Raw genomic sequence first — 57,671 nt, 5'->3', positions numbered from 1 at the left:
TCTCTCAGCGATGTCCGCCATTTTTTCTTTCTTGTAAAATGCTTGCGCTCGTTGGTTTGATTTCCTGACTTCGAGGAAAATCTCCTTATCTATTGGCAAAGTTGCAAACAAGGCTGAGGCGATTCCCTGACCTTGATAAGCTTTCTTGACAGCGATTTGCAAGACTTCTGCTTCAAAGATATTTTCCTGAACGGCTAAAAATCCAATCACTTCTATCCCATCATAAGCCAGAGCATACCAAGTCTGGTCTTGGGACAGGTCTGCTTGGATTTGTTCCAGAGTCCAAGGACTGACTGGGTATACATCTACCATGACAGCATAGATGGCTTGAGCCAAGTCAGGTTGCTGTTGGATTCGTTTGATTTCTATCATAGGCGTTTAATGTAGGACTCGCCAGACTCGGTGTGATTCTTGAGCCAGTTTTCCTCAGCTTCTACACGCTTGAGGTAATTTGGCACAAAGTCATGCAAGGAGTCTGCTTCCTTATCCCAAGCCCAGAGGGCTAGATTCGCTGCATTTGGCAAGGTTCCCTGATAGTTAGCCTGTGGTAGTTGTTCTTGAATCTGCTCCACAAAGGCTCCTACTTCACCGACAAAGGTTACCCGTTCAGCATCCTTGACTTGCTCTAGGACCTCCTCGAAAGATAGGTGAGCTTCAGGAAAGACTGGCTGGGCATTTTCGTAAAATCCTGCATAAACATTGTTACGACGTGCGTCCATCAAGGGAACAACCAAGCCTTGCTGTTGGTTCGGTACCAGGGCCAAAAGGCTTGACATGCCCACTAACTCGATATTTAGAGTGTGAACTAAGGTTTTGGCAGTTGCTACTGCAATTCGCAGACCTGTGTAGCTACCTGGTCCCTCTGCTACAACGATTCGATCCAAATCTTTGGGCGTCAAATCTAGACTAGCTATCAAAAAATCGATGGCTGGCATAAGGGTAATACTGTGATTTTTTTTGATATTGATTGTCGTCTCGGCAAGAAGCTGCTTGTCCTCTAAAATGGCTAGAGACAGAGCCTTGCTAGACGTATCAAATGCTAATACTTTCATAACACATTCCTATCTTTTTGTCTGTTTACTATTATACTACAAAAGAAGGCGCATGGGAATTTTCTTTGTTTTGAAGCAAAAATGTCCTGCCAAACAGACAGGACAAGTACTTAAGCATTCAAACCAAAGTAAAATACAAGCCAAACCACATAGGTTACAAGAAGGAGGAAAATGGAATACAGTGTTACAAAGAGAATTTTCCAGTGTACAGCTGTTTTTCTATGTTCCAGCCGAACAAATACTAGATTGCCACCGTAAACACAGGCAACAAAAACAGCAAATACCAAGAGACGAATCGCGATAGCTAGTTGAAACATAGAGAGCCTCCTTTCTCCAATTCTAAAGGCAAATATTTCAAAATCATCATCTAACGAAAAGGAGCCCAAGCAGTTGTAGCAATATGTAGAATTTCCATCCAAATAGGTGAAACACAAAATCAAGCATAGCTAGTCCTCCTTAATCAAGAAAAACCTCTTTTCTAACTTTATTATAGCACTTGCATCGGATGTCTTCAAATACTTATACAAGGTATAATGAAACCCATTTCAAGCTCCTTACTTTCATGTTTCCTGCTTTTACTAATTCCCCTTTTTATGTTATAATTGAGATAATTGTAACGAATCAAGGTCAATAAAGACAAAAAATGAACTGGAATCAAACCAGCTTCAAACTGAGCATTTTTGAATATAGCTGACCTGAAAGCAGAAAGGAAACATATGATTTACAAAGTTTTTTATCAAGAAACAAAAGACCGTAGCCCACGTCGTGAAACAACACGCTCACTATACTTAGACATCGATGCTAGTTCAGAACTTGAAGGACGTATCGCTGCTCGCCAACTTGTCGAAGAAAATCGTCCAGAATATAATATCGAGTATATCGAACTCTTGTCTGACAAACTGCTAGACTACGAAAAAGAAACTGGCGCATTCGAAATTACGGAGTTCTAATATGGCTTACACTCTTAAACCAGAAGAAGTCGGCGTTTTTGCCATTGGTGGTCTAGGAGAAATCGGAAAAAACACATATGGTATCGAATACCAAGACGAAATCATCATCGTTGATGCAGGGATTAAATTCCCTGAGGATGACCTACTTGGTATCGACTACGTTATCCCTGATTACTCCTACATTGTAGAAAATATCGACCGCGTCAAGGCTCTCTTGATTACACACGGACACGAGGACCATATCGGAGGGATTCCTTTCTTGCTCAAGCAAGCAAACATCCCTATCTATGCTGGTCCACTGGCCCTTGCCTTAATCCGTGGAAAACTCGAAGAGCATGGACTTTTGCGCAATGCTACACTTCACGAAATCAACCACAATACGGAGTTGACCTTTAAAAACCTTAAAGCAACTTTCTTTAGAACAACCCACTCGATTCCAGAGCCATTGGGAATCGTCATCCATACACCTCAAGGGAAAATCGTTTGTACGGGAGACTTCAAGTTTGACTTTACACCAGTTGGTGAACCTGCAGACTTGCACCGTATGGCAGCCCTAGGTGAAGACGGAGTGCTTTGCCTACTCTCTGACTCGACCAATGCTGAGGTTCCAACCTTTACAAACTCTGAAAAGGTTGTCGGCCAGTCGATCATGAAGATTATCCAAGGTATCGAAGGACGTATCATCTTTGCATCCTTTGCCTCAAATATCTTCCGTCTCCAGCAAGCAACGGAAGCTGCTGTTAAGACCGGGCGTAAGATCGCAGTCTTTGGGCGCTCTATGGAAAAGGCCATTGTTAACGGGATTGAACTTGGCTACATCAAGGCTCCTAAGGGAACCTTCATCGAACCAAATGAAATCAAAGACTATCCTGCAGGCGAGGTTCTCATCCTCTGTACAGGTAGTCAGGGCGAGCCTATGGCAGCCCTCTCTCGTATCGCTAACGGAACTCACCGTCAGGTGCAACTCCAACCTGGTGATACTGTTATCTTCTCATCTAGCCCAATTCCAGGAAACACCACTAGCGTCAACAAATTAATTAACATCATTTCAGAAGCTGGTGTTGAAGTTATCCATGGTAAGATCAATAACATCCATACATCTGGACACGGTGGCCAGCAAGAGCAAAAACTCATGCTCCGCCTCATCAAGCCAAAATACTTCATGCCTGTTCACGGTGAATACCGCATGCAGAAAGTCCACGCTGGACTAGCGGTTGATACTGGCGTAGAGAAGGACAATATCTTTATCATGAGTAATGGTGATGTGCTTGCCCTCACTGCAAACTCTGCTCGTATCGCAGGTCATTTCAATGCTCAGGATATCTACGTCGATGGAAATCGTATAGGTGAAATCGGTGCAGCTGTGCTTAAAGATCGCCGCGATCTATCTGAAGATGGTGTCGTACTTGCTGTCGCAACAGTAGACTTCAAGTCTCAGATGATTATTTCTGGTCCAGATATCCTCAGTCGCGGATTCGTCTACATGCGCGAATCTGGCGACTTGATTCGCCAAAGCCAACGTATCCTTTTCAATGCTATTCGTATCGCATTGAAAAACAAAGATGCCAGCATCCAATCTGTCAATGGCGCCATCGTAAATGCTATTCGACCATTCCTTTATGAAAATACTGAACGTGAACCAATCATCATTCCAATGATTCTCACACCAGATGAAGAATAAGAAAAAATTCTCTGAAATCGAATGACTTCAGAGAATTTTTGTTATTTTACGACAAGCTCGTAACGAGTTTTGCTGGTGAAAGTTTCACCTGCTTTGAGAATGACTTGATCTTTAAGGTCACTATGAATAGCATCTGGTAAAGCCTGCGCCTCAAGAGCAATTCCATTGTGCTGAATCATTGGCTGACCAGCAATGATGACACTCTCATCCACAAAGTTTGCTGTATAAACTACAAAGCAAGGTGCTTCTGTCTTAAAGAGTAAGAAACGACCTGAACCCTGGTCATAGAGGAAACCAGCATTATCATGTCCTGCAGGCAGAGCAAATGGGTGGTCCAAACCAGATACGAGTTGGATTTGTTCATCTTTGTCTGCAAAGATATCTTTCAACAAGGCGCCATTGTAGATATGTTTGACCACATCACGATTAGCATCTGGAGCTTTAGCTGGGACACCGTCAGGAGCGATTGGATAAATACCTTCTGTATTCAGTTGGAAAACATGGCGGTCAACCGTCTGCGTGAAATCACCAGATAAGTTAAAGTAGCTATGGTTGGTTGGATTTACCAGCGTATCCTGGTCTGTCGTCACCTTGTAACTAACTTCGTAGGCTCCACTTTCTTCCAAATAGTAGCTAATCCAGATTTTAAGGTTTCCAGGGAAACCTCCTGTCCCGTCTGTTCTTTCTGTGTAAAGAGTTAAGCCATGGTCGCTCACCTCGACTAGCTCAAACAAACTAGAATCCCAACCTGTTGAGCCGCTGTGGTTACAGTTGCTAGCATTGTTGACTTCGAGTTCATAGGCTTTCCCATTCAATTCGAATGTCGCACCTGCGATACGACCTGCAACTGGACCTACACTCGCTCCATGTTTAGGGCTATTGCCCACATAGCTTTCAAAATCGTCAAAACCTAGGATAACATTGGCAAAATTGCCAGCCTTATCTGGAGTTACATAGCGTAAAATTGTTGCTCCATAAGTCATGATTTCCAGTTGGTATCCTGCCTCCGTTTCAAAACGGTAAGCGAGGACATCCTTGCCATCAACTTTCCCAAATACACGTTCTGTGTATGCTTTCATCCTTCTCTCCTTTTTCTATTTCAATTAAGTAAACAAACCATAGAAAGCGCATTCACTCTCTATGGTTTTATTGTATGATTTACAAACACCTTTGTCAAGAAACCATAGATATTTTATTAACAAAAGTCGTTTCTTCTATTTCTGATCTATACTTCTACACGTTCAGTCCATGAAGTTGCTGTTGTTTGAAGAACCTTGTTGAGTTCGTCAATGTTCTCAAATCCAGTTGTTTGCAACCACTCACGAGCTGCTGCTTCACCGTCTTTGATGTAGGCTTCAACAGAGCCAGCCCATGTTGCACGTCCACAAAGAACACCATTGAAGTTTGCGCCTGATTCATGGGCAAAGACAAGAGTTTCTTGGAAGAGTTTAGCGGATACACCTGCACTCAAGTAGATGTATGGAAGGTTAGTTGCTTCGTCTTGAGCTTTGAAGAAAGCAGCTGCTTCTTCACGTGTATGAACGATTTCGCCATCGCCAAAACCTTCAACGTATTTAACGTTAACTGGAACTTCTACTTTCAAGACATCAATGTTGAAACGTGGGTCTGAGAAGACTTTCATCGCACCAATAACTTTGTGTGGTTTTACTTTAGCGTATTCTGCAGAACCAGCGTCAGCAATCTTTTCATCGTAAGCCAAGATTTCAAGGAAGAATGGAATATCTTCCGCCACACACTCAGAACCGATACGTTCGATGTAGGCTTGTTTTTGTTGATTAAGTTCGTCAGAGCTGTCTACATCATAGTAAAGCAAGAACTTAACAGCATCTGCACCTTGTTCTTTGATACGTTTTGCAGACCAAACATCCAAGCAGTCTGGCAAACGTTTTGTGCTTGTTGTGTCGTATCCAGTTTTCTCATAAGCAAGGAGAAGACCAGCTTTTGGATCAAGAGCTTTTGTAGCTGGAAGTCCATACTCAGGGTCAAGAAGCATAGATGAAGCGTATTTTGTCAATTCATCTGTTACCAAGACTTTAAGTTCTTCCATTTGAGCTACTGTTGGCTCTTCTGTTTGGTATTGAGCCATGAGGCGTTTCAAAGCACCACGTTGGTCAAAAGCAAGAGCTGAGATAATACCATTTTCGTCTGAGAGTTTTTGCATGCAAGCAAGTTTATTTGGGCTTAATGTTAATTTACTCATAAATAACTCCTTATTTTTCAAACTCGTGAATAATGACACCTTGAACTACACGGTTAACTGTACCTGTAGGTGATGGTGTATCTGGTCTGTTACCAACTTTAAGTGAAGTCAAGAGAGCAAATAACTGACCATAAACGATGTAAGGGAAGACACGGTAAACATCATTCAGAACCCCACCGCATCCAAGTGCTACTTCCTTCACATTTTCAAGGCCGAAGGCTTGATCACTCAAGAGAACAACACGTCGAGCAATTTGGTCGCCTGCAACTTCACGAACCAAGTCCAAATCATACTTGCGAGTGTAATCTGTGGTTGAACCAAATACCAAAACAACTGTATCTTCATTGATCAAAGATTTTGGACCATGACGGAAGCCAACTGGACTTTCATACATAGTCGCTACTTGACCAGCAGTCAATTCCAAAATTTTAAGCTGTGCTTCATGAGACAGACCAAAGAATGGACCTGCACCTAGATAAATCACTCGGTTAAAGTCTAGGTCAACCAACTCTTTGACATCTGCCACATTGTCAAGAACTTTGCGAGCTAAACTAGATAGCACGTCGAAACGTTCAGCTTTAACAGCAAAGTCTGTCGGATCAAATACCAAGAGCGCTGTCAACATCATTGAAGTGAAGCTTGAAGTCATCGCAAATCCAGCATCGTTGGAAGCAGCTGGTTGCAAGAGCAAGAGGTTGCGGTCATCACCATGAGCTTGAAGAGCCAATTTCCCTTCAGCCGCACATGTGATTGTTACTTGGTAAAGTTCGTCAACTAAAGCTTTTGCTAAGTCAACGGTTGCTACACTCTCAGGCGAGTTTCCGCTACGTGCGAATGATACCAAAACAGTCGCCACATCTTTTTTCAAATAAGTTTGTGGGTTTGCTACGATATCAGTTGTCGCGATAGCATTAAAATTCCATTTACGTTCATCATAAACTTCTTTAAAGTAAGGAACCAGAGTATCACCTACATAAGCAGAAGTTCCAGCACCAGTCAGGATAACTTTGATGTAGTCATGTTTGTCAGCAATTCCTTGTAAGAAGGCTGCAATTTCATCACGTCGTGCTTGATAAGCTTCAAAAGCTTCTTTCCAAACGTCTGGTTGTTGGTAAATTTCGCGAGTTGTGATTTCTGCTCCCAACTCAAGCAATTCTTCTTTTGTATAATCTAGCATTGAGTTCCTCTAATCTATTATTATATTGTTTTTTATTTAAAATATGGGAATGGGAGTAAGCCCCATTCCCATTTATATTCTATGAAATATGTTCTAACAGTATTTCCGTTATTACACCTTATTCATCTTCATCGTCATCGAAGCTTGCCAATAAATCATTAACTTTGACAATGCTCTCTGAAGCACGACTCTTATAATCTGCATCAGCGCCAGTTAGGCTCGCATTGATAAATTCAATCACCATTGGAAGATTCATTCCTGCATAAAGTTCGATGTCACGACCTTCCATAATCAGACGGCTCACCACGTTACATGGTGTTCCACCAAGGAGGTCAGCAAAGACTAGGAAATCATCCAAACCTTCAACAGCAGCTTCAAATTTCGCAGTAAAATCTTCTGGCCCATCTTCTGGAAGAAGAGCTACTGCATGAATGTTGTCTTGTGGACCCATAATCATCTCTGTGCTACCTTTAAGTTCTTCACAGAAACGACCGTGACTCACTAAAATCAATGATTTAGTCATAAATTATGCGCCCATTCCAAGTGCAAATTTACCAAAGGCAGAAAGTGCCAAGGCAAGCACGATAATGATACCGATAGCTTTTGTAGAGTTCATACCTTTCTTACCAAGCAACCAGAAGATAAAGGCTGTGAAGATTGCTGGAAGCAAGCGTGGGAAGATTGAGTTCAAGATGTCTTGGAAGTCAATCATCTTTTCACCGATTGGCAATTTGTATGAAATTTCAAAGTTGATCATTGTTGCTACAAGAGCACCCATCATGAATACACCAAGTACAGATGCAGCTTCAATCAAAGCTGTCAAAGTGCTTTGCATGTTGTTGATGAGGTTAACCCCTTCTTTGTAGGCAAATTCCAATTGTTTCCAACGGAAGATGTCATACGCTACTGCAACTGCGATCCAAAGGAAGATACCCCAAGGTTGACCAGCAATAGCCATTGTTGCAGCGATAGATCCCATGATAGCAGGCACAAGTGAACCAAAGATAGTATCTCCAAGAGGAGCGAATGGTCCCATCAAACCTGTCTTGATACCGTTAACCGCATCTTTTGAGCCAACGCCATCTTTTTCTTCCATAGCAAGGTCAAAACCAGCGATGATTGTGTGGAAGAATGGTGAAGTGTTGAAGAATTGAGTATGAACTTTCATCATTTCTTTCAACTCAGGAGTTCCATCTCCATACATTTTACGCAATTGTGGCAAGATCATGTAAAGGTAACCTGATGCTTGCATACGTTCGTAGTTCCATCCCAATTGGAAAGTGAACAAGCTACGTTTGTTAATTTGATTAAAATCTTCTTTTGTTAATTTGTAATTAGAATTCGTCATCTTCAATTTCCCCACTTTCTGATGGTGTAGAAGGTGCTGCTACAGCAACTTTTTGGCTGTTCTTGAAGTGAACAACTGCAAGGAAGATACCTACGATAGAGATACCGATCATAGACAATCCTTTGAAGTTGTTGGCAAAGCCAATTTTTTCAGCAACGTCAGCAGGAAGAGTGCCAATGATACCAGCAACTGCTCCACCAAGACCTGTTACGTATGAGTAAAGAACAGTCAACATAGCTGTCAAACCGAATCCCATAGCAAGGTAGTGAAGGTTACGTTTAACTGGAAGGTAACGAAGCAAGATAGCGAATCCAAGACCTGGAAGCATACGACCTGCAAGAGTCAAACCGTCTGCAACCCATTGGAATTCTTTAACAAGGTTTACAACTGCTTGTACGAATTCTCCACCAAAAGCAAGAGCGAAGAATACTGGAAGGGCACGAGAAGCAGCCCATGGAAGCGCACCAAGAAGGTAGTTACGTTCGATTGCTTTATAGTCAAAGCGTTCGATCGCAGCATCAATACGGTGTGCGAAGAACGTAGTAGTCATACGACCAAGTACGTCGAAGTAAGTCAAAAGTGCCGCTACTGGTACAGCGATTGTAGTGATCGCAAGGTCAGTTTCGATACCTTGTGAAACTGAGAAAGCAGTCGCAAGAACCGCACCAGAAGTTGCGTCGATACGAGAAGCACCACCGAAGGTACCTACCCCAAGTACGAACAACTGCAAGCTACCACCGATAAACAAACCAGTTGTCAAATCTCCCATGATCAAACCAGTAATGAAACCAGCGAATACAGGGGAACCTGCAGAAGAAACGATCGTCAACTCATCACAGATTTGATAAGCTGAGTACAAAGTGAGAAGTAAAATTTGCCACCATTGTATCATAACAATGACCTCCTAAAAATTTTTTCCTATTTTAATAAGCTCAAAAAGTCTGAAACTGGATCATTTGGAACCATTTGAGCAGTAAGTTTAACACCTTTTTCCGCCAATTTGTGGAAATCTTCTACGTCTTTATCTACAACGTTGATTGAACGTGTGATAGAACGTGTTTCTGGTGTTTGAGACATATTACCAACATTGACTGCTTCAAGCGCTACCCCTGCTTCCACTAATCCAAGGAAGCGGTCTGGTTTACGAGCAACGATAAACAAACGTTGGCTATCATATTTTCCAGCAAGGATATTGGCTGCAGCTTTTTCAACTGGCAAAATACTAAGTTTTACACCTGGTGGTGTTGCAAGTTTCAATCCGCTCTTTTCAACGTCGTTATTAACAACTTCATTGTCAACGACCATGATACGTGAAACATTGAGTTTAGCAGACCAAAGGTTTGCTACTTGTCCGTGGATCAAACGTCCATCAATACGGCATCCTACAATTGTCATAAATTTTCCCCCTTTATATGTTTTAGTGTAGGTTTACGAGTTAAATGTATGTGATCTTTATACTCCCCTTCAGTTTCAAAGATAATGATGCGGTTAGCACCTTCCTTGAGATAGCTGTGCGGAATATAAAGCGATAAGGTTGGACCAACATTCCAGAAACGACCTAGATGATGGCCATTGACATAGGCAATCCCTTTACCAAACTCAGATAGTTCTAAGTAGGTGTCCTTCGGAGCCTCAACTTCAAAGTCATAGGCGTAAAAGGCAGGTTGTCCTTCTGTCCATCCTTTTGAGAAATCAATCTTTTCAGGATTATCTAGTGGAAGCGGATAGTGTTCCCAGTTCAGCATGAAGTGTAGATCTTTGCAGACACCTGTACGAATCCCTTTCCGTTGTGTATCTGCTAGGAACTTATGCCCGTAATTGACACGCCCCATATTTTCTACCAGAACATCAAAACGAGAGAGCGCTTTCTTTTCTCCTTGATAGAAGATGTCCTCACCAATTTCTGTCTGGTACTGAGTTGCAACCCATTTACCATCTACAAATAGCTGAGCTCTGTCTCGACCATCAATGATACGGATGCGTTCTTCTTCTGCATCCCAACTAGCTTCTGTACGATAGAGTAGATAACCGTAGCTTTGTCCCAACTCTTCCATTTTCTTAGGATAGAGACTTTTAGTTGGACTTGTTAAGCTACCCAAGGTCTCAAAGAGAGAAACTTTCTCGACCAGTGGAATGTTTTCAACTTCCATACTCTCTTTGTAAAGTGGTTCTAATTGTGGATACTCAGGATAGTAAGTCGCCATCATTTCCTTAACTGCCATGTATTTAGCAGTTGGATTGCCAGCTTCATTAAGGAGAGCATCATAATCATAAGATGTTACTTGTGGTAAATCAATAGTTCCTCGAGCTGAACAACCATTCATAAAACCAAAGTTGGTTCCACCGTGGAACATGTATAGGTTGATAGAGCCTTGCTCTAGTACCTCATGTACGGCTTCTGCTAACTCCTCTGGCTCACGCGTGATGACTGGTTCTTTCCATCGATTAAACCATCCATCCCAGAATTCCATACACATGAGTGGCCATTTCTTGCCATACTCATCAAAGAACTCTTGCATTTGCGAGAAGTTGAAGTTAGCTTTTGAACCAAAGTTCCCTGTCACAAAGAGATTATCTTCAATCAAGGTACCAGCTTTCAGAGTTGCTCGCCATGGACCATCAGATGTAAAGAGCGGACAAGTCACTGAACGTTCTTCCATCAATCGACGAATCTCACGCAAGTAGGTTTTGTCCTCACCGTATGAACCGTACTCATTTTCAACCTGCATCATGAGGATGTTACCACCATTATCCAACAATCTTGGAACAAGACGTGGAAGTAAATGATCATAGTAGCGTCCTACCATTTCTATAAAGGCTGGATCAGAGGAACGGATTCGCATGTCTTTATTTAAAAGCCATGCTGGTAAACCACCGAATTCCCACTCTGCACAGATAAAGGGAGATGGTCGAACAATAGCATACAAGCCTAAATCCTGAGCTGTCTGAAGAAATTTGTCAATATTAAGATTGCCTTCAAAATTGAAGTTTCCTTCAGTTGGCTCATGCAAATTCCAAGCGACGTAGGTTTCAACAGTGTTAAAACCTAAAGCCTTGAGATTGTACAATGAATGATACCAGTCTTCTTCAGGAATTCTAAAATAATGAATGGCACCAGATAAAATTTTGAATGGTTTCCCATCTAGGTAAAAATCATCCTCAATTTTAAACCTTGTCATTTTACCACCCCATACTTTTCCGTTTGCGCTTTCATTTGTTGTTATATTAAATGATAAACTAATGAATCCATCTTGTCAATAGATTTTTCGAAAATTATTTAAAATTTTTCTTTTTTTTACTGAATTGTTTTCTAAAATTCTTGTAAAAAAATTTTTTTCTTAAATATTTTCGATCTAGATAGCATAAATGTATGAGTTTATAACCGTAAATAATATGTAAGTCAATCACTTAGCCTATTATTTTATTTTTTACATTATTTACTATCATTTCCAAACTATTTATGGTAAAATCGAAGATGGAGAAGGAAAAAATGAGGTGAAAATATGGCAATTCCAAAGTATCAATATATCAAAGATGAATTGAAAAACAAAATCATTTCAGGTCAATTTGCAAGTGGCGACAAGTTCTACACTGAAGCAGAATTGATTGCAATGTATGACGTAAGTTCGATCACTGTTGTTCGCGCCTTAAACGACCTTGCTAAAGACGGTTATATTGTCCGCCAACAAGGAAAGGGAACCTTTGTGGCTCGCGCTCGCAAGCACAAACTCGTAGAATTTTCTGATGTAGAAATTTTTGAAACCAAGGACGATAAAGTCACTGTTCTTTCCATTGAACGCGGTAACGATCTTAACTACTTAGAAAAATTGGGATTGCGTGGCGATCAATTTTATTACAAAATCGAACGTATCCGTGAATCTAACGGTGTTACTTATATCTACCACACATCTTATATCCCTGAACAATACATCAATGCAAACTATCCAAATCTTGAATACTATAGTTCTATCTATAATCGTTTCAAATTGGACTACCACATTCACATGAATGACGAGCATTTTGAAGAAATCAATGAAATTGTATTTCCAACTCCAGAACATGCTGCTTCTATCCTAGGAATCGACTCTCAGTTCCCAACTGTTCTCCAAACCAAGACAACTAAACTTGAGTCAACTGGCCAAGTGTTGGAATACATTGAAACTTACAAACGTTCTGATTTCTATAAGATTAAATTTATCTCATGTGATCGCGATCACTAAACTTAAAAGTCTGAGACAATTGTTTCAGGCTTTTCTGTTTTTCATTATAGCACGCCAGCTTTTAGTAGGAAATATCAAATGACTTTAAACTATAATTTGGAGAAATTTTACTAAAAACAGAGTAAAAATTAAAATCAGTTCAAATTAAATAACTTCTTATATTTTTTATAGGTATTTTATTAAAATACTTGACTTTGCTAGATTCAGATAATACAATGGAATCAGTTTGTGAAAACGCTACCAAAACAATGAATTAGGAGGTTATTTAATGAAACCAGAAAATAAACAGCGTTTCTCTATTCGTAAATACGCAATCGGAGCAGCTTCTGTCTTGATTGGCTTTGCCTTTCATGCACAAGCTGTTGCCGCTGATGGAGTCGTACCTACTACAACAGAGAATCAACCTACTATCCAAGCCGCAGGAGAATCGTCTCCACAGGCCAGCGAAGAAAAACTTGAAACTAGTCCTACACCAGAAGCCGTAGCTCCTGCAGCTCCAGTGACACCTGTAACAAACACTGAAGCACCAAAAGTTGAAGCTACTCCTGCACCTGTCGTAGAAAAAACTGTTGCAACTGAAGAAACTCCAGCAAAACCAGAAGTAACTGAAGAAGCTAAGCAGCCAGAACCAGAAAAGGCAGAAAACAAAGAAGTTACTAAAGTTGAAGCTCCTGTAGTCGCTACAGAGAGAGCAGCTCAAGTCAATGAAAAACTAGCTAAAAAGAAAATCGTTTCAATCGATGCAGGGCGTAAATACTTCTCTCCTGAACAACTGAAAGAAATCATCGACAAAGCTAAACACTATGGCTATACTGATCTTCATCTCCTAGTCGGAAATGACGGCTTGCGCTTTATGCTTGATGATATGTCTCTAACTGTAGGGGACAAGACTTATGCAAGCGATGATGTCAAACGTGCTGTTGAAAACGGAACAAATGCCTACTACAACGATCCAAACGGCAATCATCTAACTGAAAGCCAAATGACCGACTTGATTAACTATGCTAAAGATAAAGGTATCGGCCTTATCCCAACAGTTAACAGTCCTGGTCACATGGATGCTATCCTCAATGCCATGAAAGAACTAGGTATTGAAAAGCCTAACTTCAACTACTTTGGCAAAGAATCAGCACGTACTGTCGACCTTGACAATGAAAAAGCAGTTGCCTTCACAAAAGCTTTGATTGACAAGTATGCAAGCTACTTTGCTGGTAAATCTGAAATCTTCAACATCGGTTTGGATGAGTACGCTAACGATGCTACTGATGCTAAAGGATGGAGCGTTCTTCAAGCCTATAAATGGTATCCAGAAGATGGATTCCCAGACAAGGGCTATGACAAATTCATTGCCTATGCTAATGACCTAGCTCGTATCGTCAAATCTCACGGTCTAAAACCTATGGCCTTCAACGACGGTATCTACTATAATAGCGATACAAGTTTTGGTACCTTTGACAAGGACATCATCGTCTCTATGTGGACTGGTGGCTGGGGCGGTTACGATGTCGCTTCTTCTAAATTACTAGCTGAAAAAGGACACGAAATCCTCAACACTAATGATGCATGGTACTACGTTCTCGGCCGTAATGCTGACGGACAAGGGTGGTATAACCTAGATCAAGGATTGAACGGTATTAAGAGCACACCGATTACTTCTGTACCAAAAACAGAAGGAGCTGATGTTCCTATTATCGGTGGGATGGTAGCGGCTTGGGCTGATACTCCATCTGCTCGCTACTCTCCATCTCGTCTCTTCAAACTCATGCGTCAATTTGCAAACTCAAATGCTGAATACTTCGCTGCTGATTACGAGTCTGCTGAACAAGCTTTGAAAGAAGTTCCAACAGACCTTACTCGCTACACAGAAGAAAGTATTGCTACCGTTAAAGAAGCTGAAAAAGACATCCGTTCTCTCGATAGCAACCTCAGCCGTGCTCAACAAGATACTATTGATCAAGCGATCGCAAAACTCCAAGAAGCTGTTAGCAACTTGACCTTCACTCCAGAAGCTCAAAAAGAAGAAGATGCTAAACGCGAAGTTGAAAAACTAGCTAAAAATAAGGTAATCTCTATCGATGCTGGTCGTAAATACTTCACTCTAGATCAACTCAAACGTATCGTTGACAAGGCTAGTGAGCTCGGCTACTCTGACCTCCACTTGCTCCTTGGAAATGATGGACTTCGCTTCCTCTTGGATGATATGAGTATCTCAGCAAACGGCAAGACTTATGCAAGCGACGATGTGAAAAAGGCCATCATCGAAGGAACAAAATCTTACTACGACGATCCTAATGGAACTACTTTGAACCAAGCTGAAATCACTGAGCTTATCCAGTATGCTAAGGACAAAGGTATTGGACTAATCCCAGCTATCAATAGCCCAGGTCACATGGATGCTATGCTTGTCGCTATGGAAAAATTAGGCATCGCAAACCCTCAAGCCAACTTTGACAAGGTTTCAAAAACAACTATGGACCTTGAAAACGAAGAAGCGATGAACTTTACAAAAGCCCTTATCGGCAAGTACATGGACTTCTTTGCTGGTAAGACTAAAATCTTTAACTATGGTACAGATGAGTATGCTAATGACGCTACCAATGCTCAAGGTTGGTACTACCTCAAGTGGTATGGCCTCTACGGTAAATTTGCTGAGTACGCTAATAGCCTAGCTGCCATGGCTAAAGAAAAAGGTCTTCAACCAATGGCCTTTAACGATGGCTTCTACTACGAAGACAAGGACGATGTCGAGTTTGATAAAGACGTTATCATCTCTTACTGGTCTAAAGGCTGGTGGGGTTACAACCTTGCGTCTCCTCAATATCTAGCAAGCAAAGGCTATAAATTCCTTAACACGAATGGAGATTGGTACTACATTCTCGGTCAAAAACCAGAAGATGGTGGTGGCTTCCTCAAGAAAGCTATTGAAAATACTGAAAAAACTCCATTTAACCAACTAGCATCAACTAAATATCCTGAAGTTGATCTACCTACTGTTGGTAGTATGTTAGCTATCTGGGCTGATAGACCAAGCGCAGAATACAAGGAAGAAGAAATCTTTGAACTCATGACTGCTTTTGCAGATCACAACAAAGACTACTTCCGTGCTGACTACAAAGCGCTACGCGAAGAACTTGCTCAAATCCCTGAAAACTTAGAAGGATATAGCACAGAAAGCCTCGACGCTCTCAAGGCTGCTAAAGACGCTCTTAACTACAACCTCAATCGTAACAAACAAGCTGAATTGGACACACTTGTAGCTAATCTCAAAGCTGCTAGACTAGGGCTTAAGCCAGCCGCAACTCACTCAGGAAGTCTTGATGAAAACGAAACTGCTGCTGCAGTTGAAAACCGACCAGAGCTTCTTGTTAAGACAGAAGAAATTCCGTTTGAGATTGTTAAGAAAGAAAATCCTAACCTTCCAGCAGGACAAGAGAAAGTCATCACTGTCGGTGTCAAAGGAGAACGTACAAATTACCTTTCTGTCGTAACTGAAAATGGTGAAGCACATGAAACTCTCCTTGATTCTAAGGTAACAGTAGAACCTGTCGCTCAAGTGGTAGAAGTTGGCAACCCTGTCACTCACCTTGGTGATGAAAAGGGGCAAGCAACTACAACTGAGGAACTTCCTAAACTAGATGTCCAAACTGAAGACATTCCATTTACAACTATTACTCGTGAAACTGATCAGTTGCCTAAGGGACAAACTCGTCTAGTAACTGCAGGTGTGAACGGTCGTCGTAGCCATTTCTACTCTGTGACTACTGCTGCGGATGGAACTGAAGTTAAAACATTGGTTACAAGTGTCGTAGCGCAAGAACCTGTCGCTCAAGTGATTGAAGTGGGGAACCCTGTCACTCATGTTGGTGATGAACATGGGCAAGCTGCTATTGCTGAAAACAAACCGAGAGTTGACATCCAAAATGAAGAAATTCCATTCAAAACCATCACTCGCGAAACTAATCAATTACCTAAAGGACAATCTCGTATCGTGACCGAAGGTGTAAATGGTCGTCTAAGTCATTTCTATTCTGTAACTACGGCTACAGACGGAACTGAAGTTAAAACTCTAGTAAGCAGTGAAGTAAGCCTAGAACCGATTACTAAAGTGGTTGAAGTGGGGAATCCTATTACTCACCTTGGGGATGAAAAAGGACAAGCTACTATTGCTGAAAACAAACCAAGAGTTGACATCCAAAATGAAGAAATTCCATTTACAACCATCACTCGCGAAACTAATCAATTACCTAAAGGACAATCTCGTATCGTGACCGAAGGTGTAAATGGTCGTCTAAGTCATTTCTATTCTGTAACTACGGCTGCGGACGGAACTGAAGTTAGAACATTAGTTACAAGTGTCGTGGCGCAAGAACCTGTCGCTCAAGTGGTAGAAATTGGCAACCCTGTCACTCACGTCGGCGATGAACATGGTCAAGCAGCTATCGCTGAAGAAAAACCAACACTAGAAATCCCAAGCGAGCCAGCTCCAGCAACTGTTCCTGTTGAGGAAAACAAAGCTCTTCCTCAAGGTCCAGCTCCTGTAGCAAAAGAGAAAAAACTACCTGAAACAGGAACTCAAGGCTCAGAATGGTTAATTGCTACTGGTCTTATGTCAGCTCTTACAGCTTACGGACTTAGCAAGAAAAAAGATTAAACTCAAATCTTTTGATATAAAATAAAAAGCGGGATTAAATCTCGCTTTTTATTGTGATTATTAGTCACCCAAACCGATGCGTTCGAAGATCTCATCCACACGTTTGGTATAGTAAGTTGGGTTAAAGATTTCGTCGATTTCTTCTTGAGTGAGGCGTGAAGTCACTTCTGGATCTGCTTCAAGAAGTGGTTTGAAGTCGACCTGGTTATCCCATGATTGAGCAGTCTTTGGTTGAACAAGGTCATAAGCTTGTTCACGCGTCATGCCTTTTTCAATCAAGGTCAACATAGCACGTTGGCTGAAGATAAGACCAAATGTAGAGTTCATGTTTCGGATCATGTTTTCTGGGAAAACCGTCAAGTTCTTAACGATGTTTCCGAAACGGTTGAGCATGTAGTCAATCAAGATGGTCGTATCTGGTGTGATGATACGCTCAGCTGACGAGTGAGAGATATCACGTTCGTGCCAGAGAGCAACATTCTCATAGGCCGTAATCATGTGACCACGGATAACACGCGCAAGACCTGTCATATTTTCAGAACCGATAGGGTTACGTTTGTGAGGCATTGCTGAAGATCCTTTTTGGCCTTTAGCAAAGAACTCTTCCACTTCGCGTTGCTCAGATTTTTGCAGACCACGAATTTCAGTCGCCATACGTTCAATAGAAGTCGCGATGCTAGCAAGAACTGCAAAGTACTCAGCGTGAAGGTCACGAGGAAGCACCTGTGTAGAGATTTCTTGAGCACGAATACCAAGCTTGTCGCAGACGTATTGCTCCACAAATGGTGGGATGTTGGCAAAGTTACCAACCGCACCAGAGATCTTACCAGCTTCCACACCAGCAGCCGCATGCTCGAAACGCTCGATATTGCGCTTCATTTCGCTGTACCAAGTCGCCAATTTCAGTCCAAAGGTTGTAGGTTCAGCGTGCACACCGTGGGTACGTCCCATCATGATGGTGAACTTGTGTTCCTTAGCCTTGTCAGCAATGATGTTGGTGAAATTTTCAAGGTCACGACGAATGATGTCGTTGGCCTGCTTGTAGAGGTAACCATAGGCAGTGTCCACCACGTCGGTAGAAGTCAACCCATAGTGGACCCACTTGCGCTCTTCACCAAGAGTCTCAGAAACCGCACGCGTGAAAGCCACCACATCGTGGCGAGTCTCCTGCTCAATCTCCAAAATACGGTCGATGTCAAAGTCCGCCTTTTCACGAATCAAAGCCACATCTTCCTTAGGGATTTCCCCCAACTCAGCCCATGCCTCGTCAGCCAAGATTTCCACCTCAAGCCAAGCACGGTATTTATTTTCTTCACTCCAAATATTCGCCATTTCAGGGCGAGAGTAACGGTTGATCATTTTTTGTTTCTCCTTTATTTCCATCATTAATAGTTTCGACGTATATATTCAGCTTGTTTAATATCTCCAACTTGTTCACATGCTTCAATATACATTAACCTCGATTCTTCGCTCATATACATTATACTTTCCTTAAAATATACTATAGCATCATCAAATTGCTCTAATTTAAATAATACTCTTGCATATATTTCAGATAACTCTGGCAAACGTATATTTTGTCCTTCTAATTCAAGTATATTGGACAGTCTTTCTTTTGAAGTTTTCAAAGAATCCGCATCATCAAAAGTTGTTTCATCAAAAGTTAGGAAAAATATATTTCCTTCTACAAATTGACGATAGTTTTGAAACTCTCTGCTCTTATAAATATCCGATAATTTTAGGACTTCTTGGTAGAAACCCAGTCTAATCCTAATAGCTATTTGTTTTACCAACTCTAATTCAGTCACGTCTACTTCGTGTAAAATATCAATATTTATTAGTTCTTTTATTAAAAGTAATTTGTCTATAGTTTCGTATTCATAATAATACAATATACTTTTTTCAACAATTATTTCCTTCATTTCTTTTGACAATACAATAATCCGATCTAGCGCAAAGAATAAGGTAATAAATAATACTGGAACTTTTAAAACATCAGAACCAATTTCTAAATTCCCAATTAAAGTAAATCCAAAAAAAATACTATAAATAAATATTTTTTTTAATAATTTCATTTCTTTGCTAGCACTTCCAGTATAGACCCATATAATAAATACTACTAATAAAGTTAGAAGTAAAGAAAAACCTACCCCTACTGGAAATAATCTAAACAGACAATAACTCATAGTTATGAAAAGAATAATTAAAAATATGATTTTCTTTCTACTCTTTTTATTTTTTGTGCTATTACCCCACCAATTGTAAAGAATATCTTCAAAATAATTTAAATATTGCACAACAGTATAATATTTACCATTTCCAATAGGATGAAAAATAATTAAAATACCAAATAAAACAATAATTAACGTTGCTTGAAAATAAACTCCAAAGATTAGAGTATAAATTAGAATTGTTGAGATTGCAATAAATACTTTCGACTCAAAATTTTGTTTCTTAAACAAGAACATTGTAACCAGTGAAATTATCATTGGAACCGACATCTTAAAAAGCAAAACTAACTCATCAAAAATTATTTCAGAAAATAATTTGAGAGAATCTGCATTCTGAGTTGATGGTACATATTGTAGAAATTCACTCTTCCCTGAAAAAATTGCATCTATTATAAAGTATAGATTAGCAAACGCTACTGCTTGCTGTAAAATAAACGGTTTTATCTGCTGATAAACTACAACTAAAAATATGCATGCAAATATTAAAAAAAGAATTCCATATAAAATGCTTAAAAAATCTCTTTTTTTCAAATCATTTTTAGATACATAATTAATTGATGGCAACAACAAATTATTTATCAATCTAAAATCTAAAAAATTATTTTTCATTAAAAATCTATTCCCTGTATCTTTTCTTTATAATAGCAATTCTCAATTTTTAGACCAATCTCCTTCCTAAGGAAAACAAGACTATTAGATGAGATGGAATAATAGCCATATTAGAGAATTTTGTGCTTCAAAATTTATAGACTTATTCTTCATTATTATCTTCACTATTAGGTTCATTAAGGGAGGTTGGTAAACCTAAAAGCCCATAGTATCAGATATCCCTTTAATAGATTTTAACACTCCATAATCTATTTTAGGTACTTGAATATTTTGGAATACTTCCATCATGGATTTTATCGCATTATTAAAATCAATATTGTTAATATAAAACCTATCCATTGCTGGTTTAATTACTTCTGATGCTGTTTTAGATAAAGATGATAAACTAGCCAGAAACTCCTGATCAAAAATATCATTTGTAAGTTTCCTAGTTGCTTCAAAATCCCATCTCTCAAGCATACTATGTTCAAGCTCTTCTAGTTCTTTAATTGCATCTGACAACAACAAATCTATTTTTTTGTAACTCCTGTAGGTTAGCATGTGAAAATGCATAACGTCATTCCTGTACTCTCTAATACTATTGTAACTGTTTTTAAGCACATCTGCTCTCTCATTATCGGTAAATGGTGCAAAATGCTTTTCCCATATGGTGATTGGGAGAGCTTTTTTTATCATCTGTTTCAGATGATATTCGCTTTTGTCTTGAAAATTTTTAAAATGATTAGTTAGGTTATTAACTGGATTTATATTTATTTCAAATATCAATGAATGGAGTTCAGCTATTTGCAGTCTTTCAATATGCTCTATTGTATGAATTTTTGATAAATCTAATTTATCATTAGTCTGTTCCTTAACAATCCTTACAATATTCTCGTCCTCTAGTGGAGACAAAGCTAATACAAAAATTTTTCGTAATAACGATTCATACGTTTGAAACTTAGGATAAAGCTTATTCGAAAAATACATAGACAAACTATTAGATAGAATTGAATATTTTAAATGATTTCTTCCTAAAAATTCTCTAAATTTTGAAAAGAAAACCTGAAATTTTTCTGCTGAACTTAATTTAGACTTGCTGTATTCATAGCTAAGTATAATTTTAACTAGTCCAGTTTGAAATTGTTGGATATTTATTATAAATTCATTCCCTTTGAAAATACACTTATATTTATTTGAGTGTTCCTCTACATACTTATCATCAACTTCATCTTGGCTGTCAGAAGTAATACTAATTATTTCTGAGCGAAGAAATAATTCTTCAAGTTTAGTAATGCTAATATTTTTAGTTAATAACTCCACCTCAAATTTCATATCTATTCCCTAAAATTCCACTTCTCCTTCAAACTCCTCTTTCCCAATCCACACAGATGGATAGTGGTCGAGTGTATTTAAATCTGTATTCAACGGTAAATCATAAATTGCCAAATAGTTTTCTGAGTACTGAGCTACTAGCTCTTCATACTTAGCTCTCACTTTTTCTTGATCACTACTAGCATATAAAACTTCGACAACTGCTCCAGTCTTCTCCTTTTCAATAAATGCATTAACGATGATTTGAATCATATCATTGTCTCCCCTTTAAATAATACCTAGATCAGCCCTTATGACTTGTTCAAGTTCCCAACGAATATCATCCAATTTATTGTTTCTACCATCGTTATATTCTAAAGGTCTACCTGAAATAAAAGCATTGTGCCAAGTAACATCAAACTCGACTAAGTAATTTTTTACGTCTTGACTGGCATACAATTCAATAATCTTATCGGTACTTCTAAATCGTTCATATTCTTTCTTAGCTAAAAAATACTGATTTTTAATTTTTTCTATTTCCTTGATATAGTATTCTCTATTCCGAATTTCTGTTTTGATATCTTCTGCATCTTGATAGTTAAGATTTTCTCGCTCTAATCTCTTTCGATAATCTTCCTTAATCTGAATTTCTAAAATTCTATTTACCGTATCGAAATCTTCACGATTAAATACTGGCGAAAACGGTAGGTTAGTCATAACATCATAGGGCGTTTTATTAGGAAATAAAGATATTATCCTGATTAACTCGTTATAAGGTTCCGTTAATTTTTCTTGTTTTTGTACTTGACTTTGTATTTTTCGTTCTTGTACCTTCGATTTTCGTTTATCAACATAGATATAAATCCCCCATAAAAAGCCAAGAATACTTACAATCGCTAATACAGATTGCCAATTAAAATAACCGTGTTCATTTTTAAAAAACATATCCACTAAAAATCAATCCCTTTCCCAAATTCCTCAACCTCATTTGGCACATCACTAAACAATGTCACGTGTCCCATCTTGCGGTTGTGCTTTGCTTCTATTTTACCATACATATGAAGGTGGGCGCTTGGATTTTCTGCGACATATTTTTCAGCAGCCTCGACGTGCTGGCCGAGAACATTGAGCATCACAGCAGGCGCATGGAGTTTAATGACTGGCAATGGTGCTCCCAGAACACCCAGAATATGGGTATCAAACTGCGAGAAGTCGCAGGATTCGATAGAGTAGTGCCCAGAGTTGTGTGGGCGCGGGGCAATCTCATTGACGATGATGTCATCAGCAGTCGCAAACATCTCCACGCAGAGCGTTCCAGATAGATTCAGCTGTTCTGCGATTCGAACTGCCATAGTTTTGGCTTTTTCAGCTAGACTTTCTGAAATGCGAGCAGGCACAATGGTCTTAGACAGGATGTTATTACGATGGATATTTTCCTGAACTGGGAAGACTGTCACATCCTTGCCATTTCCTGACACGATGACAGAAATCTCAAGGTCAAAGTTGACGAATTCTTCCAAGACACAGTCTGCTGAATCAGCTAGTGCATAGGCTTCTTCCAAGTCTGCTTCCGAACGAATGACCTTCTGACCATGGCCATCGTAACCACCGGTCGCCGTCTTGAGGACATGGTTTTTCGATAGGTCGATATCTGCCAAGTCTTGACTTGAAGTCACAACCTTGTAAGGTGCAACGGTGACTTTGGCCTTGTTTGAGAGAAAGTCCTTTTCAAAAATGCGATTTTGAGAAATGCGGAGCAAGTCCGTTCCTTGAGGGAGTTGCCCATCCTTGATAACAGCATCCAAACCGTCGGCATCCACATTTTCAAACTCATAAGTGAGGACATCACAACGGTCCGCCAACTGACAAAGGGCGTTCACATCGTTATAGGGAGCCACGATGATTTCCGCTACGCGAGAGGCCGGACAATCCGCTGCAGGATCCAGCGCGATAACCTTGTGACCCATGTAAATAGCAGAAATGGCCATCATCTGACCAAGCTGACCGCCACCAATAATTCCGATTGTTTTAGATGAGCTCATTTGTAGACTCCTCTGCGATTTTTCCTTGCTCTTCAGCAAAATTAGCAAGTGCAGTCGCGATGGTTTCGTCTTCTACTGAGAGGAGACGGAGGGCAAAGAGGGCAGCGTTAGTAGCACCCGCTTCACCAATAGCCATAGTTGCGACAGGCACACCACCTGGCATCTGTACGATAGAATAGAGCGAGTCCACGCCACTAAGGGCACGTGATTTGACAGGTACCCCGATGACTGGAAGGGTTGTTTTTGCAGCAACCATCCCTGGCAAGTGGGCAGCGCCACCCGCACCAGCGATGATGACTTTAATGCCACGACTACGTGCTTCTTCCGCATGTTTGAACATGAGGTCTGGTGTACGGTGTGCGGAAACAACTTTCTTTTCGTAGGCTACACCGAAGCGGTCTAGGACTTCTGCTGTTTTTTGCATGGTTGCCCAGTCGGATTTTGAGCCCATGATGATGGAAATTACTGGTTTAGTCATAATTTTCCTTTTCTTTCCTTTCTTTTTTCAATCACCTTAAGTTGTGAGGGACGGCAGCAGCCACCAAAGGTGTCTCATGCCTAAATCGGAAGCCCAAGCTCTTCCGATTTCCCTGAACGATTGGCTTATCATCCAATCGTTCTTTCACAACGGCGGTGATTGCTCTATATTAGCTCGCTAATGCTCGCAAATCAAACGACCATTATCGTATTTAGCGACTTCGTCGCGTTATTCTTATATCTTTACTTAATTGCCTTGCTTCCGATATCTGTTCGGTAAAAGAGGCCTTCTGTGTTTTGTTGGGAGAGTTCTTGGTAGATGGTTTCTTGTGCTTCTTTAACGGTGTCTGCTGTTGTGACCAGCATGTAGACACGTCCGCCGTTTGAAAGAAGGTCTTGTCCATTTTCAGCAAATTTGGCACCGGCATAGTAAGTGATGATGTCACCCTCTGTCTTGGCTGGAAGTTTGACCCCCTTCTCATAAGTGATTGGGTAGCCGTTTGAAGCTACAACCACGCCTAGTGTCACACCCTTGTCCGTCCAAGTGATGGCTGGCTCTTTGCCTTCCAAAATGTCAGTGATATTTTGTGCAAAATCTGATGTCAAGCGAGGCAAGATGATTTGCGTTTCAGGATCTCCGAAACGAGCATTGAACTCGATAACTTTCGGTCCATCTGCTGTCAAGATAAGCCCTGCGTAAAGGACACCAAGATACGGACGACCTTCTTGGATCATTCCCTCAAGGACTGGCTTGACAATGGTGTCAACCGCCGTTTCAACCACGCTCTGTGGCAAGTGAGGAACTGGCGCATAAGCTCCCATACCGCCCGTGTTAGGGCCCTTGTCGCCATCATAGGCACGTTTGTGATCCTGAGCCGTTGGCATGATGTAGAACTTGTCACCATTGACAAAAGCAAAAAGAGAGAATTCTTCCCCGTCAAGGAATTCCTCTATAACCACACGCGCACCTGAGTCACCGAATTTATTGTCCAAGAGCATCTCGTGAGCAGCTTCGACTGCTTGCTCGACTTTCTCCGCAACGACAACACCTTTCCCAAGGGCCAAACCGTCTGCCTTGACGACGATTGGAGCGCCTTTTTCTTCGATATAGGCCTTGGCTTCCTCGAAATCTGAGAAGGTCCCATAGGCTGCTGTCGGAACACCGTATTTGACCATGACTTCCTTAGCAAAATCCTTAGACCACTCAAGCTCAGCCGCAACTTTAGTCGGACCAAAGGCTTTGAGACCAGCTGCATTGAACTCATCCACAATCCCAGCCGCAAGGGCATCGTCTGGCCCGATAAAGGACCAAACTATATCGTTGGCTTTTGCAAACTCAATCAATTTAGAATGTTCGGAAATAGAGATATTTACCAATTCCAGACCATCTAGAGTCATTCCGTCATTTCCAGGAGCTACGAAAACTTTTTCAACGTCTTTAGACTCCAACAACTTTTTGGCAATCGCATGTTCACGACCACCAGAACCGACAACCAACAGTTTCATCTCTCAACCTCTTTTGCGAATTATTTACTAATATTATACCATAAACGTTCGTTTTAATCTTGTTTCGTTTCGCTTTTAAAGCAAAAAAAGGAAAGAAACTATTTTCTTCCCTTTTATTTTCTTAATGTCTAAAATGTCTCACGCCTGTGAAGACCATGGTCAAGCCGTATTTATCAGCATTAGTGAACTTCTAACTTCACACATAAAAAGGCAACAACTAGGGTTGCCTCATGAAAGATTTTGGAAATTAAAAAATTTTTTAAGTATTGTAAGTGAAAATACTACTATCGATAATTAAATTCATAACTTGACAGGTCAGAATCTATAGTAGTTCCTTTATAATAGTTTGCAAAGTTGTTTTCAAAATTAGTAACTCCTTTATCGTCAATAATCTTAGTAAAGTAACGACTATTGCTATCCTTTCTCATTTGTTTATTTTCGAATTCTTTCCATTGATTAAGGACTTTATCTGTTAACTCTCTGACAATTTTTTCGGAGATCTCTTTTTTATTAATTAATTCTTCTATCTTCTGAGAGACTACATATACAATTGCAAATTTACCGTATCTTATCGCATTACCATAATTTTTAGTAGAATACTTATCATCTTTTTCTGAAGGATTCTTCTCAATTTTTGATAAATACTTGTGAACAATAAAAGAATAGAACAATTTATCATAACCCTCATCCCCAATTGAAGTATTTAAAAATTTTTCAAAATTTTCATTTTTAAACAAACGTTCTTCACCAGATCTCCTGGCTTCAGCAACGCTCCCATTGACTGCATAGGCAACTCTAATAAAAATATCTCTCTCAATAATTTGATCATTAGATAGATACTTTTTACTTATTCCTTGATTAAACTCACCCGTTTTTCTATGATAACAATAGCCAAATTTATTGAATAAATAGCGTTGCAGATCAATTTGAATCTCTAAATTTGATCTTCTGTCTGCTTCCACAATCTTGCTTTGAGTATTTGTAGCTTGTGATAACTGTTCAATTAAACTTAACTTCCTACTTTCATCCTTCAAATTTTCATCAAAGGTAATAATTTTCACCAAAACTTCTTTATTCTTAAAGATGTCTTCACTATAATTAGAATCCTCATAAATAACTGATAAAGTATGTGCAGTTTGACCTCCATTCACAATTTGTGGATTTTTTAGAATAAGCTGCCCTACCCCTTTTCTTCCTGTCTTAGAAGTTACCTCTGTTTGGTCAGATAATATTGTAATGCCATTATTGAATAATGAAAACATGTTATTATTCTCATTGACAATCTGGTCCTTGATAGCTTTATTAACGGGATTTCTTGATAACCCTAAATAACTTCTAGGATTATATTCTAAAATGGCATTTTTATGTACACTCATCAATTTAGCGATTTCTATAGTCGGTACGAAAAAGAGTTGAACATTAGTGCTTAATTCCCCGTCCTCTACTTCGTACTCCATTGTATAATTTCTAGATGTTAGATTTAAATTAACTGTTATATCAGTAGCCCTATGACAAGTGCCTCTCAAGATAGGAAAGACTAGCTCCTCGTATGCTCTTTTATAATTATAAATTTCATATGGAAAATCTAATATCCTATCTAATACTTTTTCAATATCATTATCTACGTTTGCTAATAGAATGATTTTAAAATCATATCTAGCAATCTGGTCCAATTCCTGTAGATTTCTAATTAATCCTAATATCTTACCATTATATTTATTTCCCTTAGAATCTGTCTCCTCTCCATCAGTGATTCTAGAGACTTCCATTTTTACGATTTCATTTACACTTATCGGTTTAGTTGAGAAATTTTCCTCAGTATTGCGATATTTAGATTGAATAAAATAGATTATTTTATTTTCCTTATCAATATAATACGCATCTATTCCTCCGTCGTATCCTCCATCAGTAATATATCTTTCTCTTTCATCAAAAGACGTAAGATTAAATTTTGCTTTTAAAAGTAAATGGATATAAGCTAATGATCTAGCCTGAAGTTTCTTAGAATCACTGTCTTCCTTATATCTTTTCAGATTTTCTGGAGCTTCTAAACAAATAGAATCTAAAACATGCTCTAACATTTTGTACTTATACATAATTAATCCTCCATACAATATACATTATAACATTATAACATTTCAATTATATAATTTGTAGAAATTAACTATATAATTTTAATAATATTGTAAAAGCGCTCTGCTTTGACTTGAGCGCTTTTACAATATTCAACAATTTGTTATCATGAATACTGATATACAATAAAATTAATTTGGTGAAAATCAATATTTTCTTAATGTCTAAAATGTCTCACGCCTGTGAAGACCATAGTCAAGCCGTATTTATCAGCAGCTTCGATAGACTCTTGGTCTCGTACTGACCCACCTGGTTGAATGATTGCCTTGATACCTGCTTTGGCGATCTCTTCCACGTTATCCGCAAATGGGAAGAAGGCATCTGAAGCAAGGACAGCACCGTCAAGGCGATCTTTGGCTTGGTCAATGGCAATACGAACAGAAGCCACACGGTTGGTTTGACCTGGGCCAACACCCAGTGTCATGTGGTCGTTGGTTACGATGATACCGTTTGATTTCACGTACTTGATAGCCTTCCAAGCGAACTCAAGAGCGGTTGCTTCTGTCTCCGTTGGCTGGCGTTTGGTCACCACTTGCCAGTCAGCTGGGCTTTCTTTGATCACGTCTTGGTTTTGAACGAGGAGTCCACCGACAACACCTGTGTATTCTGCTTCCACTTCACTAGCATCTTGTGCGTCAAATGGTAAGGCAAGAATGCGCAAGTTTTTCTTTTTGTTGGTCAAAATAGCTAGCGCTTCATCCGTATAGCTTGGTGCAATGATGATTTCAAGGAAAACGCCGTGCATCTTCTCAGCTGTCGCAGCATCCACCTCACGGTTGAGAACAACAATACCACCAAAAATAGACACTGGGTCAGACTCATAAGCGTAATCCCAAGCAGTTTCGATGTCATCAGCTTGACCGATACCGCACGGGTTCATGTGTTTGAGAGCCACAACCGTTGGGCGTTCTTTGAAATCGCGAATAATACGGATAGCAGCGTCCGCATCGCGAATGTTGTTAAAGGACAATTCCTTACCGTTAAGCTGTTTCGCTGATGCAATCGAATAGTCCGTTGGCAAGGCTTTTTGATAGAAATCGGCATCTTGTTGAGGATTTTCACCGTAACGCATTGGTTGTTTAAGGTCATAAGTCAGAGTGAGTTTTTCAGGTTTTGCTTCACCCACTTGAGCTGTGAAATACTCTGCAATCAAGGCATCATAAGCTGCTGTGTGACGGAAAACCTTAGCCGCCAAACCTTGGCGAGTTTCATAAGAGGTTTCGCCCTTGGCTGCCAATTCGTCAAGAACAACAGCATAGTCAGCAGGGTCTACCACAACCGTTACGCTGGCATGATTTTTCGCTGCTGAACGAAGCATAGATGGCCCACCGATATCGATGTTCTCAACCGCATCCGCGTACGTCACGTCTGGTTTGAGAATCGTTTCCTTGAATGGGTAGAGGTTGACCACAACAAGGTCAATAAGCTCAATTTGGTTCTCCTTAGCAGCCTCTAAGTGGCTATCCAAGTCACGACGAGCTAAGAGTCCGCCATGAATATTTGGATGGAGAGTCTTGACACGACCGTCCATCATTTCTGGGAAACCAGTCACATCGTCAATGGCAATGGTATCAACACCGGCATTATCAAGGGCAACTTTGGTACCACCTGTTGAGATGATATCCCAACCAAGTTTTTTAAGTTCTTGGGCAAATTCAACAATGCCCGCTTTATCTGAGACACTAATTAGTGCGCGTTTAGTCATGTTCTTTCTTTTCCTTTTTAAAAAAGTTCTTTCTCTGCTACAGTCGAAAATTCCTTTTCAGCTCTAGCACTTCCTTATTTGCGTGCTACTCCCAAACTATCCAAGACTTCTGGATAAAGTTTGTACTCTGTTTCGTGGATGCGAGTCTCGAAAGTATCAAGGGTATCACCTTCAAGGCGTGGCACACGGACTTGTTTGATAACCTTACCAGTATCCACACCAGAATCCACCCAGTGAATAGTCACGCCAGACTGGTCCACACCTGCATTCCAAGCATCCTCAATACCATGGGCTCCTGGGAATTCAGGGAGATAAGCTGGGTGAATATTGATGATACGGCCTTCATAAGCTGCTAACAAGGTTGGACCGACGATTTTCATGTAACCTGCGAGACAAACCAAGTCAATCTGGTGTTCATCTAAGAGCTCAACAATGGCTCCTTCGTAGTCTGTCTTGTTCTCAAACTCTTTGAGTTCGAAGGCATAAGATAAAACCCCTAGCTTTTCTGCACGCTCAAGTACATAGGCATCCCGGTGATCTGAAAAGACAAATTCTACTGGAAATTGTTCTGCAATCACCTGAAAGTTTGAGCCGTTGCCAGAGGCAAAAACAGCAATCTTTTTAGCCATTATTTTATCACCACACTTGTATCTGTCTTCTTGACAATCCGACCGATTTCATAAACAGGCTCGTCAAGAAGTTCTTTGACACGTTCCACATTCTCTGGTTTCACCGCAAGCATGAGACCAATACCCATGTTGAAAATTTCAAACATTTCTTCGTGTTTGATTTGACCATATTTTTCAAGGGCTTTGAAAATTGGAAGGACTGGTACTTTGCTTTCATCAATTTCAGCAGCCAAGTCATCAGCGAACATACGTGGTACATTTTCGATGAAACCACCACCTGTGATGTGGGCAATCCCATTGACCAATTCTTCTTTGATGAGCGGCAAAGCTGCTTTGACGTAGATACGAGTTGGTTCAAGAAGAACGTCTTTAAGTTTCTTCCCTTCCAATTCTGGGAGAACTTCTTCACCTGTATAGTCCGCAAAGACACGACGCACGAGTGAATAACCATTTGAGTGGATACCGCTTGAGGCAAGTCCAAGAATCACATCTCCTTCAGCTACTTTTGAACCGTCGATGATTTGAGATTTTTCTGCAACACCAACAGCAAAACCAGCCAAGTCATAGTCATCTTCACCGTACATACCAGGCATTTCAGCAGTTTCCCCACCGATGAGGGCTGCACCTGCTTGTACACAACCTTCAGCCACACCAGCAACGACTTGTTCCAATTTAGCTGGTTCATTTTTTCCAGTTGCGATATAGTCAAGGAAGTAGAGAGGTTCTGCACCTGCAGCGATGATATCGTTGACACACATGGCCACACAGTCCTGACCAATAGTATCGTGCTTGTCGTACTTGATAGCCAGCATAAGCTTGGTTCCAACACCGTCAGTCCCTGAAATCAAAACAGGCTCTTTGACACCTGTTTTTGAAAGGTCAAACATGCCACCGAAGCCACCCAGAGCTCCCATGACACCTGCACGCTCCGTACGAGCCACGTGCTTTTTAATTCGTTCAACAACTTCATAACCCGCTTCAACATCCACACCAGATTGAGCGTATGCATTCTTATTTGTCATTTGTTTTTTCCTTTTCTTTAATGGAGAATCTGCCGCCTACTTGTAAAAACTAGTCTTTTCTTCCAAACTTCTACGATAGTCTTCTTCATAGTCGTAGAGAGGTGTTGGGTAGTCACCGTCAAAGTAAGCGACACAGAGACCGCCATTTGGCGCATCTGTTTCAATACCAATAGAGTTTATCAAACCATCAATAGAAAGATAAGTCAGACTATCCGCACCAATGATTTGGCAAGTTTCCTCAACGGTATGATTAGCCGCAATCAACTCCTGACGTGTCTGGATATCAATTCCGTAGAAACATGGATAGGCAAGAGCAGGACTACCGATGGCAACGTGAACTTCTGATGCCCCCGCTTCTTTCAAGAGTTGGACAATACGACGAGATGTTGTTCCTCGCACGATAGAGTCATCAATCATGACCACACGTTTGCCTTTCACGACACCAGATACAGCAGAGAGCTTCATTCGCACTCCTTGTTCCCGCAATTCTTGAGTCGGCTGGATAAAGGTCCGTTGGGTGTATTGGTTCTTGATAAGACCCATTTCATTTGGTAGCCCAGACTCTTCCGCAAAGCCCATAGCTGCGCTGAGTGAGGAATTTGGTACCCCAACTACAATATCAGCTTCGTGCTTGAACTCACGTGCCAATTGAGCTCCCATTCTCTTACGAGCCGTATGAACATTGACACCATGGATGTTAGAGTCGGGACGGGCAAAATAGATATACTCCATGGAACAGATAGCCAACTGAGTATCGTTTGTATAGCTGTCATACTGGATGCCACTATCATCAATAATGACAATCTCGCCTGGTTTCACATCACGAATCCACTCAGCACCGATGACTTCAAAGGCACAAGTTTCAGAGGAAACGACAACTGCTCCATTGGCCATTTTCCCGATTGACAGAGGACGGAAGCCGTTTGGATCAAGCGCTGCAATTAACTTATCTTCAAACATCAAGAGATAAGCAAAACCACCTTTAACAAGACTGAGGGCTTCCTTAATTTTACCCATCAGGTTTGGATTGTGGCTACGGCGAATCAAGTGAGCCAAGATTTCTGAATCAGAAGTCGAACTAAAGATTGCTCCTCTTTGTTCCAATTCTTTCTTGAGAGATTCTGCATTGGTCAGATTCCCGTTATGAGCCAAACCAAACTGCATATCGTGAAAGCGGAAGAGGAAAGGTTGGATATTGTCTACAGAAGCTTCTCCCGCAGTCGCATAACGCACGTGTCCAATCGCTCCAGTTCCTGTCAATTTATCCAAATTAGCAGGATTTTTGAAGACTTCTGATAAAAGCCCCATATCACGATGACGCTTCAATTGTCCATGGTCATTGGAGAGGATTCCTGCCCCCTCCTGACCACGGTGCTGAAGACTATGGAGTCCAAAATAGGTCAATTTGGCAGCGTCTGGGTGACCCCAGATACCAAAAACACCACATTCTTCATTAAGAGATTTTACTTCGTATGTCATTTTATATACCTAATTTTTATTTGTGTATCATTCCTTCAGTAGTACTACAGCAGAATGATACGGTAGAAGCTCGTTTCACTCGCAATAACAAATCATTTGCAATTATCGCAAGTTACATCTACTTGGTTTTACATTCACTGATGCTTATCTATTAGAAAAACTGTAAATCTTATTTTCCAGTAAAGTATTTAACCGCTGATGCAAAGAGATGTTGGTCTTTATTTCCTGGAATATTTTGGAAGAGACCGTCTTCAAAACGTTCTGAGTGACCCATCTTACCAATAATTTGACCGTTCTTGCTTGTGATACCTTCGATTGCATTCACAGATCCGTTAGGATTATATTTTGAATCCATGCTTGGTTGGCCTTCGAAGTCAACGTATTGGGTAAAGATTTGACCATTGTCACGAAGTTCTGCAAATTCCTCAGCAGTCACAACAAACTTACCTTCACCGTGTGATACTGGGATGGCATGGATGTCACCAACTTTTACTCCAGCAAGCCATGGTGAGTTAGTATTGGCAATCCGTGTCTCAACCATCTTAGCCACGTGTTGGTTAGCATCATTGTAGAAGAGGGTTGGACTCGTGCTACTTGCATCTTCAAAGTTACCATATGGAAGAAGACCTGATTTGACAAGGGCTTGGAATCCGTTACAGATACCAATGATCAAACCACCGCGTTGGATGAAGCTATCAATGGCTGCACGTACTTTTTCATTAAGCAAGATGTTAACGATAAATTTAGCTGATCCATCTGGTTCATCCGCTGCTGAGAAACCACCTGCAAAGAAGATAATATTTGCTTTTTCGATATTGTCAACCATGGTGTCAACAGACTTGACAATAGCCTCTTCGTTCAGTGTTACAAATGGTACCAAGTTGACTTTTGCACCTTCTTTTTCAAAAGCCTTAACTGAATCGTACTCAGAGTTCGTACCTGGGAATACTGGGATGTAAACCACTGGTGTCTCAACTGTTTCTTTAGCTTTGATCACAGCATCTGATGCCACAGCAGGTACTTCTTCCAACTCAGTTGCTTGTGCAAATTCCGTTGGGTAAACTTCTTCCAATTTACCTTGGAAGGCACTGTCAAGTTTGTGTCCATCAAGCGTTACATCATTGACAGAAAGTGTAAAGTTAGCTACTGTTCGTCCAATCTTGGCAACACCTGCAATTTCTTCAGGAGATGTGAAGACGAATCCACCCAATTGGGCTGTCAAGGCAGTCTCAAGATTTTCAAGGGTTACAGTGGCACCAATATGGTTACCAAATGTTGCAAGGGCAAGGGCTTCAAGGACACCACCATATTTGACAGCTGATGCTGCTGTTACTTTGTGATCAGCTTGGATGGCTTCAAATTGAGCAAAGTTAGACTTGATCAGATCGAAGTCAATTTCTTGTGCCAAAGCTTGACCTGGGATGTAATAGATATTTTCACCAGCAGCTTTAAATTCTGGAGAAAGGACCTTACTACTATCTGCAGTTGTAACCCCAAAAGCAACCAAGGTTGGTGGTACTGTCAATTCTTCAAAGGTACCAGACATAGAGTCCTTCCCACCGATAGATGGCAAGCCAAGCTGAATCTGAGCTTCGATAGAACCTAGGAGAGCTGCTACTGGCTGACCAAAACGCTCTGCTTGTTTATCCATACGTTCGAAGTATTCTTGATAAGAGAAACGAGCCTTAGACCAGTTTGCACCAACAGCAACCAAACGAGCTGTTGCTTCGATGACTGCATATGCAGCACCATGATATGGAGACCATTCTGCTAGATAAGGGTTGAACCCTTGCGCCATAACAGAAGCAGTTGTTGTCACACCATGTTGAACTGGCAATTTCTGTACGGAAGCTTCAGTTGGTGTGATTTGGTAACGACCACCAAGTGGGTGATTAACAGTTGAACGACCAACTGAGCTATCAAAGATGGTTTGTAACCCTTTTTGACTAGCATGGTTGAGGTCAGCCAAGACTTCCAGCGTATCTGCTTCAAGGGTTTCGGCAGATGTTTGACGTTCTTCTGAAAGCTTGACATCCTTGTCAACTACCTTAGCATCCACAACTACACGTACACCGTTTGTATCGAGGAAACGACGTTCCAAATCAACGATGGTTTCGCCATTCCAGTGCATAACAAGATTTGGTTTTTCAGTCACTGTCGCAACGACAACCGCGTCAATATTTTCTTTATTACATGCTGCAATGAAGGCATCTACATCATCTGGACGAACCACTACAGCCATACGTTCCTGAGATTCAGAAATGGCAATTTCTGTACCGTTCAAGCCTTGATATTTCAATGGCACTTTGTCTAGATCAATTTCAAGACCATCTGCCAATTCACCGATAGCCACACAGACACCACCAGCACCAAAGTCATTTGATTTCTTGATCAGACGTGTTACTTCCCCATTACGGAAAAGACGTTGAATCTTACGCTCTTCGATGGCATTCCCTTTTTGAACCTCAGCACCAGCTGTTTCAACAGATTCAACCGTTTGAACTTTAGAAGAACCTGTCGCACCACCGACACCATCACGTCCAGTCTTACCACCGAGCAAGATAATCACATCACCTGCTTCAGGTTTTTCACGGACAACATTTTCCTTAGGAGCCGCACCGACAACAGCACCTAGCTCCATACGCTTAGCAACAAAACCTGGGTGGAAGTATTCACGAACATAAGTTGTTGCAAGACCAATTTGGTTACCATATGAAGAATAACCGTGAGCCGCTGTTTTAGAAATCACTTGTTGTGGCAATTTCCCAGCGCGAGTTTCTGAAATCGGAGCTGTAATATCGCCAGCACCCGAGATACGCATGGCTTGGTAAACATATGAACGACCTGACAATGGGTCACGAATGGCCCCACCGATACAAGTAGCAGCCCCACCAAATGGTTCGATCTCCGTTGGGTGGTTGTGGGTTTCGTTCTTGAACATGAGAAGCCATGGCTCTTTGACACCATTGACATCCACTTCAATTTCAACAGAGCAGGCATTGATTTCATCAGACACTTCCATGTCATCCAAGCGGCCATTGGCACGCTCATAACGACCAAAAATAGTCGCCATATCCATCAAGGTTTGAGGCTTTTCGGTACGTCCCAACTCATCACGCATGGCAATATACTTGTCATAAGTCGCTTGCAATTGTTTTTGGAATTTAGAAGCTGAGAAGTCGATATTCTTCAACTCCGTCTCAAAAGTTGTGTGACGGCAGTGGTCAGACCAATAAGTATCCAAAACCTTAAGCTCAGTCTCAGTTGGCACACGTCCAATTGACTTGAAGTAATCTTGAATGAAGAGAAGGTCATCCACTTCCATGGCCAATCCTTGCTCTGCCTTATACTTAGCAAAATCTTCTGCCGTATAAGTTTCAAAGAAAGCCAAACTTGGAATGGTCTTATCAGACTCAGAGAAATCCTGTTTCGCAATGCCAAGAGTGATATCTTTAAAACGAGAATCTACTGGGTTCAAGAGGTAGTTTTTGACAGCTTCCAATTCATTCGCATCAATATCCTTGTTAACCAAGTAAAGTTGCGCTGTATTCACCGTTACATCACTTGAGCTACCAAGCAAAAGCAAAGCTTCCTGTGAAGATGCTGCACGTTGGTCAAATTGACCAGGCAAACTTTCGATAGCAAAGAAAGCATAGTTAGCAAGGTCTGCTTGCACAGACGCTTCATCCAAAACAGTATCGGTCACCTGCTCAGAAAAAATATGTTTTTCCGCACGCGCAAACAAGTCCTCTGCCAAATTAAAGACATCGTAAACCTGAACAATCCGAAGATCCTTCAAGGTTTTCAGCTGAAGATTATGCTGTAATTCTTTTACTAAAGAGTCAGATTTGACACGAAAATCAGCTTTTTTCTCAACGAAAATACGTTTATCCATTTTAGTTCCTTTATTTCTATTCAAATAAGTTATTGAAGACGAAGTTTTTCCGTTTCAAACAGGTTACTTCAAGCCCTGCAATTTCTCTAACACAACCTTGTACACATCTGTCAAACTGCCCAAGTCCCTACGGAAAACATCCTTGTCCATGTGGTGCCCTTCAGCATCCCAAAGGCGGCAATTGTCTGGTGAGAATTCATCTGCCAAGATGATCTTGCCATCCTTATCAAAGCCAAATTCCAATTTGAAGTCAATCAAGCGAAGACCAATTTGTGCAAACCAATCTTTCAACAATTCATTGATACGACGCGTTTCTTCCTTGATATAAGCAATTTGCTCATCGTTAGCAATATCTAGGAACTTGACGTGCTCATCATTGATGAATGGATCATCCAAATCATCGTTCTTGTAGTAAAATTCAACGATAGGAGTTTTCAAGTCCAAACCTTCTTCCACGCCAAAACGTTTTGAGAAAGAACCTGCAGTCACGTTACGAAGAACAACCTCCAAAGGAATGATTTTCACTTTCTTGTTGAGTTGTTCTGTATCAGAGATACGTTCGATAAAGTGAGTAGCTACACCCGCAGCATTCAATTTTTCAAAAATAAGAGACGAAATCTGATTATTTAGCACACCTTTACCTTCTATGGTCTCTTTGCGAGCTCCATTCAGCATAGTGGCCTGGTCCTTGTAGACCGACCTAATCACATTTTCGTCTTCTGTAGTATAGATATCTTTAGCTTTTCCCGTATAAATAAGTTTACTGGACATTTTTTGTTCGCCTTTCGTATTACTTTACATCATTCTAACACAACAGATACTAAAAATCAAATATTTCACGAACTATATTTGATATCATATCTGAAAAAGTACAGAAAAATCGCAAACGAATTTTCATTTGCGATTTTCTAAGATTGATTTGAATTAGAATGCGAACCTTATTCTCGTTTCAAAAAGCGGTCAAGATAGTAGCGTAAAAAACTCTTCCTACCTGTAATCATAGTCAAACGACCTTCAAGTCCATAACGAAGTTTTTCTGCTTGTTCAGCATTCAAATCCGTCTCTGCCTCTAATTTAAAGAAATTACCCTTTTCTGTCTGAGTCGCACTGGTATCGATATTGGTAATCTTGGATGTCAACACTAGCTGCTTATTGGCATCCGTTACCGTTGTAAATCGTACCTCATTTCCATGCTTGAGACCAGCAACTTCCTTAGAACTGATATAAGCTGTTAGTTTTGCCTTCCTCTCTTTAGCCAACTGCGGAAAAAGATGAGCGAGGATCGTTCCTTCTGGAATGATGGTAGATCGACTATGCTCAGGATTCAAATGTAGAACACCATCTTCTGTTGCTGTAATTTTCCCCTTCTCTAAAAGATTCCCTTGAATCTTTTTACCCGACTCCGCTTCAAGAATTTTCTGATCCAAGAGCGTTAATTCCTGACCTACCTTGGCTAGTTGCTGAGATTTTAATGACTCCAACTGACTTCCTAATCCAGATGCATAAGCTTGCTGGGCTCCTGAACCTGCATACTGTACTCGATAACCTGCAAGAGTTGACTCCAACTGAGTGATTTGAGCATCTATTTGAGATAGGGCCTGCTGTTTGGATTCCGATCCCTGCTCTTTTGTTGACTGATAAGACTGATAAATAGCATAAGCTGGATGATCACTCTCTAAGTGTCCATCACCCTGAATGGCAGACTTGGCTTGCTGATATTCTTTAATTTTGGACTGGGTTTCGCCAATGATATTGCCTAATTCTGCCTGACTACCACTGGCTGCTGCATTTTGAGATGATATACTAGCATTTTGTTGCTCAACCTGACTCCGCAGACTAGCAGCTTGATTTAGATAATCTAAAAAACTATGCTGATAGCCAAATTTGTCTGCTTCTGGAAATTGATCACTTCCTGCTTGAAGGCTTGCTTTTAAATACTCCATTTGAACCTTCTGATCCTTGAGCATTTCCAACTGACTAGCATAATTCTCAGCCTGCACTGCTTCTGCTCCCTCTTGGTATTGAACGAGAAGTTCTCCCTTCTTGACCAACTTATTTTCTTCCAAATGATTGGCAATAATGCGATTGTTGCTAGTTGACTGGATATTGGCAAGGATGCGACTAGGTTCGACAGTAGCCCCAGCTGTCAAGCTTATCTCCTTTTGTGCAAAGATTGAAAAGACTAGCAGAAACAAAAACAAGATAAAACTCGGAAAAATCACATAACTAGAAAAATTATGATAACGACGATTATAAAACTCCGCACTTTCTAAAAATTCTGATTGCATCTTTTCTCCTCTCTAACTATTCACCAAATGGGCATAAAAGCCACCCTGTGCAAGCAAATCGGCATGATTTCCTTCTTCGACAATCTTGCCCTGATCCAAGACAACAACCTTCTCTGTCCGCTCAGCAATGGTCAAGCGGTGAGCAATGAAAATCAAGGTTTTATCTAAAGCCATGAGATTATCCACGATTCGCTTCTCTGTCAAAATATCCAGACTGCTAGTCGCCTCATCCAATATCAAGACAGGCGCATCGGTCAAGAGAGCACGCGCCAAAGCGATCCTCTGACGTTGCCCACCTGAAATGCCCGCTCCATCCGAAGTCAATTCTGTCTGGTAATTCAGTGGCATGCGCTCAATATCCTCCCGAATCTCTGCCAACTCCACTGCTCTCAAGATATCCTCCTGGGTCGTCCCCTCCTTAGCTCCGAGGAGAAGATTCTCCAAGATCGTTCCATTAAAAACGTAGGGTTGCTGAGGCAGATAGTTGATATACTGGCGCAGAGCCTTTTTATCAATCTGATTGAGATTGATGCCACCCAGGCTAATCTCCCCCTGACTTGGATCGTAAAAATTAACCATCATCTTAGCCAAGGTCGTCTTACCTGATCCTGAAATTCCCACAAAAGCCACTTTAGAGCCTTGTGGAATAGTCAGATTGATGTCCGACAAGACATCTCGACCATAGCCATATTTGTAGTGAACCTGCTTGAAAGTCAGATCTCCTTCTAGAAAGCTCAAATCTGAGACTGTTTTCTTTTCCTCAAACTCAGATGCAACCAGATAAACTTCATTCAGACGGTTATTGGCTACCTGCGCTGTCTGAAGTTTGGTTTGCAGATTGATGATATTCTCCAAAGGATTTGTAAAATAAACAAGCAAGGTATTATAGGTGATCAACTGGCCCAAACTCATCTTATTGTCCATAACTAGGAGAGCCCCCATCCAGAGAATGCCAACATTGAGCAAGAGCTGGGCAATCTTTTTCAGAGCCTTTTGCTGACTTTCTGCCCGACTGTAGGTAAAAGATTTTTTTAGATAATCCACAAATTCCTTGTCAATCTTTTGGTAACGTTGACTTTCACTGGTCAAAGACTTGATGGTCTCAATGCCATTGATGTCCTCAATGATAGAAGAAGACAGAACCGCATTGGCTTCCATGGTATCCCGATTCATCTTTTCAAAGGGCTTCATAAAAGCAAAGATAATCACTGTGTAGATAGGAAGAGCTAGTAAACTCATGAAAAAGAGATTGCTATTCTGCGAAAATAGAACTACTGAAATAATCAAGACAATAGATACATCCAAAAAGATTGACAGAATAGTCGAAGCCAGCGCATCAATGATACTATTTGCATCCGTGAAACGAGACACGATTTCCCCTGTCCGTCGTGTCGCAAAAAAGGACATGGGCAAATGAAAAACATGCTTGATATAAGACAAAATCACATCAATGGACAAGCGTTGCCCCAAAACAATCAAGAGATACTCCTGAGCATAAGATAAGATTTGCTGAAGAACATAAACGATGACTAGCCCTATTGAGATAATGCCCAAGGTTGAACGCATCTGATCTGGTACATAAGTGTCAATGATTGATTGAAGATAATAAGAACCCACAATGTTAATCAAGGTTACCAAGAGGGTCGCCAAAACGATATTAACAATCAAACCTCGCTGTTTCACTAATATAGGGATAAAGGAGAGAAGGCCATTTTTTTGTTCCTTATGAGGCTTATAAGTCGGAGATGGTGCCATAAAAATAGTGATCCCTGTCCACTCCTTAGCAAAGCGCTCACGAGAAATCTTGGTCAGCTTAACACTAGGATCTGGATCAGCAATATGAATATTGTTCTTGTCCTGCCCAGTCACCACATAATAATGGAGCATTTTCCCTTCCTTAAGCACATGAGCCACAAAAGGAAAAGTTACATCCGGCAAATCAAACAAGGTCATGTCCGCCTTTATTGCTCGCGTCTCAAAACCAATCTCCTCAGCAACCTTGACTAAGCCTAAAGCCGTAGTCCCATCCATGGTCGTCTTGGCCAACTCTCGCAAGTGAGCCAGAGAATAATAACTACCATAATAACCAAAGACCATGGCCAATGAAGCTACACCGCAGTCCATCTGATCCACCTGCGGACGATAATGACGTTTCCCAAATTTCATATCCTACTCCTTTTCCTAACAATCTCCAAAGAAAACTTTGTAAGATTATTTTATACAAACAAAGAAGCAAAAAGAAAATTATTTCTAAAAAAACAATAACTGCACCTGAACAGCACTTTTTCCTAAATAAAAATAGGTAGAACAAACGTCCTACCTAGAAAATATAATGATTAATATTTCTTACCTTTTCCAATTTTTTGTCAATCATATAATGAAAACAAGGGTGGTACAAGATAGTTTTTTCACTCATTGTCACCTTAAAGCTTAGACCAGCAAGTACTTTAAAAAGCAAAAGATTCATCAGAAATAAGAAAAGGAATGTTAGAAAAATTTTTTAAGTCTTATTTATTGCCATCCTGATTATCTTCTTTACCTCTTATTTTCTGGATAGCATGATATTTTACCGCTATGTAAATGATTAAAAAAAGTAGGGGATAAGAGAATAAATCTGAAAGTTCCATGAAATTTACACTATACTTTCCTAGCAATAGTTTAAAATCCATTAAAACTTGCATGATAGAAAGTACAATACGTACTAGCAGAAGCAGCCCTAATAATATCACTTCTTTTTTAAACATACGAATATCTTTCTAACTAAAATCAGACAACAGTTCATCAGCTTAACACCCCAATATTCCCCAAGATTGCCCTAATACTGGAGCCACAAAGTTCAGATTCATTTTATCATCCTTTATCATATTTTTCTTCACTTCTATAAAGTAAAATAAATGCCATCAAGAATAGTGAAATTGTAGGTATGTCAAAATTTTCAAACCATTCAGGTAGATTTATTTTGTTTACATCAGCGACTATTCTAACAATGATATAAACCATCGAACTGCAGCATACAGTAAACTCTAGCCAAGCTTTTTGTAACACTTGAACGACTTTCATCTCAAACCCCAATCTGATGTTCCATCAATTTCCAATCTTACTTTCTTTTGTTTTGTACTTATATCCTACATAAACCAACCCAAGCAGAATTGGATAGGCTTATAGATAAAACAAGGTATTGATCGGTTTTTTCAGAATCAAATACGTTACAATATAGATAATGACTGACACGATAAAATAACCTTCAGCAAATCCCAATAAAAATTTTTTCATAGCAGACTCCTATTTATCTGACAAGAATGGCAGAGTTTTTCCGCCATTCACACGCACAAAATCTTTTCATTCAGATTCATCATTTATAGTTTGGATTATTTTTTGACAAATCGTTGCAAAAAATCCCAAAATAGCCTGAGGCAATCAATCCAACTAAATACCATTTCCAATCAAAGGATAACAACGAACCTGTACGAATTACATGAAGTACGAGATTGAGACCCATTGCCACCAAAGGAACTATGGTAACAATGTATTGAGATCAGTGTTGCGATTCATACTTGATTTTCTTTTACGATTTGCCACAAATTTTTAAATTAACGTCTACTTCCCAAATGACGCCCATACATATAGGTAACGACTCCTAAAACACCCCAAGCCACTGCTGTAGAAGTAGTAACAATGAAACCTCCCTTAGTTACAGCCAAGTCTTCCTCTGTCATAATAGCAAATTTTTCATCCAGTTTCTTCATCTTTCATCTACTCCTTTTTAAATAATACTAGCTAATCCAATAGCTACTCCAACCAAAAGTCCTACTATTCCTGAGGCTGATATAATTATAGCCGCACATTCTTCTGAGATATTCATTTATTTCTCCATTTTTTTAGTTCTTATTTCATTGATAACAACTAAAAGATGATTATTCTATAGCATTTGCCACATACTAATAATAGTTCTCTTTAAACCTTGTCTTTACCTGAATCTAAATAACTCATCATCAAAATAAGCATCGGAACAAATAACTCTGTTTGGAAATATTTTTCAACATTAAAGGTGATTACATGTAAATCCCCCAATATACAAAGCACTCCAAAAATAATTAAAAAGGCTCCCATTACATTTTTTAGATTTTTCATACAAGTTCACTTCTATCCAAATTTACGTTTTAAATCTTGACCAATTAATCGACCACCAAGGAAAATTGCCAATCCTGCACCAACCGTGGCTATGGTAATTGATCCACCTTCTGTATTCATCAATTCTTCTTCTGTCAATTCTGTCCATTTATTTAAATTCATTTTTTCTCTCCTTATTATTACATAAAATAGCCCCAAGCAATACCACCAATTAGTAAGACACCTCCTACAACTACGGCGGTAACCGACCCCCCATCCACTTCCATTAGCTCTTCTTCTGTAAGAGCTACAAAGTTCTGTTCCATTTTGTCAAAGTTTGTCATTTGTTTCCTCCTTTATTTTTATAGTTTTTTGTTTGTTATTTTTAACCTTTAAACCATTTTAAAAGCCAAATTGAATAAATAACTGAAATAATCATTTCTAATCTCCTTCCTTATCTTCTCACTTGTCTATTCGAGAAATCATTTTAAAATAAACAGCTAAATCAAATTTATTTTAAGAACCACTTAATTAACCATGGATACATGATTGGCATAAACATGAAGCAATCTCCTTCCTTTTCTTCTCACTTATATATTCGAGAAATCATTTTAAAATAAACAGCTAAATCAAATTTATTTTAAAAACCACTTAATTAACCATGGATACATGATTGGCATAAACATGAAGCAATCTCCTTCCTTTTCTTCTCACTTATATATTCGAGAAATCATTTTAAAATAAACAATTAAATCAAATTTATTTTAAAAACCACTTGATCAACCACGGATAAAGACCTGTCACATACATCAGCAATCCTCCTTTTTTCTGCTCATCTCTTTATTCGTAAACTCATACTCTTCGAAAATCAAATCCAAACCACGTCAGCTTCACCTTGACGTTCTCTAGTACAGCCTGCGGCTAGCTTCCTAGTTTGCTCTTTGATTTTCATTGAGTATCAACTATAAAACTTCAACATCTTATCTTTTTTCGAGAAATAAAAAAACAACATGACTTGCATGTTGCTTTATGTTAGATTTTATCTTTAATGGCTTTCAATACATCTGCCACACTTTGGAGGTGGTCGATTTCTTCATCACTAATTTCGATTCCAAATTCATCCTCAATGGTTAGTACGAATTCCATCAAATCTACCGAATCAGCATCCAAATCATCCTTCAAGCTCAAGGCCTCTGTGACTACAAAGTCTTCTCCTTGACGTTCTTGGATGATGGTCACGATACGGTCAAAAATTTCTTTTTCTGTCATATATATTATTCTCCTGAAAATTCACGCGCAGTTTGAGCAACTACGTCTGTTTCTAGCATGGTACGAATCTGACGAATCGTACTGTACACAGCCTTGGCATCACTTGATCCATGAGTCTTGACAACCGGCGCCTTGACACCAAACAAGACTGCACCTCCAACGTCAGAATAGTTGAGTTGCTTTTTCAAACCTCTAAGACTATCCTTAAGAAGAAGAGCACCTAATTTAGCTCGCAAACCGCCACCTGTGATAGCATTTTTTAGCAAGCCCATGATCCCCATGGCTGTACCTTCAATGGATTTGAGCACAGCGTTTCCCGTGAAACCATCTGTTACGACTACATCAGCAACGCCATCCATCAAATCACGTGCTTCCACATTACCGATAAAGTTCAAACTCTCATCAGCTACTAGCAAGTCATACGTTTCCTTGCGGAGTGGATCTCCCTTGCTGCTCTCTGTCCCGTTATTAAGCAAACCAACTCGTGGTTTTGCAATTCCACGAACATTTTTAGCGTAGAAAGAACCTAGGATGGCATATTGATGAAGGTGATGGGCTGTGTTTTCTGCATTGGCACCGAGATCTAGCATATCAAAACCTTTCCCATCAACTGTTGGTAAGGTTGACATAAGCCCTGGTCGATCGATATTCTTGATACGACCTACGATGAAAAATCCGGCCGCAAGCAAAGCACCTGTATTGCCTGCAGAAAGAACTGCATCTGCCTCTCCATCCTTAACAGCCTTGGCCGCCAATATCATGCTGGCATTTTTCTTCTTACGGATGGCTTTTGTAGGCTCATCGTCTGAGTCGATTTTTTCATCAGTATGGATAATGCTAACGCGCTCTGTAGCTGTTAGATATTGCTTGATTTTGCTTTCATCTCCGTAAAGTTGAATCTCAATATCTGAAAAGTCAGCAAGGGCTTGATTGACTCCCTCTACAATAGCTTGAGGTGCATAATCGCCACCCATTGCATCTACTGCGATTTTTTTCATTTGTCTTCCTCTTTTAGTAATTGTCCCCAATCGGCTAGGGAATCAATAAATTTCTTTGATTTTAGGTGAATCCCGACGTACTCTTCGTAAATCTGGTCCATAAACTTGCGCAAGTCTTGCTTGATTTCAGGCTTGAGAGAAATAGTCTCTAAAGTCTCAAAGTTAATAGCTTGAAATTGATTGAGCAGATAGGGAATGTTTGGATTCAGATGACAACGTTTCTCATCCTCATGATAATGCTCAGGACATAAGCAAGCGCCATATTTGAAAGAAAAATCAAAGGCCTGACCCACCCGATGGCAAAAAACACACTCATTAAAGTTAAGACTGATCCCAAACCGTGTCAAAATCTGAATTTCAAAAATATTAGTCAAAACTTGATAATCCAGACCCTCTTCCATCAGCTCTAATGTCTTCTGCAAAAAAGCAAATAAGAGAGCATCCTGCTGATTATCCTGCAAACTCGCATCAGCCAAGGCTGCCACATAGGTCGCATAAGCCATGGTAAAGAGATTACTATTGATCCCTGGAAAGGTCATCACCTCATGATAATCCTCAATATAACTGAGTCCATCATCATTGATGCGCAAGAGAAAACGAGCTAACACCAAGGGCTGAATAACAGGAGCCAGTTTGGATTGCCCAGCGTGTTTAATGAAAAACATTCGCTTGCCTGCCTGTTCTGTAAAGATTTTAACAAGCTTATCATCCTCTCGAAAGTTTCGATTGTAAAGTACTAGCCCCTGACTCGTAATCGATTGAATCATGCTTCTCTCATGTACTCCTCAAGTCGTTTCATAGCTTCCCTGATAGTTTCCATACTAGCTGCATAAGATAGGCGAACATAGCCTTCTCCATACTGACCGAATGCAGCACCTGGGATGAAGGCGACAGCCTTTTTCTGGGCAAAATCCTTCAGAAAAGCAAAGGAATCTTGATTATAGCCTGCTGGAATCTTAGCAAAGATATAAAAAGCACCATCTGGTTTGATAATCTCAAAACCAAGTGCAGTCATCTTCTCGATAATGTAGTCCCGACGTTGGATATATTCCTTCTTCATAGGTTCCGCATCATTCTTACCAGCTGTCAAAGCTTCTACCGCTGCGTGTTGAGCCATGGTGTTTGCGGCAGTGACCAAGTACTGGTGACTCTTGATGAGTTGAGCTGTAAAGTTTGCTGGTGCAAAGATAAAACCTAAACGCCAACCTGTCATGGCATGGGATTTGGATAGACCATTGATGATAATGGCCTGATCTCTCAGCATAGTACCCAGCGATACATGATTTTCCCCTGTATAGGTCAATTCTGAGTAGACTTCATCACAGACTACGAAAATCTCATACTTACGTAAAACAGCTGCCAAGTCTTCTAATTGCTCGCGACTATAAGTGATTCCTGTAGGGTTGGCTGGATAGTTGAGAATAACTGCCTTGAGCTTGTCCCACTGCTCCAAAATTGCCTTTTCCAACATCTCAGGCGTCAAAACAAAACCATTTTCAGTTGTATCAATTTCGACAATCTCTGCACCAACTAGATTAACTATTGGCTCATAGCCAGGATAGGCAGGAGCTGGCAAGAGAACCTTGTCTCCTTCCTCCAAAATGGCTGTCAAAGTAGCTGATAAAGCTTCTGTCGCACCAATTGTAACCAAGATTTCATTTTCAGGATTGTAGTCCAACTGATACTTTTCTTTTACAAAATCACTAGCTGCTTGGCGTAAGGTCAACAAACCGCTCATCCCTGTATAGTAGGATTGGTCTTGATCGATGGCTCGCTTTGCAGCCTCCTTGACATGATCTGGCGTTGTAAAATCTGGTTCTCCCAAGGTCAACCGCAGGACTCCAGGAATCTCTGAAATAGCCTGGTCAAACTGACGAATCAAGGAAACTTGAATCTTATCTAATTGTTTATTAAATCGCTTGGTTAAGTCCATAGATACCCTCCTTGCTTAAAGAACATATGTCTATTATACTACAAAAGCTCTCTGACCGCAAAATTACATCCAGAATTAGCCTTCCAAAGGCTTTCTATTTACTTTTTTCCGAGATAAGATTATAATAAGGAGTATTTATTTTCGGAGGTTTTTATGTCATTTCTATCAAAAAATTGGGCAGGACTGTTAGCCTGTCTGATCATTTCTATCATCTCTTGGGTTTTAGGAGGCTTTCTGCCTGTTGTAGGAGCTCCTGTTTTTGCCATCTTTATTGGCATGATTCTCCACCCATTTCTCACTTCCTATAAACAACTAGATGCTGGTTTGACTTACAGCTCCAAGAAATTGCTTCAGTATGCTGTTATCTTGCTTGGGTTTGGACTCAATATCTCTCAAGTTTTTGCAGTAGGAAAATCTTCCCTTCCTGTCATTCTATCTACCATTTCTATAGCCTTGATTGTAGCTTATCTTTTCCAACGCTTTTTTGATTTAGATACAAAACTAGCTACCTTGATCGGTGTTGGTTCCTCTATCTGTGGAGGTTCTGCCATTGCAGCGACAGCTCCCGTCATCCATGCCAAGGAAAAAGAAGTCGCCCAATCCATCTCTGTTATCTTTTTCTTCAATGTCTTAGCAGCGCTTATTTTCCCAACCCTAGGAACCTGGCTTCACCTATCAAATGAGGGCTTCTCCCTCTTTGCAGGTACTGCGGTCAATGATACTTCCTCTGTAACAGCCACTGCCAGCGCCTGGGATAGTCTTTACCACACAAACACTCTTGAGTCTGCTACTATCGTCAAATTGACCCGTACCCTAGCTATTATCCCTATCACTCTCTTCCTCTCTTACTGGCAAAGTCATCAACGAGGCAACAACCAAGGAGTAAAACTTAAAAAAATCTTCCCTGTTTTCATTCTCTACTTCATCCTAGCTTCCCTGCTAACCACCATCCTTACTTCCTTCGGTGTCAGCAGTAGCTTCTTTGCACCTCTCAAACAACTATCTAAATTCCTCATCATCATGGCCATGAGCGCTATCGGTCTCAAAACCAATCTCATTGCTATGATTAAGTCCAGCGGTAAATCCATTCTTCTTGGTGCCTTCTGCTGGATTGCCATCATCCTGACTAGCCTGGGTATGCAAACACTCATCGGTATTTTCTAAGACAAAAGGTAGCCCGCAAGCTACCTTTTTATTGTTCAAGAATTAAGCGTGTATGTTCTCTCTTAATACAACGGTTCATCACGATATCATTGCAACCTCCAGCACACAAGATTTCTTCCGCTTCTAGACTTTCAAGTCCTAGTTGCGCCCAGAAAATCTTAGCATCAGCCTTGAGAAAATCTCGTGCCACATCTGGTAGAAACTCACTACGACGATAGACATTAACGATATCTACAGGAAAAGGAATCTCAGCTAGGCTGGCATAAGCCTTTTCTCCCAAGATTTCACCACCTGCAGCCTTGGGGTTTACTGGTATGATTTTATAGCCACGAGCCTGCATTTCCTTTGTCACTCGATTGCTAGTTGTTTCTTCACGATCAGACAAGCCCACTACTGCTAGAGTCTTACTAGTTGCTAGATACTGACGAATCACACCATCACTTGGATTGATAAATTCTTGAGTCATAAAAATCCTCCTTTTTCATCAGTATAGCATATTTTGAAAGGGTTTGCAGAATTCTGCTACCAAAAAACTCCCAACAAGGTCTATCACTTTGTTAGGAGTTTTGTCTTATCCAATGAATTCGTTAGATTTTTTTCTCAATACTAAATAATGGAGATAGAGGACGTTTTTCGTGGATACGGACGATAGCATCCGCAAGAAGGTGAGCAATAGAGATTTGCTCAATCTTATCAATCAAACGTTCTTCTGGTAAGTAGATGGTATCCAAAACAACTAATTTTTTAATCGCTGATTTCTGGATATTGTCCATAGCAGGCCCTGAAAGAACTGGGTGCGTACAGCTTGCGTAAACTTCGACAGCACCAGCTTCTGCAAGAGCATCCGCCGCATGGCAAATAGTTCCAGCTGTATCGATCATATCGTCAATCAAAATACAAGTCTTACCTTCTACCTTACCAATGATGTTCATCACTTCACTGGTATTCATCTTGTCCACGCTACGACGTTTATCAATAATGGCAATCGGAGTTTTCAAAAACTCTGCCAATTTACGAGCACGAGTCACCCCACCATGGTCCGGACTGACAACCACATAGTCAGAACCAACCATGCCACGACGCTCAAAGTAGTCTGCAATTAAAGGAGCACCCATCAAGTGATCGACAGGAATATCAAAAAATCCCTGAATCTGTGCAGCATGCAAGTCAATCGTCAACAAACGATCCACTCCAGCCACTTCAAGCATATTTGCCACAAGTTTTGAAGTGATTGGCTCACGCGCTCTCGCCTTTCTATCCTGACGTGCATAGCCATAGTAAGGCATAACAACGTTGACAGATTCTGCACTGGCGCGTTTCAAAGCATCTACCATAATCAAAATTTCTAGCAGATTGTCATTTACAGGTGAGCTAGTTGATTGTAGGATAAAGACGTGTTTCCCACGGATCGATTCTTCGATATTAACTTGAATTTCTCCATCTGAAAATTGACGTACAGTCGATTTTCCCAACTCTATCCCAATCTCTTGCGCCACACGCTCTGCCAATTCTCTATTTGAAGAAAGGGCAAACAGCTTTAAATCAGAAAAAGACATGATTTCCTCCAGTATTTATGTATCACTTGTGTTTTTTCACAACATTTTTCCAACTACCATTGTAGCGCTTTTTTCTTGATTTTTCAATAAAAAATAAGACAATAGTAGACATTTATACCCTTGCCTTGTGCTCATTTATATTCCTTATATTCAAGCTGAAATGTGACAACTTAGACATTCTATCTCATGGGAAGATAGGAACTCAAAAAGGAAACGTTAGTAGACCTCTCTCATACTACCTGTATCCACATCATAAACAGCCCCTGAAATAACCACATCATCTGGAATCAATGGGTATTCTCGAAGTAACTGCATATCCTCACGAACACTCTCCTCAACATCTTGAAAGGGAAGAAAATCTTGACCCGAGACATCAACCCCTAATTCTGTTTTTAAATGTTCTTGAAACTCTTCGTTTTGAAATGTCTGAGCACCACAGTCTGTATGGTGAAGAACCACAATCTCTCTTGTTCCCATTTGTTGCTGGGAAATCACAAGCGAGCGAATCATATCCTCCGTCACTCGACCACCCGCATTCCGCAAAATATGAGCATCTCCCAGAGCCAACCCCAAAGCTTGTGCAACGTGCAGACGTGAGTCCATACAAGTCACAATGGCTACTCTTGTTTTTGGCTTGATTGGCAGATTTAACTGCCCATGCAGGGCAACATAAGCCTGATTGGCTTGCATAAACTGTTCAAAATACGACATGACAACACACTTTCTTACTTTTAAGATAATTTGAACACCAAATTATTTATATCCTATCTTACCATCTTTTCTTTGTCTTGTCAGTTGTCAACCTTCATATAAAAAAACTGGGACAGAGACATCCAGCTTCTAGCTTGGGCTTCTGTCCTAGTTTTATTTTTATGAACCTTTTTGGATATACTTATTGAGCGATCCTGCAAAGCTCTGAAGATTGAGACTTTGTACGTAGACCTCACCAGTTCCTCGGAAGGTATTCACCACTCCTTCGCCTGTACCAATAGACTGCCAGAAGCTATTTTCTAAGTGGATATTATAGTCCAAAGATTGACTCCAAGCCACCACATGGGCATTGTCAATGGTTATTTCTTGGTTTTGTAGCTCAATTTTCTTGATAGAGCCAAAAGCATTGGCCAAGAGAGTTCCCTGACCTTGGGTAGTCATCACAAAGAGACCTCCTTGCCCTCCGAACAGAGCTTTACCAATAGACTGACTCTCCATAGTATAGGAAGCTGTACCATCAAGAGCTAGAAAAGCCCCATCATTCAGTCGATATTGTTTTTCACCTAGTTCAAGAGCAATCACTTGACCGGGAGTATCTGGTGCTAAAGCAAGGTTGCCGTTGTCAGACTCTGCAACTGCTTGAGTAATGAAGGTGCTTTCGCCAGAAACCATTGAACGTCCTACAGCTTTGACAAAACGTCCCAAACCAGAACCGCTGGCATTGAGCTGGGTATTGAGGCTTACGTTAGGCGTGTGGTAGACCATACTACCTCGCTGGATATAGACGGTTTCTCCTTGATTGAGTGACAACTCTACCAAAGGAAATTGCATATGACTGTCCATAGAAAATTTCATCAGAAATTCCTCCTTGTTTTTAATAAATATTGGCTATAAAGTGTTTTGCAATCTAAAACTGAGTAAGACTATTAGGAAAATACTTTCTTCAAGACTTCTCCAATAGTGGTCACTCCGATCACCTGAATTTCTTTAGGTGGTTTGATTCCAGTTAAAGAATTCTTTGGTACATAGATTTTTGTAAATCCAAGTTTTGCTGCTTCATTGATGCGCTGCTCGATACGATTCACACGCCGAATCTCTCCAGTCAAGCCCAACTCTCCCACAAAACATTCCTGAGGGTTGGTTGGTTTATCCTTGTAACTCGAAGCAATGGCAACCGCAACAGCCAAGTCAATGGCAGGCTCATCCAATTTGACACCACCAGCTGATTTGAGATAGGCATCCTGATTTTGCAAGAGAAGCCCTGCACGTTTCTCCAAAACAGCCATAATCAGACTAGCACGATTGAAATCAAGGCCTGTTGTAGTCCGCTTGGCATTACCAAACATAGTCGGTGTTACCAAGGCTTGAACCTCCGCAAGAATAGGACGGGTTCCTTCCATGGTCACAACGATTGATGAGCCAGTCGCTCCATCCAAACGTTCTTCTAGGAAAACTTGACTAGGATTGAGCACCTCAACCAAGCCACCTGACTGCATCTCAAAAATCCCAATTTCATTTGTCGAACCAAAACGGTTTTTGACCGCCCTCAAGATACGGAAGGTATGGTGGCGTTCCCCTTCAAAGTAAAGCACCGTATCCACCATATGCTCCAACATACGAGGTCCCGCCAAGGTTCCTTCCTTGGTCACATGCCCGACAATAAAGATGGCAATGTTATTGGTTTTGGCCAGCTGCATGAGTTCTGCAGTCACCTCACGTACCTGGGAAACAGAACCCTGAACTCCAGAAATCTCAGGAGACATGATGGTCTGGATAGAGTCGATAATGAGGAAGTCTGGCTGGATTCTCTCTACTTCTGCCCGCACGCTCTGCATATTGGTCTCAGCATAGAGATAAAACTCACTATCAATATCACCCAAGCGCTCTGCTCGTAGCTTGATTTGCTGAGCAGACTCCTCCCCACTGACATAGAGGACTGTCCCCACTTGAGACAGCTGGGTTGAGACTTGTAAGAGCAGAGTTGATTTCCCAATCCCAGGATCCCCACCGATAAGGACAAGACTTCCTGGTACTACACCTCCACCAAGAACTCGGTTGAACTCCTCCATCTCAGTCTTGGTTCTATTGACATTGATGGAGGTCACTTCAGCCAGTTTCATGGGCTTGGTTTTCTCACCTGTTAAGGACACACGCGCATTCTTGACTTCTGCAACCTCGACTTCCTCAACAAAAGAAGACCAAGACCCACAGTTTGGACAACGTCCTAAATATTTAGGGGAATTATATCCACAATTCTGACATATAAATGTCGCTTTTTTCTTTGCGATGATTCTAATCCTTTCATTTTTAAAATCTCTTATTAATTTTCCAAATCAGTAACTATTTCTTTTCAGAACAATCAGTCCACCATCATCCACATGGACATAATACTCCCCATCAGGACTAAATCCAAAAATATAGGGTAAATAACCTTTATAAATTTGAGTCCTAGTTTCTTTATTCTCTTCCCAATAAATGGTTAAAATCGGATATTCTTCAGATTGGTCTTTATCCATTGTCACTCGGATGTCTTTACCATTATACAAAGGAAGGCTTCCACCATATTGTCCAGCGATAGGGATAGGAGAATCGTAACCTTCACACATAGCTACTAACTCTATCTCATCGTAATCCCCATCTATTAGAGTGACTTGACTTTTTTCACTATCGATGATGGACATATATTCTGAAGAAATGCAAAGGATTTTTTGATAGTCTACTGGAAGAAAAGCCAAGTAAAGAAAACCTCCAATACTAATCTCAGACACCTTCTTATACCCTTGACAATTTTCTGCGGTAAAAGCTTGAAAATCCTTATAGCTCATTTAATTGTGCTTCTTTCTATATCTCTATCTCACACTCAATCACTTGGCAAAAATCAATCTTCTCATTTGACACAAACTGGCGCATGAGCATTCGATGAGTGACAACAACGACTGTCTGATAGTCTCGATACTTGCGCATAGAGTCTAGAAACCGAGACCTCATTTCCTCAGCTGTCTCATATTGAATAGGACTATTAGGAGATAACTCCCCATTATTTCCTAGAAACAGAGTACGAGCTTTTTCAAAATTCTCTACGCCACTTTCATAGACTTGCCATTCATGCAATAATGGCTCCACTCTCAAAGGAAGTCCAGTAGCACAAGCCACATAGCTAGCAGTCTCTAAAGCTCTTGTGACTGCAGAAGAAACTAGTAGATCAGCTGAGTGTAGCAAAGAATTTTTGCTCAGTTCCTGAGCTTGCTGTCTTCCCTCCTCTGATAAGGGCGCCAAATCCATCCCGAATCCAGTATAGGAACGCTCCTCTAACTCACGGTAATCTGGCTCCCCGTGACGTACAAAGATAATCTTCATCTTAGTGCCCAGTTGATCCAAATCCACCGGTCCGAACACCATCTGCCGCATCGCCATCCGCAATCAAAAATGGAGCAAAGACAGCCTGAACCACGCGTTCCCCAACTTCAAGAATCACTTCTTGGTCAGTAATGTTTTTCATCTGTGCAAAGATATGTCCCTCGTTCCCAGGATTACCATAGTAATCCCCATCGATGACACCCACAGAGTTAATCAAAACCAAGCCCTTCTTACGAGGGTTTGAAGAACGATCATAGAGATAAAGCACTTCTGTCGGTTGCATATAAGCCTTGACCCCTGTCGGAACAAGGACAATCTCACCTGGAGCAATGACCGTACGCACAGCAACCTTTAAGTCGTAACCAGCTGCATGTGCTGTCTCACGCTTCGGTAGCAAACTCTCATCTGTAAAACTAGAAACTAATTCAAAACCACGAATTTTCATATTTTCCCTCTTTTTAATCTTTCATTCTAGGCTATTTTATCTTATTTATTCGAAAAAAGCACGAAAAATCTTCTATATAAAATAAAGAAAAGCGTCCTATCAAAAAGCAAACAATAAAATCATACAAAAAAATTTAAAGATATTTCAAATGTCACTTATTTTCCCCTTTATTAACAAACTCATTCTTTTTTAGCCACACTTAAACTATTTTCTTTAAAGCACAAAAAAAGAGCACACAATTCAAATCGCTTAGGGCTGCTGGATTCCTCCCCTGACCCGCTTCACGCAGAACTGTTGCTCCATTAGTTATTATACCACATTCCCAAAGATTTTAAAAGAGAAATTATTTTTTCCGTCGATTTCTAAAAAATTCCTGCATAATGCCAGCACAGTCACTCTCTAAAATGCCCGTCTCAACCTCTACACGATGATTAAGACGCTCATCTGTCAAGATATCATACAGACTTCCAGCTGCACCAAATTTCTGATTTTTAGCCCCATAGACTACCTTTGGGATACGGGCAAGCCCAATCGCCCCGCTGCACATGACACAAGGCTCAATGGTCACAAAAAGTGTGCAGTCCAACAAACGCCAGCTCTCTTCCCTCAGATTCGCATTCTCGATGGCCATAATTTCCGCATGCATGACCGCACGTTGCAACTCCTCACGTGCATTGTGGCCCCTACCAATGATTTCTCCATCCTTTACAATTACGCAACCTATTGGGATTTCATCATGCTCTAAAGCAATCTCTGCCTCCTTCAAGGCCTCTCTCATAAATGCTTCTTTTTCTTCAACTGTATAATCCATAGTTTCTCTCTTTTCCTGCTTATTATCTTTTAAAATCTCTTCCAAATATATCAGAATTCCCTTAGCATTAATGTAATACTAACATCTGCAGCTTCAAAATAATATTTTTATCGATTCATAACTAATTTACTCTTTAATTTTCACTGACTATCATCAATTTTATCATTATACCATGTTTCACTACATAAAAAAAGCCACCGAATGTGGTGACTTTATAGGGAGATTATTATGAAAAAGAAAAGTTTAGGATATTTGTTACAACAAGTTAGGAGGTCTTCTTGTAACTGTCTATAGTATAACTGAACTATCTTAAACAAATCTTAAAAAATCTCTTATGACCAAACACTTTCTAAAATATTTGTTTGTTCACGACCAGGACCTACTGAGAAAGTAGAGATACGAACACCAACCAATTCGCTAACACGGCGAACATAGTTACGTGCATTTTCAGGAAGATCTTCCAAAGTACGTACTCCAGTGATATCTTCTGACCAACCTGGTAATTCTTCATAAATAGGTTTACAACGTTTCAATTGTTCAAGACTAGCTGGATAGTAGTCAATACGTTGACCATCAAGATCATAAGCTACACAGATTTTAACTGTATCCAAACCACTCAAAACGTCGATAGAGTTCAAAGAAAGATTCGTAATTCCAGAAACACGGCGACTATGACGCATAACCACTGAATCAAACCAACCTACACGACGTGGACGACCTGTTGTAGTACCATACTCATGACCTACTTCACGAATTCGTTCTCCCACTTCATCAAACAATTCAGTTGGGAATGGACCATCACCAACACGACTTGTATAAGCTTTACATACACCTACAACCTTGTCAATCTTGCTTGGACCAACACCTGAACCGATCGTCACACCACCAGCAACAGGGTTTGATGACGTAACGAATGGATAAGTACCTTGGTCAATATCTAACATGACCCCTTGTGCACCTTCAAAGAGAACACGTTTGCCATTATCAAGTGCATCATTCAAGATAACAGAAGTATCTGTTACATATTGCTTGATTTGTTGGCCATACTCATAATATTCTTCAAAAATATCATCAAATGAAATAGGTTCGCTATCATACAATTTTACAAATTGGCGATTTTTCTCAGCAAGATTGCGTTCTAAACGTTCACGGAAAATCTCCTTATCCAAAAGATCCGCAATACGAATCCCAACGCGAGCAGCCTTATCCATATAAGCTGGCCCAATACCCTTGATAGTAGTACCTATCTTATTTTCACCCTTAGCTTCTTCTTGCAGACGGTCTAACTCGATGTGGTACGGCAAAATAACATGCGCACGATCAGAAATACGTAGATTATCTGTTGTAACACCTTCATCATGAAGATAGCTCAACTCTTTCACAAGTGACTTAGGATTTACAACCATCCCATTCCCAATGACAGAAATTTTTTCAGGGAAGAAAATTCCAGAAGGAATCAAGTGCAACTTAAATTTCTTTCCATCAATCACAATTGTGTGACCAGCATTATCACCACCTTGGTAACGTGCAATCACTTCTGCATTAGCTGAAAGGAAGTCTGTAATCTTCCCTTTACCTTCATCACCCCACTGGGTACCTACAACAACAACTGAAGTCATAATCTTGTCTGAGCCCTTAGGCTCTTCCTTTCTCACATACATGGCAGGAATCTCACCTGCAATTATATCTTACAATTTATTATAATAAAGATTCTCTTTTTTTTCAAGACCAAAGACCAGAAACATTAGGGAATTAGAGAAAATTAGAAAATTAATATTAAAAAAATATTGTAAATTTATATTATGAAAATAAAAAATTATAAAATCGTTCGGAAATATGAAAATTATAAATTATCCCCCAACTCAGTCATTTGAAATCAATAGCTGTTCAATGTACAAACGGTAGCAAGCTCTATAGTGGTAAGAAAATAAAGGATGCATAATATCAAGCTTATACCGAACTAAATAATAGAGTAAAAATCGAAGATGAAAAACTTCCCATTCTAAATCATTATCTACTAAATAACTATATTCCTTTTCAATAACATCATAAAAATCAAGATATTGTTCATAAATCTGTTCAATCATTTTATTTAACTCCATTTCTATTGATAAAATGAGTATAACAAAAAAATAAAAAAAGCTGGGAGAATACTTCTATCATGTACTATAATGAATATCTAAATAAATAACAGATAAAAAAATTAACAGTTCAGCTCAACAATCCTACATTTCAAAAAAGATCTAAAATTTCTATAATGAAAAGAAATCACTGTAGGAATATGGTAGTCTACTTTATAATAAAAAACTTATCTGAAGATTGATTACAACACCACAAAATCTATTAAAGAATTACTTATAAGACCTATTAAAAATACCTAAAATGAAACATTCAAATCTAACAAACTTATAAAAGATATTAAATATTAATAAAGAGCTAAATAAAAAAGGGATCAAGATGACCCCTGAAAGATAAATAAAAAAACGTTCCTTAGAACGTTTACATACTCCGCCAGTAGGACTCGAACCTACGACATCATGATTAACAGTCATGCGCTACTACCAACTGAGCTATGGCGGATTAAAGCTAAGCGACTTCCTTATCTCACAGGGGGCAACCCCCAACTACTTCCGGCGTTCTAGGGCTTAACTTCTGTGTTCGGCATGGGTACAGGTGTATCTCCTAGGCTATCGTCACTTAACTTTGAGTAA

The 57,671-nt window shown here is 40.2% G+C and carries 55 protein-coding genes, 1 tRNA gene, 1 rRNA gene, 1 other RNA gene and 1 pseudogene (1 of these 59 running past the window's edge); 5 read left to right on the top strand and 54 right to left on the bottom strand.

The window, feature by feature from the left end:
• From rimI to QM406_RS00285, 3 genes are all read right to left on the bottom strand, one after another.
• A protein-coding gene (gene rimI / locus QM406_RS00295; RefSeq protein WP_414273083.1) for a ribosomal protein S18-alanine N-acetyltransferase crosses the window boundary here: on the bottom strand, nt 1-372 show its 5' portion. Its footprint begins 66 nt before the window's first position; the window shows 372 of its 438 coding nt (coding positions 1-372); it begins with the start codon at nt 370-372; its stop codon lies off the left edge, out of view.
• Nucleotides 369-1,052 carry a tRNA (adenosine(37)-N6)-threonylcarbamoyltransferase complex dimerization subunit type 1 TsaB gene (gene tsaB / locus QM406_RS00290; RefSeq protein WP_414273082.1) on the bottom strand — a complete coding sequence of 228 codons (684 nt, stop codon included), beginning with the start codon at nt 1,050-1,052 and terminating at the stop codon, nt 369-371. The genes rimI and tsaB overlap by 4 nt, the downstream gene beginning before the upstream one ends.
• Before the next feature lie 110 nt (nt 1,053-1,162).
• Nucleotides 1,163-1,369 carry a hypothetical protein gene (locus QM406_RS00285; RefSeq protein WP_075232301.1) on the bottom strand — a complete coding sequence of 69 codons (207 nt, stop codon included), beginning with the start codon at nt 1,367-1,369 and terminating at the stop codon, nt 1,163-1,165.
• A gap of 399 nt (nt 1,370-1,768) precedes the next feature.
• Here QM406_RS00285 and QM406_RS00280 point away from each other — a divergent pair, with 399 nt between their 5' ends.
• Together QM406_RS00280 and rnjA are read left to right on the top strand one after the other, a co-directional pair.
• Nucleotides 1,769-2,002: a DNA-dependent RNA polymerase subunit epsilon gene (locus tag QM406_RS00280; protein WP_000639568.1), complete on the top strand. Its 234-nt coding sequence runs from the start codon at nt 1,769-1,771 to the stop codon at nt 2,000-2,002.
• 1 nt (nt 2,003) lies between these two features.
• Nucleotides 2,004-3,683: a ribonuclease J1 gene (gene rnjA, locus QM406_RS00275; protein WP_414273081.1), complete on the top strand. Its 1,680-nt coding sequence runs from the start codon at nt 2,004-2,006 to the stop codon at nt 3,681-3,683.
• 41 nt (nt 3,684-3,724) lie between these two features.
• On the opposite strand, the gene QM406_RS00270 is transcribed toward rnjA, so the two are convergent.
• The 8 genes from QM406_RS00270 to QM406_RS00235 form a co-directional block, all read right to left on the bottom strand.
• Nucleotides 3,725-4,762 (bottom strand): aldose epimerase family protein, encoded by a 1,038-nt coding sequence (locus QM406_RS00270; RefSeq protein WP_414273080.1) that lies wholly within the window; start codon nt 4,760-4,762, stop codon nt 3,725-3,727.
• Between the two features lie 146 nt (nt 4,763-4,908).
• The gene (gene lacD, locus QM406_RS00265; protein ID WP_414273079.1) at nt 4,909-5,904 is read right to left on the bottom strand and encodes a tagatose-bisphosphate aldolase; all 996 of its coding nucleotides are present in this window, start codon (nt 5,902-5,904) and stop codon (nt 4,909-4,911) included.
• 10 nt (nt 5,905-5,914) lie between these two features.
• Nucleotides 5,915-7,081, bottom strand: coding sequence for an SIS domain-containing protein (locus tag QM406_RS00260; protein ID WP_414273078.1), 1,167 nt, complete (start codon nt 7,079-7,081; stop codon nt 5,915-5,917).
• Nucleotides 7,082-7,199: 118 nt separating this feature from the next.
• The gene (locus QM406_RS00255) at nt 7,200-7,604 is read right to left on the bottom strand and encodes a PTS sugar transporter subunit IIA (RefSeq protein WP_000167443.1); all 405 of its coding nucleotides are present in this window, start codon (nt 7,602-7,604) and stop codon (nt 7,200-7,202) included.
• 3 nt (nt 7,605-7,607) lie between these two features.
• On the bottom strand, nt 7,608-8,429 hold the full coding sequence (locus QM406_RS00250; protein WP_000185293.1) for a PTS system mannose/fructose/sorbose family transporter subunit IID: 822 nt from the start codon (nt 8,427-8,429) through the stop codon (nt 7,608-7,610).
• Nucleotides 8,416-9,321 carry a PTS mannose/fructose/sorbose/N-acetylgalactosamine transporter subunit IIC gene (locus QM406_RS00245; RefSeq protein WP_075232293.1) on the bottom strand — a complete coding sequence of 302 codons (906 nt, stop codon included), beginning with the start codon at nt 9,319-9,321 and terminating at the stop codon, nt 8,416-8,418. Before QM406_RS00245 ends, QM406_RS00250 begins: the two co-directional genes overlap by 14 nt.
• A 26-nt stretch (nt 9,322-9,347) precedes the next feature.
• Complete coding sequence (locus tag QM406_RS00240) at nt 9,348-9,824, bottom strand: PTS system mannose/fructose/N-acetylgalactosamine-transporter subunit IIB (RefSeq protein WP_414273077.1); 477 nt, start codon at nt 9,822-9,824, stop codon at nt 9,348-9,350.
• Nucleotides 9,821-11,608, bottom strand: coding sequence for a glycoside hydrolase family 35 protein (locus tag QM406_RS00235; protein ID WP_414273076.1), 1,788 nt, complete (start codon nt 11,606-11,608; stop codon nt 9,821-9,823). The genes QM406_RS00240 and QM406_RS00235 overlap by 4 nt, the downstream gene beginning before the upstream one ends.
• Nucleotides 11,609-11,932: 324 nt before the next feature.
• Between QM406_RS00235 and QM406_RS00230 the strand changes: the two genes are divergently transcribed.
• Both QM406_RS00230 and QM406_RS00225 read left to right on the top strand, forming a co-directional pair.
• Nucleotides 11,933-12,649 (top strand): GntR family transcriptional regulator, encoded by a 717-nt coding sequence (locus QM406_RS00230; protein WP_045762517.1) that lies wholly within the window; start codon nt 11,933-11,935, stop codon nt 12,647-12,649.
• A 268-nt stretch (nt 12,650-12,917) separates the two neighbouring features.
• The gene (locus QM406_RS00225) at nt 12,918-17,300 is read left to right on the top strand and encodes a G5 domain-containing protein (RefSeq protein WP_414273075.1); all 4,383 of its coding nucleotides are present in this window, start codon (nt 12,918-12,920) and stop codon (nt 17,298-17,300) included.
• Nucleotides 17,301-17,360: 60 nt separating this feature from the next.
• Here QM406_RS00225 and purB read toward each other — a convergent pair whose 3' ends face one another.
• From purB to QM406_RS00080, 29 genes and pseudogenes are all read right to left on the bottom strand, one after another.
• Nucleotides 17,361-18,659 (bottom strand): adenylosuccinate lyase, encoded by a 1,299-nt coding sequence (gene purB / locus QM406_RS00220; RefSeq protein WP_414273074.1) that lies wholly within the window; start codon nt 18,657-18,659, stop codon nt 17,361-17,363.
• 26 nt (nt 18,660-18,685) lie between these two features.
• Nucleotides 18,686-20,140, bottom strand: coding sequence for a hypothetical protein (locus tag QM406_RS00215; protein ID WP_414273073.1), 1,455 nt, complete (start codon nt 20,138-20,140; stop codon nt 18,686-18,688).
• Between the two features lie 195 nt (nt 20,141-20,335).
• Nucleotides 20,336-21,451 carry a hypothetical protein gene (locus QM406_RS00210; RefSeq protein WP_414273072.1) on the bottom strand — a complete coding sequence of 372 codons (1,116 nt, stop codon included), beginning with the start codon at nt 21,449-21,451 and terminating at the stop codon, nt 20,336-20,338.
• 9 nt (nt 21,452-21,460) lie between these two features.
• Entirely contained in the window at nt 21,461-21,703 is a 243-nt protein-coding gene (locus QM406_RS00205; protein ID WP_315009020.1) for a phosphoribosylaminoimidazole carboxylase, read from the bottom strand.
• 15 nt (nt 21,704-21,718) lie between these two features.
• A complete protein-coding gene (locus QM406_RS00200; RefSeq protein ID WP_414273071.1) occupies nt 21,719-22,381 on the bottom strand; it encodes a hypothetical protein in 663 nt (220 codons plus the stop codon).
• Nucleotides 22,381-23,472, bottom strand: a complete 1,092-nt coding sequence (gene purK, locus QM406_RS00195; protein ID WP_414273070.1) for a 5-(carboxyamino)imidazole ribonucleotide synthase — start codon at nt 23,470-23,472, stop codon at nt 22,381-22,383. Before purK ends, QM406_RS00200 begins: the two co-directional genes overlap by 1 nt.
• Nucleotides 23,459-23,950, bottom strand: coding sequence for a 5-(carboxyamino)imidazole ribonucleotide mutase (gene purE / locus QM406_RS00190; protein ID WP_414273069.1), 492 nt, complete (start codon nt 23,948-23,950; stop codon nt 23,459-23,461). The genes purK and purE overlap by 14 nt, the downstream gene beginning before the upstream one ends.
• A 31-nt stretch (nt 23,951-23,981) precedes the next feature.
• Nucleotides 23,982-24,098 carry a phosphoribosylaminoimidazole carboxylase gene (locus QM406_RS00185; RefSeq protein WP_414273068.1) on the bottom strand — a complete coding sequence of 39 codons (117 nt, stop codon included), beginning with the start codon at nt 24,096-24,098 and terminating at the stop codon, nt 23,982-23,984.
• Between the two features lie 94 nt (nt 24,099-24,192).
• Complete coding sequence (purD, locus tag QM406_RS00180; protein ID WP_414273067.1) at nt 24,193-25,455, bottom strand: phosphoribosylamine--glycine ligase; 1,263 nt, start codon at nt 25,453-25,455, stop codon at nt 24,193-24,195.
• Between the two features lie 284 nt (nt 25,456-25,739).
• The gene (locus QM406_RS00175) at nt 25,740-27,551 is read right to left on the bottom strand and encodes an AIPR family protein (RefSeq protein ID WP_414273066.1); all 1,812 of its coding nucleotides are present in this window, start codon (nt 27,549-27,551) and stop codon (nt 25,740-25,742) included.
• A 194-nt stretch (nt 27,552-27,745) separates the two neighbouring features.
• Nucleotides 27,746-29,293, bottom strand: coding sequence for a bifunctional phosphoribosylaminoimidazolecarboxamide formyltransferase/IMP cyclohydrolase (gene purH / locus QM406_RS00170; RefSeq protein ID WP_414273065.1), 1,548 nt, complete (start codon nt 29,291-29,293; stop codon nt 27,746-27,748).
• 74 nt (nt 29,294-29,367) lie between these two features.
• Nucleotides 29,368-29,922, bottom strand: a complete 555-nt coding sequence (gene purN, locus QM406_RS00165) for a phosphoribosylglycinamide formyltransferase (protein WP_414273064.1) — start codon at nt 29,920-29,922, stop codon at nt 29,368-29,370.
• On the bottom strand, nt 29,922-30,944 hold the full coding sequence (gene purM / locus QM406_RS00160; protein WP_414273063.1) for a phosphoribosylformylglycinamidine cyclo-ligase: 1,023 nt from the start codon (nt 30,942-30,944) through the stop codon (nt 29,922-29,924). Before purM ends, purN begins: the two co-directional genes overlap by 1 nt.
• 36 nt (nt 30,945-30,980) lie before the next feature.
• A complete protein-coding gene (purF, locus tag QM406_RS00155) occupies nt 30,981-32,423 on the bottom strand; it encodes an amidophosphoribosyltransferase (protein ID WP_414273062.1) in 1,443 nt (480 codons plus the stop codon).
• A gap of 169 nt (nt 32,424-32,592) precedes the next feature.
• Complete coding sequence (locus QM406_RS00150) at nt 32,593-36,318, bottom strand: phosphoribosylformylglycinamidine synthase (protein WP_414273061.1); 3,726 nt, start codon at nt 36,316-36,318, stop codon at nt 32,593-32,595.
• A gap of 63 nt (nt 36,319-36,381) precedes the next feature.
• Entirely contained in the window at nt 36,382-37,089 is a 708-nt protein-coding gene (gene purC / locus QM406_RS00145; protein ID WP_414273060.1) for a phosphoribosylaminoimidazolesuccinocarboxamide synthase, read from the bottom strand.
• 167 nt (nt 37,090-37,256) lie between these two features.
• Nucleotides 37,257-38,606, bottom strand: coding sequence for a bacteriocin secretion accessory protein (locus QM406_RS00140; RefSeq protein WP_414273059.1), 1,350 nt, complete (start codon nt 38,604-38,606; stop codon nt 37,257-37,259).
• Nucleotides 38,607-38,618: 12 nt separating this feature from the next.
• Nucleotides 38,619-40,772, bottom strand: a complete 2,154-nt coding sequence (gene comA, locus QM406_RS00135) for a peptide cleavage/export ABC transporter ComA (RefSeq protein ID WP_371607958.1) — start codon at nt 40,770-40,772, stop codon at nt 38,619-38,621.
• A 341-nt stretch (nt 40,773-41,113) separates the two neighbouring features.
• A complete protein-coding gene (locus tag QM406_RS00130) occupies nt 41,114-41,350 on the bottom strand; it encodes a hypothetical protein (RefSeq protein ID WP_315640244.1) in 237 nt (78 codons plus the stop codon).
• Between the two features lie 106 nt (nt 41,351-41,456).
• A complete protein-coding gene (locus QM406_RS00125) occupies nt 41,457-41,666 on the bottom strand; it encodes a bacteriocin immunity protein (protein WP_315640242.1) in 210 nt (69 codons plus the stop codon).
• Nucleotides 41,667-41,690: 24 nt separating this feature from the next.
• Nucleotides 41,691-41,879, bottom strand: a pseudogene (locus tag QM406_RS00120) (hypothetical protein).
• Nucleotides 41,880-42,196: 317 nt separating this feature from the next.
• Nucleotides 42,197-42,352, bottom strand: coding sequence for a hypothetical protein (locus QM406_RS00115; protein ID WP_162837517.1), 156 nt, complete (start codon nt 42,350-42,352; stop codon nt 42,197-42,199).
• A 208-nt stretch (nt 42,353-42,560) separates the two neighbouring features.
• Nucleotides 42,561-42,737 (bottom strand): hypothetical protein, encoded by a 177-nt coding sequence (locus tag QM406_RS00110; protein ID WP_000793176.1) that lies wholly within the window; start codon nt 42,735-42,737, stop codon nt 42,561-42,563.
• A gap of 12 nt (nt 42,738-42,749) precedes the next feature.
• Nucleotides 42,750-42,899 (bottom strand): class IIb bacteriocin, lactobin A/cerein 7B family, encoded by a 150-nt coding sequence (locus tag QM406_RS00105; protein ID WP_311522410.1) that lies wholly within the window; start codon nt 42,897-42,899, stop codon nt 42,750-42,752.
• Between the two features lie 17 nt (nt 42,900-42,916).
• Nucleotides 42,917-43,060, bottom strand: a complete 144-nt coding sequence (locus QM406_RS00100) for a class IIb bacteriocin, lactobin A/cerein 7B family (protein WP_075229712.1) — start codon at nt 43,058-43,060, stop codon at nt 42,917-42,919.
• A gap of 688 nt (nt 43,061-43,748) precedes the next feature.
• Nucleotides 43,749-43,985, bottom strand: a complete 237-nt coding sequence (locus tag QM406_RS00095) for an acyl carrier protein (RefSeq protein ID WP_414273058.1) — start codon at nt 43,983-43,985, stop codon at nt 43,749-43,751.
• A 5-nt stretch (nt 43,986-43,990) separates the two neighbouring features.
• Nucleotides 43,991-44,983: a phosphate acyltransferase PlsX gene (gene plsX / locus QM406_RS00090; RefSeq protein ID WP_414273057.1), complete on the bottom strand. Its 993-nt coding sequence runs from the start codon at nt 44,981-44,983 to the stop codon at nt 43,991-43,993.
• Nucleotides 44,980-45,750 (bottom strand): DNA repair protein RecO, encoded by a 771-nt coding sequence (recO, locus tag QM406_RS00085; protein WP_414273056.1) that lies wholly within the window; start codon nt 45,748-45,750, stop codon nt 44,980-44,982. Before recO ends, plsX begins: the two co-directional genes overlap by 4 nt.
• A complete protein-coding gene (locus QM406_RS00080) occupies nt 45,747-46,916 on the bottom strand; it encodes a pyridoxal phosphate-dependent aminotransferase (RefSeq protein ID WP_414273055.1) in 1,170 nt (389 codons plus the stop codon). The genes recO and QM406_RS00080 overlap by 4 nt, the downstream gene beginning before the upstream one ends.
• Before the next feature lie 153 nt (nt 46,917-47,069).
• Here QM406_RS00080 and QM406_RS00075 point away from each other — a divergent pair, with 153 nt between their 5' ends.
• Entirely contained in the window at nt 47,070-48,080 is a 1,011-nt protein-coding gene (locus tag QM406_RS00075; RefSeq protein ID WP_371607959.1) for a YeiH family protein, read from the top strand.
• A gap of 28 nt (nt 48,081-48,108) precedes the next feature.
• Here QM406_RS00075 and QM406_RS00070 read toward each other — a convergent pair whose 3' ends face one another.
• The 14 genes from QM406_RS00070 to rrf all read right to left on the bottom strand — a co-directional run bounded on the left by QM406_RS00070 (nt 48,109) and on the right by rrf (nt 57,661).
• Nucleotides 48,109-48,546 carry a CoA-binding protein gene (locus QM406_RS00070; protein ID WP_414273054.1) on the bottom strand — a complete coding sequence of 146 codons (438 nt, stop codon included), beginning with the start codon at nt 48,544-48,546 and terminating at the stop codon, nt 48,109-48,111.
• Nucleotides 48,547-48,667: 121 nt separating this feature from the next.
• Nucleotides 48,668-49,636 carry a ribose-phosphate diphosphokinase gene (locus tag QM406_RS00065; RefSeq protein WP_075231173.1) on the bottom strand — a complete coding sequence of 323 codons (969 nt, stop codon included), beginning with the start codon at nt 49,634-49,636 and terminating at the stop codon, nt 48,668-48,670.
• 216 nt (nt 49,637-49,852) lie between these two features.
• Complete coding sequence (locus QM406_RS00060) at nt 49,853-50,347, bottom strand: beta-class carbonic anhydrase (RefSeq protein WP_414273053.1); 495 nt, start codon at nt 50,345-50,347, stop codon at nt 49,853-49,855.
• A 159-nt stretch (nt 50,348-50,506) separates the two neighbouring features.
• Nucleotides 50,507-51,202 carry a TIGR00266 family protein gene (locus tag QM406_RS00055; RefSeq protein WP_000672726.1) on the bottom strand — a complete coding sequence of 232 codons (696 nt, stop codon included), beginning with the start codon at nt 51,200-51,202 and terminating at the stop codon, nt 50,507-50,509.
• Nucleotides 51,203-51,273: 71 nt separating this feature from the next.
• Nucleotides 51,274-52,644 carry a DNA repair protein RadA gene (gene radA, locus QM406_RS00050; RefSeq protein ID WP_414273136.1) on the bottom strand — a complete coding sequence of 457 codons (1,371 nt, stop codon included), beginning with the start codon at nt 52,642-52,644 and terminating at the stop codon, nt 51,274-51,276.
• Nucleotides 52,645-52,680: 36 nt separating this feature from the next.
• A complete protein-coding gene (locus QM406_RS00045) occupies nt 52,681-53,172 on the bottom strand; it encodes a hypothetical protein (RefSeq protein ID WP_248034527.1) in 492 nt (163 codons plus the stop codon).
• Nucleotides 53,173-53,188: 16 nt separating this feature from the next.
• Entirely contained in the window at nt 53,189-53,746 is a 558-nt protein-coding gene (locus QM406_RS00040; RefSeq protein ID WP_248034528.1) for a histidine phosphatase family protein, read from the bottom strand.
• The gene (locus tag QM406_RS00035) at nt 53,706-54,149 is read right to left on the bottom strand and encodes a dUTP diphosphatase (RefSeq protein WP_000701995.1); all 444 of its coding nucleotides are present in this window, start codon (nt 54,147-54,149) and stop codon (nt 53,706-53,708) included. The genes QM406_RS00040 and QM406_RS00035 overlap by 41 nt, the downstream gene beginning before the upstream one ends.
• A 213-nt stretch (nt 54,150-54,362) precedes the next feature.
• Nucleotides 54,363-54,460: signal recognition particle sRNA small type (ffs, locus tag QM406_RS00030), an RNA gene on the bottom strand.
• A 32-nt stretch (nt 54,461-54,492) separates the two neighbouring features.
• A complete protein-coding gene (gene tadA, locus QM406_RS00025; protein WP_414273052.1) occupies nt 54,493-54,960 on the bottom strand; it encodes a tRNA adenosine(34) deaminase TadA in 468 nt (155 codons plus the stop codon).
• A gap of 332 nt (nt 54,961-55,292) precedes the next feature.
• Entirely contained in the window at nt 55,293-56,579 is a 1,287-nt protein-coding gene (locus QM406_RS00020; RefSeq protein WP_025171244.1) for an adenylosuccinate synthase, read from the bottom strand.
• Nucleotides 56,580-56,822: 243 nt separating this feature from the next.
• On the bottom strand, nt 56,823-57,047 hold the full coding sequence (gene comW, locus QM406_RS00015; RefSeq protein WP_414261316.1) for a sigma(X)-activator ComW: 225 nt from the start codon (nt 57,045-57,047) through the stop codon (nt 56,823-56,825).
• Nucleotides 57,048-57,466: 419 nt separating this feature from the next.
• Nucleotides 57,467-57,540: transfer RNA gene (locus QM406_RS00010), tRNA-Asn, on the bottom strand.
• 5 nt (nt 57,541-57,545) lie between these two features.
• A 5S ribosomal RNA gene (gene rrf / locus QM406_RS00005) occupies nt 57,546-57,661 on the bottom strand.
• Nucleotides 57,662-57,671 lie beyond the last annotated feature (10 nt).

The organism is Streptococcus infantis (assembly GCF_047465035.1).
GTDB lineage: Bacteria > Bacillota > Bacilli > Lactobacillales > Streptococcaceae > Streptococcus > Streptococcus infantis_T.
The sequence above is the reverse complement of the archived record's forward strand: the minus strand, read 5'-3'. Positions and strand labels throughout refer to the sequence as shown.

Excerpts from the sequence above, each read along its gene's own strand:
- tsaB (WP_414273082.1), bottom strand. The coding sequence starts at position 1,052 with ATGAAAGTATTAGCATTTGATACGTCTAGCAAGGCTCTGTCTCTAGCC.
- QM406_RS00285 (WP_075232301.1), bottom strand. The coding sequence starts at position 1,369 with ATGTTTCAACTAGCTATCGCGATTCGTCTCTTGGTATTTGCTGTTTTT.
- QM406_RS00280 (WP_000639568.1), top strand. The coding sequence starts at position 1,769 with ATGATTTACAAAGTTTTTTATCAAGAAACAAAAGACCGTAGCCCACGT.
- rnjA (WP_414273081.1), top strand. The coding sequence starts at position 2,004 with ATGGCTTACACTCTTAAACCAGAAGAAGTCGGCGTTTTTGCCATTGGT.
- QM406_RS00270 (WP_414273080.1), bottom strand. The coding sequence starts at position 4,762 with ATGAAAGCATACACAGAACGTGTATTTGGGAAAGTTGATGGCAAGGAT.
- lacD (WP_414273079.1), bottom strand. The coding sequence starts at position 5,904 with ATGAGTAAATTAACATTAAGCCCAAATAAACTTGCTTGCATGCAAAAA.
- QM406_RS00260 (WP_414273078.1), bottom strand. The coding sequence starts at position 7,081 with ATGCTAGATTATACAAAAGAAGAATTGCTTGAGTTGGGAGCAGAAATC.
- QM406_RS00255 (WP_000167443.1), bottom strand. The coding sequence starts at position 7,604 with ATGACTAAATCATTGATTTTAGTGAGTCACGGTCGTTTCTGTGAAGAA.
- QM406_RS00250 (WP_000185293.1), bottom strand. The coding sequence starts at position 8,429 with ATGACGAATTCTAATTACAAATTAACAAAAGAAGATTTTAATCAAATT.
- QM406_RS00245 (WP_075232293.1), bottom strand. The coding sequence starts at position 9,321 with ATGATACAATGGTGGCAAATTTTACTTCTCACTTTGTACTCAGCTTAT.
- QM406_RS00240 (WP_414273077.1), bottom strand. The coding sequence starts at position 9,824 with ATGACAATTGTAGGATGCCGTATTGATGGACGTTTGATCCACGGACAA.
- QM406_RS00235 (WP_414273076.1), bottom strand. The coding sequence starts at position 11,608 with ATGACAAGGTTTAAAATTGAGGATGATTTTTACCTAGATGGGAAACCA.
- QM406_RS00230 (WP_045762517.1), top strand. The coding sequence starts at position 11,933 with ATGGCAATTCCAAAGTATCAATATATCAAAGATGAATTGAAAAACAAA.
- QM406_RS00225 (WP_414273075.1), top strand. The coding sequence starts at position 12,918 with ATGAAACCAGAAAATAAACAGCGTTTCTCTATTCGTAAATACGCAATC.
- purB (WP_414273074.1), bottom strand. The coding sequence starts at position 18,659 with ATGATCAACCGTTACTCTCGCCCTGAAATGGCGAATATTTGGAGTGAA.
- QM406_RS00215 (WP_414273073.1), bottom strand. The coding sequence starts at position 20,140 with ATGAAAAATAATTTTTTAGATTTTAGATTGATAAATAATTTGTTGTTG.
- QM406_RS00210 (WP_414273072.1), bottom strand. The coding sequence starts at position 21,451 with ATGAAATTTGAGGTGGAGTTATTAACTAAAAATATTAGCATTACTAAA.
- QM406_RS00205 (WP_315009020.1), bottom strand. The coding sequence starts at position 21,703 with ATGATTCAAATCATCGTTAATGCATTTATTGAAAAGGAGAAGACTGGA.
- purK (WP_414273070.1), bottom strand. The coding sequence starts at position 23,472 with ATGAGCTCATCTAAAACAATCGGAATTATTGGTGGCGGTCAGCTTGGT.
- purE (WP_414273069.1), bottom strand. The coding sequence starts at position 23,950 with ATGACTAAACCAGTAATTTCCATCATCATGGGCTCAAAATCCGACTGG.
- purD (WP_414273067.1), bottom strand. The coding sequence starts at position 25,455 with ATGAAACTGTTGGTTGTCGGTTCTGGTGGTCGTGAACATGCGATTGCC.
- QM406_RS00175 (WP_414273066.1), bottom strand. The coding sequence starts at position 27,551 with ATGTATAAGTACAAAATGTTAGAGCATGTTTTAGATTCTATTTGTTTA.
- purH (WP_414273065.1), bottom strand. The coding sequence starts at position 29,293 with ATGACTAAACGCGCACTAATTAGTGTCTCAGATAAAGCGGGCATTGTT.
- purN (WP_414273064.1), bottom strand. The coding sequence starts at position 29,922 with ATGGCTAAAAAGATTGCTGTTTTTGCCTCTGGCAACGGCTCAAACTTT.
- purM (WP_414273063.1), bottom strand. The coding sequence starts at position 30,944 with ATGACAAATAAGAATGCATACGCTCAATCTGGTGTGGATGTTGAAGCG.
- purF (WP_414273062.1), bottom strand. The coding sequence starts at position 32,423 with ATGACATACGAAGTAAAATCTCTTAATGAAGAATGTGGTGTTTTTGGT.
- QM406_RS00150 (WP_414273061.1), bottom strand. The coding sequence starts at position 36,318 with ATGGATAAACGTATTTTCGTTGAGAAAAAAGCTGATTTTCGTGTCAAA.
- purC (WP_414273060.1), bottom strand. The coding sequence starts at position 37,089 with ATGTCCAGTAAACTTATTTATACGGGAAAAGCTAAAGATATCTATACT.
- QM406_RS00140 (WP_414273059.1), bottom strand. The coding sequence starts at position 38,606 with ATGCAATCAGAATTTTTAGAAAGTGCGGAGTTTTATAATCGTCGTTAT.
- comA (WP_371607958.1), bottom strand. The coding sequence starts at position 40,772 with ATGAAATTTGGGAAACGTCATTATCGTCCGCAGGTGGATCAGATGGAC.
- QM406_RS00130 (WP_315640244.1), bottom strand. The coding sequence starts at position 41,350 with ATGTTTAAAAAAGAAGTGATATTATTAGGGCTGCTTCTGCTAGTACGT.
- QM406_RS00125 (WP_315640242.1), bottom strand. The coding sequence starts at position 41,666 with ATGAAAGTCGTTCAAGTGTTACAAAAAGCTTGGCTAGAGTTTACTGTA.
- QM406_RS00115 (WP_162837517.1), bottom strand. The coding sequence starts at position 42,352 with ATGAAGAAACTGGATGAAAAATTTGCTATTATGACAGAGGAAGACTTG.
- QM406_RS00110 (WP_000793176.1), bottom strand. The coding sequence starts at position 42,737 with ATGAAAAATCTAAAAAATGTAATGGGAGCCTTTTTAATTATTTTTGGA.
- QM406_RS00105 (WP_311522410.1), bottom strand. The coding sequence starts at position 42,899 with ATGAATTTAAATAAATGGACAGAATTGACAGAAGAAGAATTGATGAAT.
- QM406_RS00100 (WP_075229712.1), bottom strand. The coding sequence starts at position 43,060 with ATGACAAACTTTGACAAAATGGAACAGAACTTTGTAGCTCTTACAGAA.
- QM406_RS00095 (WP_414273058.1), bottom strand. The coding sequence starts at position 43,985 with ATGACAGAAAAAGAAATTTTTGACCGTATCGTGACCATCATCCAAGAA.
- plsX (WP_414273057.1), bottom strand. The coding sequence starts at position 44,983 with ATGAAAAAAATCGCAGTAGATGCAATGGGTGGCGATTATGCACCTCAA.
- recO (WP_414273056.1), bottom strand. The coding sequence starts at position 45,750 with ATGATTCAATCGATTACGAGTCAGGGGCTAGTACTTTACAATCGAAAC.
- QM406_RS00080 (WP_414273055.1), bottom strand. The coding sequence starts at position 46,916 with ATGGACTTAACCAAGCGATTTAATAAACAATTAGATAAGATTCAAGTT.
- QM406_RS00075 (WP_371607959.1), top strand. The coding sequence starts at position 47,070 with ATGTCATTTCTATCAAAAAATTGGGCAGGACTGTTAGCCTGTCTGATC.
- QM406_RS00070 (WP_414273054.1), bottom strand. The coding sequence starts at position 48,546 with ATGACTCAAGAATTTATCAATCCAAGTGATGGTGTGATTCGTCAGTAT.
- QM406_RS00065 (WP_075231173.1), bottom strand. The coding sequence starts at position 49,636 with ATGTCTTTTTCTGATTTAAAGCTGTTTGCCCTTTCTTCAAATAGAGAA.
- QM406_RS00060 (WP_414273053.1), bottom strand. The coding sequence starts at position 50,347 with ATGTCGTATTTTGAACAGTTTATGCAAGCCAATCAGGCTTATGTTGCC.
- QM406_RS00055 (WP_000672726.1), bottom strand. The coding sequence starts at position 51,202 with ATGAAATTTTCTATGGACAGTCATATGCAATTTCCTTTGGTAGAGTTG.
- QM406_RS00045 (WP_248034527.1), bottom strand. The coding sequence starts at position 53,172 with ATGAGCTATAAGGATTTTCAAGCTTTTACCGCAGAAAATTGTCAAGGG.
- QM406_RS00040 (WP_248034528.1), bottom strand. The coding sequence starts at position 53,746 with ATGGTGTTCGGACCGGTGGATTTGGATCAACTGGGCACTAAGATGAAG.
- QM406_RS00035 (WP_000701995.1), bottom strand. The coding sequence starts at position 54,149 with ATGAAAATTCGTGGTTTTGAATTAGTTTCTAGTTTTACAGATGAGAGT.
- tadA (WP_414273052.1), bottom strand. The coding sequence starts at position 54,960 with ATGGATTATACAGTTGAAGAAAAAGAAGCATTTATGAGAGAGGCCTTG.
- QM406_RS00020 (WP_025171244.1), bottom strand. The coding sequence starts at position 56,579 with ATGACTTCAGTTGTTGTTGTAGGTACCCAGTGGGGTGATGAAGGTAAA.
- comW (WP_414261316.1), bottom strand. The coding sequence starts at position 57,047 with ATGATTGAACAGATTTATGAACAATATCTTGATTTTTATGATGTTATT.